Origin of the sequence: Candidatus Enterococcus ikei (assembly GCF_017316105.1) — a bacterium.
GTDB lineage: Bacteria > Bacillota > Bacilli > Lactobacillales > Enterococcaceae > Enterococcus_L > Enterococcus_L ikei.
In genome coordinates this window covers 1-57,671 of the sequence record NZ_JAFLWD010000017.1, presented here as the reverse complement: position 1 = coordinate 57,671, position 57,671 = coordinate 1, and the positions used below count along the sequence as shown (strand labels likewise).

General features: G+C 36.6%; 49 protein-coding genes and 5 tRNA genes (1 of these 54 running past the window's edge). 14 read left to right on the top strand and 40 right to left on the bottom strand.

The features are described from left to right. The 14 genes from JZO69_RS07990 to rplM form a co-directional block, all read right to left on the bottom strand. On the bottom strand, positions 1-694 hold the 5' portion of the coding sequence (locus tag JZO69_RS07990) for a DUF4176 domain-containing protein (RefSeq protein WP_347401581.1). It extends 188 nt beyond the left edge of the window; only the first 694 of its 882 coding nucleotides appear in the window; its start codon is at positions 692-694; its stop codon lies off the left edge, out of view. 2 nt (positions 695-696) lie between these two features. Further along, the gene (locus JZO69_RS07985) at positions 697-2,259 is read right to left on the bottom strand and encodes a T7SS effector LXG polymorphic toxin (protein ID WP_207112356.1); all 1,563 of its coding nucleotides are present in this window, start codon (positions 2,257-2,259) and stop codon (positions 697-699) included. Beyond that, positions 2,250-2,612 carry a hypothetical protein gene (locus tag JZO69_RS07980; RefSeq protein ID WP_207112355.1) on the bottom strand — a complete coding sequence of 121 codons (363 nt, stop codon included), beginning with the start codon at positions 2,610-2,612 and terminating at the stop codon, positions 2,250-2,252. The genes JZO69_RS07985 and JZO69_RS07980 overlap by 10 nt, the downstream gene beginning before the upstream one ends. 12 nt (positions 2,613-2,624) lie before the next feature. Further along, positions 2,625-2,879, bottom strand: coding sequence for a hypothetical protein (locus JZO69_RS07975; protein WP_010761880.1), 255 nt, complete (start codon positions 2,877-2,879; stop codon positions 2,625-2,627). An 11-nt stretch (positions 2,880-2,890) separates the two neighbouring features. Continuing rightward, positions 2,891-3,292, bottom strand: a complete 402-nt coding sequence (locus JZO69_RS07970) for a DUF4176 domain-containing protein (RefSeq protein ID WP_207112354.1) — start codon at positions 3,290-3,292, stop codon at positions 2,891-2,893. Continuing rightward, the gene (gene essC, locus JZO69_RS07965) at positions 3,289-7,734 is read right to left on the bottom strand and encodes a type VII secretion protein EssC (RefSeq protein WP_207112353.1); all 4,446 of its coding nucleotides are present in this window, start codon (positions 7,732-7,734) and stop codon (positions 3,289-3,291) included. The genes JZO69_RS07970 and essC overlap by 4 nt, the downstream gene beginning before the upstream one ends. Beyond that, a complete protein-coding gene (essB, locus tag JZO69_RS07960; protein WP_207112352.1) occupies positions 7,715-8,887 on the bottom strand; it encodes a type VII secretion protein EssB in 1,173 nt (390 codons plus the stop codon). The genes essC and essB overlap by 20 nt, the downstream gene beginning before the upstream one ends. Before the next feature lie 13 nt (positions 8,888-8,900). Continuing rightward, positions 8,901-9,161: a type VII secretion protein, YukD family gene (locus tag JZO69_RS07955; protein ID WP_207112351.1), complete on the bottom strand. Its 261-nt coding sequence runs from the start codon at positions 9,159-9,161 to the stop codon at positions 8,901-8,903. Positions 9,162-9,175: 14 nt separating this feature from the next. After that, on the bottom strand, positions 9,176-9,670 hold the full coding sequence (locus tag JZO69_RS07950) for a hypothetical protein (protein WP_207112350.1): 495 nt from the start codon (positions 9,668-9,670) through the stop codon (positions 9,176-9,178). Between the two features lie 32 nt (positions 9,671-9,702). Continuing rightward, entirely contained in the window at positions 9,703-13,083 is a 3,381-nt protein-coding gene (esaA, locus tag JZO69_RS07945) for a type VII secretion protein EsaA (RefSeq protein ID WP_207112349.1), read from the bottom strand. A gap of 73 nt (positions 13,084-13,156) precedes the next feature. Then, the gene (locus JZO69_RS07940; RefSeq protein WP_010761887.1) at positions 13,157-13,453 is read right to left on the bottom strand and encodes a WXG100 family type VII secretion target; all 297 of its coding nucleotides are present in this window, start codon (positions 13,451-13,453) and stop codon (positions 13,157-13,159) included. A gap of 766 nt (positions 13,454-14,219) precedes the next feature. After that, entirely contained in the window at positions 14,220-14,420 is a 201-nt protein-coding gene (locus tag JZO69_RS07935; protein ID WP_207112348.1) for a hypothetical protein, read from the bottom strand. Positions 14,421-14,801: 381 nt separating this feature from the next. After that, complete coding sequence (gene rpsI / locus JZO69_RS07930) at positions 14,802-15,194, bottom strand: 30S ribosomal protein S9 (protein WP_010762225.1); 393 nt, start codon at positions 15,192-15,194, stop codon at positions 14,802-14,804. Between the two features lie 13 nt (positions 15,195-15,207). Further along, entirely contained in the window at positions 15,208-15,654 is a 447-nt protein-coding gene (gene rplM, locus JZO69_RS07925; protein WP_303393681.1) for a 50S ribosomal protein L13, read from the bottom strand. Positions 15,655-16,018: 364 nt separating this feature from the next. Here rplM and JZO69_RS07920 point away from each other — a divergent pair, with 364 nt between their 5' ends. Both JZO69_RS07920 and argH read left to right on the top strand, forming a co-directional pair. Beyond that, positions 16,019-17,224 (top strand): argininosuccinate synthase, encoded by a 1,206-nt coding sequence (locus JZO69_RS07920; RefSeq protein WP_207112347.1) that lies wholly within the window; start codon positions 16,019-16,021, stop codon positions 17,222-17,224. Positions 17,225-17,448: 224 nt separating this feature from the next. Continuing rightward, positions 17,449-18,834, top strand: coding sequence for an argininosuccinate lyase (gene argH, locus JZO69_RS07915; protein WP_207112346.1), 1,386 nt, complete (start codon positions 17,449-17,451; stop codon positions 18,832-18,834). A 55-nt stretch (positions 18,835-18,889) separates the two neighbouring features. On the opposite strand, the gene JZO69_RS07910 is transcribed toward argH, so the two are convergent. The 3 genes from JZO69_RS07910 to JZO69_RS07900 form a co-directional block, all read right to left on the bottom strand. Then, positions 18,890-19,378 (bottom strand): Dps family protein, encoded by a 489-nt coding sequence (locus JZO69_RS07910; protein WP_069640423.1) that lies wholly within the window; start codon positions 19,376-19,378, stop codon positions 18,890-18,892. A gap of 123 nt (positions 19,379-19,501) precedes the next feature. Then, positions 19,502-20,239, bottom strand: a complete 738-nt coding sequence (locus JZO69_RS07905; protein ID WP_207112345.1) for a DUF5105 domain-containing protein — start codon at positions 20,237-20,239, stop codon at positions 19,502-19,504. Between the two features lie 62 nt (positions 20,240-20,301). After that, positions 20,302-21,831 (bottom strand): gluconokinase, encoded by a 1,530-nt coding sequence (locus JZO69_RS07900; RefSeq protein WP_207112344.1) that lies wholly within the window; start codon positions 21,829-21,831, stop codon positions 20,302-20,304. A 101-nt stretch (positions 21,832-21,932) separates the two neighbouring features. Between JZO69_RS07900 and JZO69_RS07895 the strand changes: the two genes are divergently transcribed. After that, positions 21,933-22,619 (top strand): prepilin peptidase, encoded by a 687-nt coding sequence (locus JZO69_RS07895; RefSeq protein WP_207112343.1) that lies wholly within the window; start codon positions 21,933-21,935, stop codon positions 22,617-22,619. Between the two features lie 45 nt (positions 22,620-22,664). Here JZO69_RS07895 and msrA read toward each other — a convergent pair whose 3' ends face one another. The 6 genes from msrA to JZO69_RS07865 form a co-directional block, all read right to left on the bottom strand. Next, positions 22,665-23,198: a peptide-methionine (S)-S-oxide reductase MsrA gene (gene msrA / locus JZO69_RS07890; RefSeq protein ID WP_207112342.1), complete on the bottom strand. Its 534-nt coding sequence runs from the start codon at positions 23,196-23,198 to the stop codon at positions 22,665-22,667. 291 nt (positions 23,199-23,489) lie between these two features. Then, a complete protein-coding gene (locus JZO69_RS07885; protein WP_207112341.1) occupies positions 23,490-24,053 on the bottom strand; it encodes a hypothetical protein in 564 nt (187 codons plus the stop codon). Positions 24,054-24,080: 27 nt separating this feature from the next. Beyond that, on the bottom strand, positions 24,081-24,803 hold the full coding sequence (locus JZO69_RS07880) for a hypothetical protein (protein WP_086314674.1): 723 nt from the start codon (positions 24,801-24,803) through the stop codon (positions 24,081-24,083). Positions 24,804-24,815: 12 nt separating this feature from the next. Next, positions 24,816-25,712: an ABC transporter ATP-binding protein gene (locus tag JZO69_RS07875; RefSeq protein WP_207112340.1), complete on the bottom strand. Its 897-nt coding sequence runs from the start codon at positions 25,710-25,712 to the stop codon at positions 24,816-24,818. 33 nt (positions 25,713-25,745) lie between these two features. Further along, complete coding sequence (locus JZO69_RS07870; RefSeq protein WP_207112339.1) at positions 25,746-25,952, bottom strand: hypothetical protein; 207 nt, start codon at positions 25,950-25,952, stop codon at positions 25,746-25,748. Between the two features lie 278 nt (positions 25,953-26,230). Further along, entirely contained in the window at positions 26,231-27,127 is an 897-nt protein-coding gene (locus JZO69_RS07865; protein WP_207112338.1) for a helix-turn-helix domain-containing protein, read from the bottom strand. Positions 27,128-27,381: 254 nt separating this feature from the next. On the opposite strand from JZO69_RS07865, the gene JZO69_RS07860 reads away from it, so the two are divergent. Continuing rightward, entirely contained in the window at positions 27,382-28,101 is a 720-nt protein-coding gene (locus JZO69_RS07860; RefSeq protein WP_207112337.1) for a glucosamine-6-phosphate deaminase, read from the top strand. 48 nt (positions 28,102-28,149) lie between these two features. On the opposite strand, the gene rpoC is transcribed toward JZO69_RS07860, so the two are convergent. The 3 genes from rpoC to JZO69_RS07845 form a co-directional block, all read right to left on the bottom strand. Further along, entirely contained in the window at positions 28,150-31,803 is a 3,654-nt protein-coding gene (rpoC, locus tag JZO69_RS07855; RefSeq protein ID WP_277989626.1) for a DNA-directed RNA polymerase subunit beta', read from the bottom strand. Positions 31,804-31,941: 138 nt separating this feature from the next. After that, a complete protein-coding gene (gene rpoB, locus JZO69_RS07850; protein ID WP_207112336.1) occupies positions 31,942-35,559 on the bottom strand; it encodes a DNA-directed RNA polymerase subunit beta in 3,618 nt (1,205 codons plus the stop codon). A gap of 368 nt (positions 35,560-35,927) precedes the next feature. Further along, positions 35,928-36,500, bottom strand: a complete 573-nt coding sequence (locus tag JZO69_RS07845; RefSeq protein ID WP_207112335.1) for a polymer-forming cytoskeletal protein — start codon at positions 36,498-36,500, stop codon at positions 35,928-35,930. Positions 36,501-36,986: 486 nt separating this feature from the next. On the opposite strand from JZO69_RS07845, the gene JZO69_RS07840 reads away from it, so the two are divergent. The 3 genes from JZO69_RS07840 (at position 36,987) to JZO69_RS07830 (ending at position 39,786) form a co-directional block, all read left to right on the top strand. Further along, positions 36,987-37,964, top strand: a complete 978-nt coding sequence (locus JZO69_RS07840; protein WP_207112334.1) for an ABC transporter substrate-binding protein — start codon at positions 36,987-36,989, stop codon at positions 37,962-37,964. 68 nt (positions 37,965-38,032) lie between these two features. Next, positions 38,033-38,983 (top strand): ABC transporter permease, encoded by a 951-nt coding sequence (locus JZO69_RS07835; protein WP_207112333.1) that lies wholly within the window; start codon positions 38,033-38,035, stop codon positions 38,981-38,983. Next, on the top strand, positions 38,983-39,786 hold the full coding sequence (locus JZO69_RS07830; RefSeq protein WP_207112332.1) for an ABC transporter ATP-binding protein: 804 nt from the start codon (positions 38,983-38,985) through the stop codon (positions 39,784-39,786). The genes JZO69_RS07835 and JZO69_RS07830 overlap by 1 nt, the downstream gene beginning before the upstream one ends. Positions 39,787-39,849: 63 nt before the next feature. Here the strand turns inward: JZO69_RS07830 and JZO69_RS07825 are convergent, their stop codons facing one another. Next, on the bottom strand, positions 39,850-40,062 hold the full coding sequence (locus JZO69_RS07825) for a zinc ribbon domain-containing protein (RefSeq protein ID WP_207112331.1): 213 nt from the start codon (positions 40,060-40,062) through the stop codon (positions 39,850-39,852). A gap of 186 nt (positions 40,063-40,248) precedes the next feature. Between JZO69_RS07825 and JZO69_RS07820 the strand changes: the two genes are divergently transcribed. From JZO69_RS07820 to JZO69_RS07810, 3 genes are all read left to right on the top strand, one after another. Then, a complete protein-coding gene (locus JZO69_RS07820; RefSeq protein WP_207112330.1) occupies positions 40,249-41,235 on the top strand; it encodes a biotin--[acetyl-CoA-carboxylase] ligase in 987 nt (328 codons plus the stop codon). A 136-nt stretch (positions 41,236-41,371) separates the two neighbouring features. Continuing rightward, positions 41,372-41,746, top strand: coding sequence for a hypothetical protein (locus JZO69_RS07815; RefSeq protein WP_207112329.1), 375 nt, complete (start codon positions 41,372-41,374; stop codon positions 41,744-41,746). A gap of 14 nt (positions 41,747-41,760) precedes the next feature. After that, complete coding sequence (locus JZO69_RS07810; RefSeq protein ID WP_207112328.1) at positions 41,761-42,339, top strand: LPXTG cell wall anchor domain-containing protein; 579 nt, start codon at positions 41,761-41,763, stop codon at positions 42,337-42,339. A gap of 85 nt (positions 42,340-42,424) precedes the next feature. On the opposite strand, the gene menA is transcribed toward JZO69_RS07810, so the two are convergent. The 3 genes from menA to pplA all read right to left on the bottom strand — a co-directional run bounded on the left by menA (position 42,425) and on the right by pplA (position 45,568). After that, positions 42,425-43,381: a 1,4-dihydroxy-2-naphthoate polyprenyltransferase gene (gene menA / locus JZO69_RS07805; protein WP_207112327.1), complete on the bottom strand. Its 957-nt coding sequence runs from the start codon at positions 43,379-43,381 to the stop codon at positions 42,425-42,427. A gap of 11 nt (positions 43,382-43,392) precedes the next feature. Beyond that, entirely contained in the window at positions 43,393-44,466 is a 1,074-nt protein-coding gene (locus JZO69_RS07800; protein WP_207112326.1) for an FAD:protein FMN transferase, read from the bottom strand. A gap of 172 nt (positions 44,467-44,638) precedes the next feature. Further along, a complete protein-coding gene (gene pplA, locus JZO69_RS07795) occupies positions 44,639-45,568 on the bottom strand; it encodes an extracellular electron transfer flavoprotein PplA (RefSeq protein ID WP_207112325.1) in 930 nt (309 codons plus the stop codon). A gap of 264 nt (positions 45,569-45,832) precedes the next feature. On the opposite strand from pplA, the gene JZO69_RS07790 reads away from it, so the two are divergent. The 4 genes from JZO69_RS07790 to JZO69_RS07775 all read left to right on the top strand — a co-directional run bounded on the left by JZO69_RS07790 (position 45,833) and on the right by JZO69_RS07775 (position 49,873). After that, positions 45,833-47,740, top strand: coding sequence for an NAD(P)/FAD-dependent oxidoreductase (locus JZO69_RS07790; protein WP_207112324.1), 1,908 nt, complete (start codon positions 45,833-45,835; stop codon positions 47,738-47,740). 107 nt (positions 47,741-47,847) lie between these two features. Next, positions 47,848-48,270 carry a NusG domain II-containing protein gene (locus JZO69_RS07785; protein WP_207112323.1) on the top strand — a complete coding sequence of 141 codons (423 nt, stop codon included), beginning with the start codon at positions 47,848-47,850 and terminating at the stop codon, positions 48,268-48,270. Positions 48,271-48,286: 16 nt separating this feature from the next. Beyond that, complete coding sequence (locus JZO69_RS07780; protein ID WP_207112322.1) at positions 48,287-48,847, top strand: Gx transporter family protein; 561 nt, start codon at positions 48,287-48,289, stop codon at positions 48,845-48,847. Positions 48,848-48,886: 39 nt separating this feature from the next. Beyond that, entirely contained in the window at positions 48,887-49,873 is a 987-nt protein-coding gene (locus JZO69_RS07775) for a polyprenyl synthetase family protein (protein WP_207112321.1), read from the top strand. A gap of 130 nt (positions 49,874-50,003) precedes the next feature. On the opposite strand, the gene gor is transcribed toward JZO69_RS07775, so the two are convergent. The 10 genes from gor to JZO69_RS07725 all read right to left on the bottom strand — a co-directional run bounded on the left by gor (position 50,004) and on the right by JZO69_RS07725 (position 57,633). Then, positions 50,004-51,356, bottom strand: a complete 1,353-nt coding sequence (gene gor / locus JZO69_RS07770; protein ID WP_207112320.1) for a glutathione-disulfide reductase — start codon at positions 51,354-51,356, stop codon at positions 50,004-50,006. 66 nt (positions 51,357-51,422) lie between these two features. Next, a complete protein-coding gene (locus tag JZO69_RS07765; RefSeq protein WP_207112319.1) occupies positions 51,423-52,664 on the bottom strand; it encodes a peptidase U32 family protein in 1,242 nt (413 codons plus the stop codon). A gap of 13 nt (positions 52,665-52,677) precedes the next feature. After that, entirely contained in the window at positions 52,678-53,598 is a 921-nt protein-coding gene (locus JZO69_RS07760) for a peptidase U32 family protein (RefSeq protein WP_207112318.1), read from the bottom strand. A 329-nt stretch (positions 53,599-53,927) separates the two neighbouring features. Beyond that, the gene (locus JZO69_RS07755) at positions 53,928-56,417 is read right to left on the bottom strand and encodes an ATP-dependent Clp protease ATP-binding subunit (RefSeq protein ID WP_207112317.1); all 2,490 of its coding nucleotides are present in this window, start codon (positions 56,415-56,417) and stop codon (positions 53,928-53,930) included. Between the two features lie 4 nt (positions 56,418-56,421). Beyond that, complete coding sequence (locus JZO69_RS07750; protein ID WP_025873511.1) at positions 56,422-56,889, bottom strand: CtsR family transcriptional regulator; 468 nt, start codon at positions 56,887-56,889, stop codon at positions 56,422-56,424. A 160-nt stretch (positions 56,890-57,049) separates the two neighbouring features. Beyond that, positions 57,050-57,123: transfer RNA gene (locus tag JZO69_RS07745), tRNA-Pro, on the bottom strand. An 84-nt stretch (positions 57,124-57,207) separates the two neighbouring features. Continuing rightward, positions 57,208-57,281: transfer RNA gene (locus JZO69_RS07740), tRNA-Arg, on the bottom strand. 99 nt (positions 57,282-57,380) lie between these two features. Then, positions 57,381-57,466 (bottom strand) — tRNA-Leu (locus JZO69_RS07735). 14 nt (positions 57,467-57,480) lie between these two features. Then, a tRNA-Gly gene (locus JZO69_RS07730) sits at positions 57,481-57,552 on the bottom strand. 8 nt (positions 57,553-57,560) lie between these two features. Next, positions 57,561-57,633 (bottom strand) — tRNA-Thr (locus JZO69_RS07725). Positions 57,634-57,671 lie beyond the last annotated feature (38 nt).

Below are 57,671 nucleotides of genomic sequence, written 5' to 3'. Positions count from 1 at the left end.
ATACAACCCACATAGTTACAATACCAACAAATCCTACTAAATCAGTTCGAATACCGTTGATATTTGGAAAAATGAACTTCCACAAAATTACTAAAATTACAACAATCCATCCATACTTAAATAAGAACTTAAACATTTTTTGAATGATGTTATCAATCTTATCTGATTTTAATTCTATATTAAACAATTGTTTTTCTAATGACTTCGATTTACTTCTAAAAATAATGTAACCAATCAATCCTAAGAAACAAGCTAATGCTATAACACCATAAAAAGTTAAGGAACTTAGAAGGAGGGTTAAAAAAAATAAATTTACTTCTATCACTAACCAAAATACATAGTTAACCGTATTAATATAACCAAAGAAGAACTTAGTACTTTTGTTCCTCTTCACAAGAGTCATTGTCCAAATACTTATGAATACAATCAAAAATCCCCAAAAAATATATGTTGGTAGTAAGTTTACTTTAGGAACTGAAACAGGGCTACTAGGGTCTGGATGTTCAATAAAGTATTTGACTAACATACACATACCGTAAAGCAACGCAATAAACAAAATCGCAAGGAACTTTAATAAAATAGGTTTTTCTTTCACTCCAGGTTTCTCGACGTCCTCTACCATATATTTTACTAAATTATCATCTTGTAGATTTAAACTCTCTTCAAAACTCGCATTCATTAGTTTAAAGTTCACTTCTACCACCCAAACTTAATCTCTGGAAATTTAACAGAAGATAGTGCCTTTCCTATTGATTTACCTGCATTTTGTACATCTTTATAAACATTCTTAACGGTCTCTACTCCTTGACTAACTCCTTTTCCAATATTATTAGAAATATCTTTGACTTTTCCTGTTGTTTTATCATATAAATTGTATGCTCCATCTTTAAGATTATCATAGGCATTTGGCCAGAAGAATTGAATTCCAACATTAACTAACCCAACTGCACCTCCTACAGCAGCTCCAACTACATTACCTACTCCAGGAACTGCCGTACCCCAAGTAGCTCCTAATGTCATTCCTTCAAGGGGCCCAATACTCTTCATTGTATCTATTCCCCCACTGATAACTCCTTTTCCAATACTTCCTGTCTTTCCATATGCGTCTACTCCACTTGATACAAAAGTAATTCCTAGTTGTGCATAGGTCGCGACTCTAGCAGCTGTTCCTAACCCTTTTGCTACACCCCACTGTTTTGCACCTTGAACAAATTGGGAATTTTTGAGACTCTCGCCCACCCAGGTTTTGATTGGATTCGTAATTTTACCAAAGTATTCGTAAGCTTTTCCTAATGTATCTACTTTAGGAATCCATTTTCCTTGTACTACAGCCTTCCCAAAGGCTTCATACTTAGCTAGTCCATTAATTAGTTTAGTTTGCCACCCAGAAGGAAGTTTATTCGCTAACATCCAAAATTCATCATTTGCAAGCAGTTTTTTTACTACAGAAGCTGGATAAAGTTTTAACAACATTTCAAAACGTTTAATATTATCTGTTTTGCCTCCTTTTACCGGTTTTAGTAAAGCTTCTGTTTGCTTATACAATTCCAGAAAAGCATTAGTAGACGATTGTCCAAGAATCTTGTTTGAATTTGGATGCATTTTTGAAAACCAACTTTTATCCGTTCCTTTTGGCAATGAATAAGAACCGTCACTATTAACGGTCGTTCCACTCAATACAAGCACACCTTGCATCGCAATACTTAACTCATTTAAGCTATTACTAAAAAGTCCATTCGTCTGACTAGAAAAATCGTGTAACTTCTTAATTTTTTTCTGTACCTTATCAATATCATCTTGCATACTATTTGCCATACGATTCAACCGATTTTGCGCATGCTTTAACATATCTTTCAATCCTGGTACTGGATTTCCTGCCGCTAGATTTCCTGCTGCATTTGCTGAAGCAGTTAAAGAAGCTTTAGATGCTTTCAAAAGTTGCATCTGCATGTTCAACTTATCTTCATCTAGAAAACCTTCACTTGAAATCGCTGCATTCGCTCCTGTATATTTTACTAAATCATTTTGTATACCGTCCATTGATGTGGTAACACGACTTATCGTCGGAAGGATTAGTTCTGAAAATAATCCTTTTCCCGCATTATATGCCGCACCTGACAAGGTACGTCCATCCACGGCTGCGGTTAAGCGTTGGCTTCCTGATCGTAAATCACTCACGGTACTTTTTGCCGTCGATAAATTACTAGACATGGCACTCATCAATTTTGAAGAGTCTCCGCTTGAATAGACTAATCCCATGTTAATTCATTCCTTTCTTTCTGGATTTCTGTGCGTTCTTCGTTTAGCTCTTCAACTGATTTTGTATACATTTCTGCTAATTCTTGCTTTTGTTCCTTAAAAAATTGTCCAAAATGCTTCTTTTTCCCATGAAGTTCTTCTTGCTCCCATCGAGCAGAAGAACTCCCTTCTTTTATTAATTCATCATTTAATTCTTGTAGTTGTCGGAAATTTCGAGTTAGTTCCGTTTCTAATGACTCAAATACTTCTTGAATCTGTCGTTTTTCACTATTCAAATCGTCAATTTGACGTTCTTTCTCAACAATTTTTTGCGTATACTCCGATCTTAACTTCTCATTTTTATCTTGTGCCATACGTTTTCCTCCCTACTTAAATCTCGTTTGACTATCACGAGAAGCAATAACTGCCGCAAGTTTAGGGAATTTATTGGCTTGTTCGTTTACACAACTAACTAATTTCGATAAATCGGATAAAATCTGATTACTTACTTTAGCTCCCTGTTTCATACTAGAAATGTTACTTCTTCCTAAAGAACAGGTCTTTCCACTTTTAACGGAAACTTTGCTAATTCCTGCAACTGCATTTTGAGCCGCTCCTTCATTTGATGCAATCTTCCCCATACTCTCTCTCCTTACTCTCTAAATTTATAAAATGGATCTTCTTGTAATTGTTCCGCTTCATCCAAAATTGGTTCGGGTTCTTGAATCACTTCTGGTACGGGTGCTTCTGGAACAACTATAGGACCGTTGGCCATTTTTACTAACAAATCCTCTAAAAATTCTTGATCTTTTTGATCTGAATAGCCTTCAAAAATAACCTCAGCAATTTGGTCAGCACTGATCGTGAATACTTCTTGGCTTGGTACATCGCCAAATGGGTGGGGCGCAACTTTATATCTTGAAAAAATTTCGTCCATTTCATTTTTCGCAATAGCTCGAGCGACTACTACATAAAGTATTTGGTCATTTTCAGGTTCTTCTAATCGTAAAATACTCCCTAGAGGCAAAAAGGGCGTGCTCATTTCTTCTCTCATTCTCCTACCTCCATCGGTATAACAATATCTTCGAATAAATCATCCTTCAAACTATGAAGTACATTGCGAGGAACGACAACATTTTTTTGTGTATATGGTAAATTCTCTATAAATAATTGATTTTGTAAACTACCACCAAATAGAATTTGATACACACTTTCTTTCACCATATTCGTCAATCCGCCATACGTATTTCCAACTTTAGTCAAACTATCTATAAATAAAAGTTGCAAGTGATCATTACCACCATTTAAAAGAAATGCGACTTCTTCTGGATTTAAGAATAGTTTGTCTACTAATTCTGCAATGCCGTTGATTATTACGATTCTTTGACTTGAATCATTTAACAACATGGCTTCTAACGATTCTTTTAATTCATAGTTTTGTTGGGTAACTTTCATTCGATCAATATATGTCGACACATATGTTGCTTTTTCTTCCAACGTTCCTGCTGCATCAATTAAAATGATATCATTTTCTTCTTTCCATTCATTGATTTGTTGCATAATCCAAGGCATCATTAATCTAAATTGTTTATTCGATGAGGTAAATATTCCTAAAGTCTTTCCTTGGAATATCGGAAATTTTTCTACTAATGAAGATAATTTATTTAACCCAAGATACAGATTATTGTTTTCTCTTTCTTTTACGAATGAAACAAAATTTTGAATAGTTAATTCTTCTGGAACCATCGGTATCTTCTCTGGACGTTCACCTGTCCAGTCTTGGTCCATACGAGTTACTTCTTTTTCCAGATTTTCTAATACATCAGAACTATTCTCACCTTCAATCGGAAGATAGAATTGCACTGATGTTGGTATATCAAGCATCACTTGTCCTCGTCCATTAATTGCCTGAGCAGCAAGGGTCTCTCTACCCAATAATGTGCTCAGTTCGGTTTCATCATTTAAGTATAACGCAATTTTAGTTGCAATGTTACCCATCATATTCATACGAATACTACCAGAGCGACTTGCCGTCATAATTAAATAAACTCCTAAGCTTGCACCATCTCTTAATAGTTGAAGTAATACTTCATCAATCTTATCCTTCCGATTGTCCTCTACACTTAATCCATCATATCCATCTAAGATATTAATAACGATCGGTAACTTCGATTGAGTTTTTGCTTCATATTGTACAATACTTGCAACACCATTCTTTTTAAACGAACCTTTTCGTTCAGCAAGCAAGTCAGAGATTCTATCTAGCATTTTTTGTAATTTTTCATCTTCTTCTAGCGTGACAATATCTGCTATATGAGGTAAATCTTTTAATGGTAACAATCCATTATTCCCAAAATCCAATAGATTAAATTGAACTTGTTCTGGTGTGTTTTGACGTGCTAAATTCATAGTTAACGTTTGTAAAAGTGTCGATTTACCATAACCAGGACTTGAAAAAATAGCAGTATGACTTGCTTTTTCTAAATTGTAATGATAAACCTTCTGTGCTTGTTCAGATGGAATATCCAACAACCCTAGCGGAATAGTTACATTTCTTTGTTTTGCTTCTTCGATAGTCGGTGTTGTTATTTGTTCACTAAGATTAGGTAACCACGGTTTATCAGGAATTGTGAACTCTGATTGTTCAAAAATTTGTCCTATTGTTTCAATCACCGCTTCTAATTGTGTTGGCAAATCACTCGTATCTTTTCCTTGTACGATATTCTCATCTGGATCATAAAGTAATTCTGTTTGACCTAAATCATTAATTTTAAAAATTCGTTCATCTACAACTTCTTCCATAGTCTTATCTGGATCATAAAGAACACCAGCATAACCACTTTGGAAAAGTTCATATACCTCATTTTCGCCAACCTTAAGATAGCCTCGACCTGGATTAGTAATTTGTGCAGCATCTGGTGTTTTTAAAAGCTCGTTAGAATCTTGAACACTAGCCATTTTTAAAGCAATTTTACTTGTACTATTTGCTTCAATTTGATCATTAACCACACCTGATGGCTTCTGAGTAGCTAAAATTAAATGTACACCTAACGAACGACCAATTCGGGCAACAGACGTTAATTCATCTAAAAATTCTGGAACATTAGCCTTTAACTCTGCAAATTCATCTGAAACTAAGATTAGATGTGGTAATGGTTTTTCAGGATAAATGATATCTTCTTTTGGAGTATGTCTTTGTTTGTATAAACTCATGTAACCATTGATATTGTTCACACCATATTTAGCAAACTCTCTTTGTCTCTTATTTAATTCTGCCTTGATACTCGCTAGAGCTCTGGCAGTTCCTGCGCCATCTAAATTTGTGATTGCTCCCATAAAATGGGGTAATTTATCTAAGGTATTGGCAATTCCGCCACCTTTCCAGTCAATAATCAGCATTCCAATATCTTCTGGTGAAAAATTGATTGCTAAACCAATTAAATAAGTTGTTAAAAATTCAGATTTCCCTGAACCAGTTGTTCCTCCAACTAATGCATGTGGTCCATGTGCTCGTTCATGTAAATCCCAATACACATAATCAGATTTTCCTCTCCAACCAATCAATGAGCGAATAGATTTGTTTGGTTCTGCCTCTAACCAACGGTTGTTAATCTGTAATTCTTCAATTCTTTTCACTTCATATTGCTCTAATAAATCTAAACTTTCAGGAACAGCATTCTTCTCCACTTCAACATGATGTAAATTCGCCAATCTCTGCAATGCTTCTTCAATCGGATAAGCAGTCGGTAAATGAGTCGGTACAAACGCTTGATTCACATACTCATTGTTTTGGTTGATCAAGATTGCCGCTTCACTACTTTGATAATCGATCAAGGTCGTCGTTGTCTCAGGCAACATCGGTAAGGCATCTTTCCCCCAAATCACGGTCACACCATAGGGACTCATATCTTCTGCTAAAAATTCATTTAGCCCATGTCCAGATAACCAGCTCTCTTCTAAAATAGAGAATACATAATGCGGTTGGAAACGAATCTTTTCATTGCTATTTTCTTTCAGTTCTTGTCTTCTTTTCGTTAAAATTTGATAAAACGAGTTAAGTACCATATCCCGTGTTTGAGCATTGTGGATGATCCCTCTTAGATTCAAACTGCGAATCTTCAAATGAGGTAGCCAGCGCCACGCATGCCAATTAGTATCATAGTCATTTTCAGGAACCAATGTCACAAATTCAACATCTCGATACGAATGCAGCATTGAAATTTGGAATAAGAGTGTTTGAACAGCTGTCCGTAATACTGGATAATTCCCGGCTAGACCAACTGTTTGATCCATTAAAGGAATAACGATCGGCGCTGCTTCTAATTGTTGATAGGGCCAAACAAGCTGCTTCTCTGCTAACGAACTCAATTCGCTTTCTTCATTTGGTTGGTATCTCACGGAAAAACTTGACTTGATTTCCCCAGCTCCAACATGGACTTTTAAGAAATCTTCATTGGTTGTCATGCGCTCATAGATCCGTGCCTGATAGTCTTTAGCCATCAAGGCAAGATCATTCATTGAAGGATACATATACGTAAGAGCATGCTCTTGTTCTTGTTGTAAAAGGGAAATATCCCCTTTTTTCTGAATCAGGTATTGTCTATAAGAGCCTTCGCTACGTTCATTTTTCTCTTTGGTTTCTTTCTTATTCGTAAAATAACTCGAAACAGAAAAACCTGCCGTTAATAAACTAGCGCCACCCATACTGAGCATCATGATCGGATTTCCGCCACTTAAAAAGCTGGTAGCACCACTTAAAACCACCATTCCTAAAGGAGGGACAAGGGTTCTTAATAGTTCATTTTTTCCTTCCTTTTCTTTCGGTGTGGGTGTTGTTACTTCTACTTCCATCTTCGGTTCTTTTAGATGGATACGCGGGCTTCGTCTGAATAACGGAAATTCTGAAGGGTATTCAGGTTCATAGCTTTGTTCAATGATTTCAAATGGATTCAATTTAAAGTCAGAACCTAAATTCGTTACCTTTAATTGTTTTTCCCTTACTTCTATGATCAGTTTATCAATCACTAGCTGATCGCCAGTGTTGAAATCAAAGGTACCCTTGACAACTTGTTTTCCGTTAAAATAGATAGCCTCTTTATTTGCGTAAATATCCATACTATAACGATTTGTCTTAGGCTCAACAGAGACCGAAATAAATGCTGCCGTTGGCAAGCTGATCGCTGAAGAAGCTCTACTAGAAATCGTAAAGTCTTTTTTAGGTTTGTTTGTTGTAATTGTTTGATAGTCCGTTGGTTTTACAATAATAAATTTAGGATTATTTTTTTCGAACGGCTTGTTATCAAGTAACACTTTCTGCCCGTCATAAGATACTGAATGTCCGTCGATCACTCGTTCTTGTTTGGCTGTCGTTAATTGATGGTGCGAAAAGTCATCACCAAAATAGAAAACATCAAAAAGAACATCGGTTGCAGGTTGCATTTGGTCATCAATAGGAACAGTTGACTCATCTTCAGTTTTATTTGTTTTCAGAATCATCAGTTGCCCCTCCTAATAATTTCATATATTTAGCAATCGCTTCTTCGTATTTCGTCAATAGCTCTTGTTTCTTTTCACCATTCATTTTTGTATCTAGTTTTGTTGCGTCATACAGTTTCGTATAGGCATGTAAAATGAATTGGTTATCTCCTACATTTTGGGCAATATCAAGGGCTTTTTCAAATGAGCCTTTTCCAATATAGATCCAGTATAAAAGCGTGTTTTCATTTGATTTTTGAGAAATATTATTTAAAATCATCTCTTTTTGTTCATTCGATAAATTATCTAATTGGATCGAGCTTACTGCGTATACATATTGCGCACTTTTAGGCAGGTTTTCTGGTGTATCTTCCTTCAGTGTGTTTAACACGCCTGAATAGTCATTGGCGATATAATTTGCTTCTGCCGTAATAATTCTTTCTTGTGTAGGAACTTCTTTTAGTGCATAATTCCCAACGAAGAAACCTAAGATAAGCGTTGCAACCAATAATACTAGACTGCCCCATTTAAACAATGTGTAGCTTTTTTTGTTTACCAGTTGATTTTGTCTTTCTTGTTTCATTTTTTGGATAACGACTTGTTCACTGATCATTTGATCGATTTCTTCTGGTGAAAGAGCCGCTTGAATATTTTTAGACAGTGGATCTTGTAATGTTCCAGCCCCTTCGATCAACCGTTCAAAATCTAATTTTGGATGAAGAATAAACAGAATCAAAGCACGATACTGTTTTAAAAAGTCTTCTTCATTTGTCACATAGGGTACAACTAAATTCATAAATCCTCTATGTGCAATGGATAACTCTTCTCCAAAAAGAAAAATATTTCTTGGATGGATAAATGGTTGAATCGTTGAATGGATAAACGGCTCAATAAAACGAACTTTTTGCGCTAAGAGCAATCGATTGATTGACGACATTTTCCGTACTGCATCTTCGATCGATACGGCATAATTATCTTTATCATAAGACAAAACTAATTGTTCTTCAGTTGCCTCCAACATTTCTCCCGCTAATAGCGTCTCTCTTTTTTGAAGAACCGCTTGAAACTGATCCAGCTCTGATAAGCGATATTGATTCGCTTGTAGCGTAACCAGCACCTTATCTTTTTGAACTTGGATATCTATTTTTTCTGATATATCTTTTACTTCACTCACGTTTTAGGCCCCTTTACTTTTTCATCGTTTCCCTAACAACTAATTGGTCCCCATCGCCTAGTGCATAGTTTGCTAGAAGAACTTCTCCGTTTAACTTAATTGACTTATTTATTACTTCTAACTCAAAGGTTTCTGGTAAAGAGATGTTCAATAATTCTAGTGATTCTCTCAATAGTTCTTTTAAACGATTTCCAGAAACTTTTATAGGAATCTGCAAATCAATAATTTGTTTTCCCACATGTAATCCAATACCAATAGATGTGTCTTTCCTCATAAAATTCTACCTTCCTATCCTTTTTTTACCCATGTAGGAAATGCTCGGCCTAATAAAATTCCGAGGCCTACAACAAGAAATCCACCGACTACACAAAATAAAATAAAACTGATGTTGTTTCCTTGTTTTAACCCTGAATCCCCAGAATCTAAACTATCATTCAATACATATCCGCTTGAGAAAAGAAGGGGTGTTATTTGTTGGTTAACTGTACGTTGTACTGGTGTTTCTTTCACAAAAACTTCTTGTTGTGCATTTGTAATTAACTTCATTTTTTCTTCATCTAATTGTTTATCCTGCTCAGACATATCTCTCATAAATAATTGATTAATCGTAAAGGTAGAAGAATTACTCTGACTACCTTCACTTTTATCGTAGATCACATGGTTATTTATTTTTAAGTCACCAGTATCTGCATGGACAGGAACACTTTGTAAGAAAATGAACAGGACAGAAAGAAGCAATCCTTTTAAAATCGTTTTAAAATCAATTTTCAGTCTATGTTGCATCGTTTTTCTCCCTTGAAAATAATAGAAAAGAATCATGCTTTCACTTTTTTGTCTTCTGGTTTCACCCAAAAATTCAATAGAATACCGCTAACTGCTAGGATCACAAGAACCAGATAACTTACCCAGCCGATACTGCCTCCGTTTAGTAGCGCAGTGAAGCCATTTTGAATATTTTGTAATGGTGATACTCGATACAATATATTGGCGAATGTGCCTGCTTTAGTAGCTACTCCTAATAAGGGTGTCAGCATAAAGAATAGTCCTAATATTGCGCCGCTAAGATAAAGCGTCAGCAATCTGAATTGCCTCATGCAGCCAAGTGTCAGCAACAATCCTGCTAGTAAAACTAAAAAGGCATAACTAAACCAAGCTAATTTTGCATTCATCCCAACAACTAGACTCAAATTAAGGGCAAATGCGCTAGACAAAGCAACGCTGCTTAGCAGTATCACGATCACATTTGACGTATTGTACCAAGCTCTTGATGGATTCATAAGCAAGTCCGTTTTAGATACTTTTCTTCGCTTCATGTGTTTTTGCATCGCGATTGCGACCAAAATAATAATAAATGCAGCGATGATCGTTGCATAATATGGAATCAAAGAATTTTGTCTTGTTTTTCCAAAATCGCCTTTTTCTTGAATTGGATTTGATAGGAAGTTAAAGACCGTCGAATTATCCGAACCACCATTTTTGGTATTGGAAAGAACTTTATCAAATGTTTCAGCATACTTCACATTGTCATTTGTTTTTTCATCCACTTCAGTAACAGTTTTATCTAGATTTGTTAAAATACCATTTGCATCTGTTTGTACCTTGTTTGTTGATTCTTTCAAGATTTGAATAACTGGTGCAACGTCTTTGACTTGCGCCGCAGATTCTTCTGTTGTTTTAGCCGTTTCTCTTGAACTACTAGCTAATGTCTGGATACTTTTCACCAAGTTTTCAGTAGTAGAGTTGATTGCAGCTGTATCATTTTTATCAGGATGTGTGTTTGTCTCCGTGATAACAGATTCTGGTGCTACTCGTTCTGTTTCTTTCCATGAATTATATGTCCCATCGATTTCTTGTCTTGCTTTATCGAACCATTCACCTAAAATCGAGGCTTCTTGTAACATCATATCTGGTACAGTCATTAGATTTAACGTGCCATATAAAGTCATCGCTTCGCCTTCATTTTTGTCGGTACTTGTTCCGATCGTAGCGTTTAATTTGTCGATTTGCTCTACAATATCGTTATATAAACTATCGCCGTTTTCCCTATAATTTTTATAGAGCGACTCCGAAATTTGTGAAACTTTTTTAGTATCCGTGACATTATCGTATAGCCAATAAACAGAATTAGGCGTAGCTAATTCATTGAATGATTTATCTGGATTACTTGTGACATAGCCAGCAAAGCTAACAATATCTTGTTGAGTCGGATCAGCGTATATAGTGGTTAATTTCTCAGCAGCTGATGTTAATGTTGTGAAAAGGCTAAAAAGTTCAGGTAAATCTTGCTTTAGAGGCTGGTCTTTATCTATATAAGCGGCCAATTGTCCAGACGCTGTGATTGAATTGTTCCATTTCCAAAAGTAACTACATTGATAATATTCATTATGATCACTAGAATCATTCGGATATGTCCATTGTATTTGGGACTCAAATGTGTACGACATGTTAGAATTCACAGGCGCTTTGGGCGGTTCAGTACTTTCAGTGTCCTTAAGTATAATTGCTATCGTCAGCTGTTTTTCATCATTAGAAACTGTTGCGGTATAGTCTGAACCAGATAGATTACGAAGGATTTCTCTTTCTAAATCTTCTCTGATTGTTGCCATATTAATAACTTCGACCCTACCTCCGCTTCCAGTATTAAATATATGTCCAAATTGTATACTCTGATTGGCCCTTTTCAAATCTATAGTAACTGTGTTCGTTACATTGAAATTAGATGAAATATCTTCTTTAGGAACTGTTGATAATATATTGAATTGATTCCCGTTCCCATCTGTGAGCGTAGGATCATAATGCGTCACCAAATTATATGAAGCACTTAATTTATCACTTTCTGATTGCGTAAGTAGTCCATCGCCTAAAAGTTTTGCTAAGAGAATCGGAAAATCCGTGCTCGAAGGAAGTGCCTGTTCTTGTAATTTTTGAAGTTCGTTCTTTACAGCAGTTAAGTATTCTCCATCTTCTTTAATCTCAGAATCTTTATCCACAGGTGATATTAATTTTGAAATAGCTAGTTTCACTCGGTCTTCTTCCGCAGTTTCTGGATTAGCATTTTTATCGTTGTAGTACTTTTCTGCAACATCCTCTTTTAAAGTTGTTAATTCTGTTACTTGTTTTTCCAAATCTTTTATTTCACTTGTTAACTCTTTAATTCTCTTACTTTGTGTTTCTTTAAATGCATAAGCATTCGTTAAAAAATTCGCGTAAACGCCAGTGTCTTTAGATTCTTCAGACCCTTTTGTAAGAAACAGCCCTAATTGATTTTTTATACTCTCATCAAAACCATCATATTGCGCTTTGTAACCTTTCAGGTCATTTTGCCATTGTGTTGCTAACTGTTCTTTCTGTAGCTCAAATTGCTCATTGAACTGTTTAATGGATGTTTCTAATTTTTTATTTCCTTCATCTGCATAATCGTTCACAGATTTCTGTACTTCCTCTGTTGATTGGCTATTTGCTTCTAAACCAGTATTGTTACTTTCCATCAATTGCTTCACTGATTGAACAAATGCTTTCTGTTCGGATGTAAACATTTTATTGTCTTCATCCAAAATACTTGCTGTATCAATAACACTCGAGAAATTAGTCGGTACTTCTTTAAATGGTAAATAAATTGTTTTTTCCAAATTATTTTTGTGGTCTGTTTCCAATCCAACAATTTGATTGACGTTTTGTTGGGCTTCTGACAGATTCCCTACAATACTTGAAAAATACATTTGCACAATTCTTTGATTGAAATCTTTTAAAATATCATTCACTTTTACCTGAATCGCCTGATTGGTTATCTCGTTTTGACCTTCTCTTACTTGATACTCTACTAAAGCTTTTTCAGGATTTATACTTTGTAATGAAAGCAATCGTTCAGAGAAATCTTGCGGAATAATAATTTGTGCATCAAATTGTCCATCTGTAACGCCACGACTAGCAATATCTCTAGTCGTAGTCTCCCAACGGTTAGCAGTGTCTTGATTGATCAATGTGACAAAGTCCGTTCCTAAAGAGTATTTTTTCCCTTCAAAAAGAGTTCCCTTATCTTCATTTACCAACACATACTGCATTTTCGTTACCTTTTCATTAGACGTTTGTTGGATATTATCGCTTTTAAACCCAATATAAGAAAGAATAAATAAAAACAATATGCTGCCGATAATGACCGAAATAACAGGAAGATACTTTTTTAGTTTGTTTTTCAATTTGCTCTTCTCTCCTAAATAAAAAGCGTCTGCGCAATGAATTGCACTGACGCTTCTTTATTTCAAAATTAATTTAGTTTAAACCGAAAGAACTTGCATCTTGTTGATCACGTTGTGCTACTGTGTCAGCATACTTGTTCAATTGACTATTGATGCTAATTAATAATTCTTCCATTTTTTTAACGTTTCCTTCTAATTGATTGTATTGTTCTAAATAAGATTGAAACGCTTGACCTTTCCATTCTTGTGCGATTTGTTGATTCATTGAATTTACTTTACGAATCGCATCTTGGATTTGTTGTTGTGATTGTGTATAAACCTTTGCTTGTGATTTCAGTTGCTCGGGTGTGACGGAAATTGCTCCTGCCATTATAATCTCTCCTACTCTATAATAAAATTGTTTACATAAATAGTATATCGGTCAATAAGTAAACTTGTCAACGTTTTTTAGAAAAAAATCATAATTTATAGAAACAGATTTATTCCCAATTGGGTATTTTTATTTTTATAAAGAAAACTTATATTATTTATTTGTAAATCATTTTTACCAAATAAATTTAAACTTATTCTAATTGATTATAGATGAAACTTCCTAAGTTTTTCGATAGAAAAAAGATTCTTCATTAAAACTGTACTTCTTATCCTGATAGACTAAATCACTAAAACATGTTCTGATTGTTTCTTCTAGTCATAACAAGGAATTTAAAGAAAACTAGTAACAATTAAATACTTTATATTTAGGATTTTTTTAATGTTATATATTTTTTATTTGCACCAAAATAAATAGATCCGTCTTTCTATTTATTTTGATTTTAATATTTATTTTACAATAAGTTTATCAAATGGAGTTATTTAAATGCATCTTTTAGTGTTCAATATAAACACTCAAGGTCTTATTTATACTAAGTGAACCACATTTTTCTTTATTTGATTATTTTTAACAATTAACAAACAATTCTTTCGCATTTTTTGTTTGGATTCTTGACAAAGGCACCTCAGATGACTTTTTATTAATACCATTCATGCTCTATACAAAAAAGCCGAAAAGACGGAAATCTCTTTGGCTTTTCTGTATGCAGTGAACTAAAACAGTTGATTGGAAGTATGTCATAGAATTTCGGTTTCAAGAGGAATCCCTATTCATTTACAATCCAATTAAAATTTTCGTATTTTTCCATTTCGTTCTCTTGTGCTATCTCTTCTTTAATCTTTAAAATTAGTGGTGAAGAATTATTCTCATCCAAATCTTCTAACTTTTTCCATATAACTCCATCTGAATCATTTACAAAAACAGTAAAAAGCGTTGTTAACAAATTTATGAGTTTGGGATAATTCATCACTACCTGATCATTAAAAAGCTTATTTATACGATTTAAGACATACTTTTGTTTCAGACCTATTGAACCAAGAGATTGATGGCTTATTTATCACAGCTCTTGTCGGACATGCGGAAACTTCTAACATAATTCGAGATGTTTATGGCCATGCCAATGAATAGTCAAAAGTTGATACAATCAAACAGTTAGAGAAGTATAGGGAATCTAATCAAGGTGAAACAATTACGGCTTAGTAATACGTCGTAACCAAATCAAAAAAAGACACCTTCCAAAAACTGGAAAGTGTCTTGAACTGTTGCAATAGAATGGCACTCAATTTCTTGCGAAATCTCCGTCCCATATTGTATTCGTAAGCGAATAAATTCGCAACGACTCCAATAATTAACGTTTTGAGAATTGTGAAGCTTTACGAGCTTTCTTAAGACCTGGTTTTTTACGTTCTACCATACGAGCATCACGAGTAAGAAGTCCAGCGCGTTTTAAAGCAGCACGGAAATCAGGATCTACTTCTAATAATGCACGAGCGATTCCGTGACGGATCGCACCTGATTGACCAGAGTAGCCTCCACCATTAACGTTTACCATTACATCATAAGCGCCTTTAGTTTCAGTTACACCAAATGGTTGGTTGATAACTTCACGCAAGTCAGCGTGTGGAATATATTCTTCAACATCTTTTTTATTTACAGTAATTTTACCAGTACCAGGTACTAAACGTACGCGGGCAACTGCATTTTTACGACGGCCAGTGCCGATATATTGTACTTGAGCCAATGAATTTCCCTCCTTAAATTAGGTTAGTAATATCTAATACTTCTGGTTGTTGTGCAGCATGTGGATGCTCAGCTCCACCGTATACGTTCAACTTAGTAAATTGTTTACGGCCTAAAGTGTTTTTAGGAAGCATACCTTTTACAGAAGTTTCGATTAAACGACGAGAGTTTTTATCGCGTAATTCACCAGCAGTAACAGATTTCAACCCACCTGGGTATTGGCTGTGACGGTAGTAAATTTTATCACTTGCTTTGTTACCAGTTAATTTGATTTTATCAGCATTAATTACAATTACGAAATCTCCAGTATCCACATGTGGTGTGAATGTTGGTTTATTTTTTCCACGTAGGATAGAAGCAACTACAGTTGATAGACGTCCCATTGGGATATCTGTTGCATCTACTACATACCATTTACGTTCTACTTCGCCAGATTTGGCCATATATGTTGTACGCACGATTCTTTCCTCCAATTTTCTATTCGATGTTTGACATTCACTTGAGTTTCCGGGGCTCATTGTGGGGCAAACAATACCATTTAACATGATACCTTCTATCTCTAGTAAAGTCAATGAATTTCTAAGGTTTTCTGCGATTTTTCTTCTTCTTTTTCTGATCTAAAAAAATAACTTCTAATCTTCAAAATGTAAAATACCAAAATATGCGTAATGTATATTACGCAACTCCTAAAAATAAAAATGTATATTATTCCTAAAATATTTATTTTTATGTATATTTATTTATAAAAAGTGTTGATTTTTGTATTTTCAAGTGATATGATGGGAACAATCAAAAAAGACAATTAGAAAATAAGGAGTGTTACTCATGAAAGAAAAAGTTGTTTTAGCCTATTCTGGAGGACTAGATACCTCTGTTGCTGTTAAGTGGTTAGTGGACGAAGACTATGATGTGATCGCCTGTTGTTTAGATGTTGGTGAAAAGAAGGACTTAGACTTCATCAAAAATAAGGCTCTAGAAGTTGGCGCTTCTGCCTCCTATACCATTGACGCCAAGGAAGAATTTGCGCAAGATTTTGCTTTGATTGCATTACAAGGTCACACATTTTACGAACAATCTTATCCATTAGTTTCCGCTTTATCTCGCCCACTCATTGCAAAAAAATTAGTAGAGTTAGCACACGAAACTGGAGCGACAACAATTGCTCACGGGTGTACAGGAAAAGGGAATGATCAAGTACGTTTTGAAGTCGCGATCAACGCTCTTGCACCCGAGCTCAATGTGATTGCTCCAGTTCGTGAATGGAAATGGTCACGTGAAGAAGAAATCAATTATGCTAAAGAAAAAGGCGTACCAGTCCCAGCCGATTTAGACAATCCTTATTCTGTCGATCAAAACCTTTGGGGTCGTGCTAATGAATGTGGCATTTTAGAAGATCCTTGGGCTACTCCGCCAGAAGGGGCTTATGAATTAACGGCTAGCTTAGAGAATGCACCTGATGAAGCAGATATTATTGAGTTGACTTTCGTCGAGGGTGTACCTACAGCTATCAACGGCAAAGAAATGCTGTTATCTGATCTAATCCTTGAGTTAAATGATTTAGCTGGTAAACACGGCATCGGTCGAATCGACCATGTAGAAAATCGTTTAGTGGGAATCAAATCACGTGAAGTTTATGAGTGTCCAGCAGCTATTACACTAATGACAGCGCATAAAGAGTTGGAAGATTTAACCTTCGTTCGTGAAGTAGCACACTTCAAGCCAATCATCGAAAATCAATTATCACAAATCATTTATGATGGACTATGGTTCAATCCGTTAACCGATGCTTTGATTGCTTTCTTAAAATCTACGCAAAAATATGTGAATGGTGTAGTTCGGGTAAAACTATTCAAAGGTCATGCCATTGTTGAGGGACGTAAATCAGCAAACAGTCTATATAACGAAAACCTAGCAACTTATACATCTGCCGATACATTTGATCAAGACGCTGCTGTTGGTTTCATCAAACTCTGGGGACTTCCAACAAAGGTTAACGCAGAAGTCCAAGCAACTCTAAATAAAAATAATTAATATTCATTATGCTGCTCTAGATTGAATTTACACAATGGATTAACTTTTATATTTTTTTATAACTGAGCTTGAGATAACAGCCACTAGCTCCGAGAAATGAGAAGGGACTACTTTTTTATCACTGTTTATTCAGATATAGTGTGTGGAGCAAAACTGCTTTTTAGTTTTTTCCCACACTCCTTTCTTATCACAATGAATAATAATACATAAATGAGGTGTGCATAATGGAAAAATTATGGGGCGGACGTTTTGAAGGAAAAAGCGAAGCCTGGATAGATGCTTTCGGTGCTTCGATTCCTTTTGATCAAAAGTTAGCCAAACAAGATATCACTGGAAGTTTAGCTCATGTAAAAATGTTGGCTAAGACAGGCATTTTAACGGAAGAAGAAGCCGAGCAAATCACTGTTGGGCTCAATGCCATTCAGAAAAAGCTAACAGCTGGTGAACTTGAATTTAGTATAGAAAATGAAGATATTCATTTAAACATTGAAAAACATCTGCATAAAGAAATTGGATCTGTGGCCGGAAAATTGCATACAGGGCGCAGTAGAAATGATCAAGTCGCTACGGATATGCATCTTTACTTAAAAGAAATCGTTCATGACGTTATTGAAAAAATCCATATATTCCGACAGGTTTTAGTAAATAAAGCAGAAGCAAATATCGAGACGATTATGCCTGGTTATACACATTTACAACATGCACAGCCCATTTCATTCGCCCACCATATGATGGCTTATTACGGCATGCTGACGCGAGATCAAGAACGTTTCTCAGAAAGCTTGAAACGAATCGATATATCTCCACTAGGTTCTGCCGCTCTTGCAGGAACAACTTTTCCGATAGATCGGGCATATTCAGCTGAATTATTAGGTTTTTCTACAGTCTATGAAAACAGCCTCGACGGCGTGAGTGATCGGGATTTTATCTTAGAATTTCTTAGCAACAGTTCTATTTTAATGATGCATCTTTCTCGTTTTTGTGAAGAAATCATCTTATGGTGCAGCCACGAATTTCAGTTTATTGAATTGACGGATACTTTTTCTACCGGCAGCTCAATCATGCCTCAAAAAAAGAACCCAGATATGGCAGAATTGATTCGAGGGAAATCTGGTCGCGTATACGGCAATTTATTTAGCCTCTTAACCGTTTTAAAAGGTTTACCGTTAGCTTATAACAAAGACCTGCAAGAAGACAAAGAGGGCATGTTTGATACGTCTCATACAGTTTTAACTAGTTTAGAGATCATGGCAGGCATGGTAGAAACAATGAAACTAAATCAAGAAATAATGGAAAAATCGACAGAAAAAGATTTTTCAAACGCAACAGAGCTGGCAGACTACCTTGCAAGCAAAGGAATGCCCTTCCGACAAGCGCATGAAGTGGTTGGAAAATTAGTATTACAATGTACGAAACAAGGAATTTATTTGCAAGATGTTCCATTAAACGAATACCAAGCTATTACACCCTTGATCGAATCAGACATCTACCAAACGCTCGCCTCAAAAACAGCAATCGAACGTCGACATTCGTATGGCGGGACTGGATTCGATCAAGTGAAAGCAGCAATTGAGCGTAGCAAGCAAAAACTTGAAAGCGAAGAAAACTAAAAAAAGCTTATGAAAGATAGAAAACTATCTTTCATAAGCTTTCAAATTCTGTTGGTTAACGAGTTTTTGCACGAGAATCTGCATCAATGCCAGGTGCTTTACCTAATTTTGCTTGCAACATCCAGATATTTTTCTCGATATCTGTTTTGTTTGCAATAAAGATATCTTGTGTAGAATCGTCGCCTTCTTCACCAGACACTTCAATTCCTTTTTGATATAAATCTGCTAAATAGCGGTAGCCTTCTACTAATTTTTCCATACGTTCAGGAATTGTACGTTCGTATGTGCCGATTTCATCTGAAATACCAGTATGATCAGCAAATTCTTGTAATGTTGAGTAAGGAGCACCATCTAATGTAATCAAACGTTCAGATACAACATCTAATTGGTCATTGATTTGGTCCATGTATTCGTCCATTTTAGGGTGTAATGTCAAGAATTCTGGGCCACGCATATACCAGTGAGTTTGGTGGATTACCACTGAAAACTGGCTTAGATCTGCAACAAGTTGATTTAATACTTCTTTTGTTTGTTCAAATTTCATTATACATCATCCTCCTAAGTTTTTATCTACATCTATTATTGTAGTACGAAATGACGAAAAAGTACACTAAAATCTTTCATTTTTATAACATTTTTTATTTAATAATTATTCTAAACTGGGAAATTAATTGCCATTAGGAATCGGCATTGTATCCAACGAATCAACAATCTCTTTAGCCACTTCATTCAGCGCCTCTTGCAACTCTTTATTCATCGTATCCATGTCACTTGAACCAGATATAAACGCCATAAATAAATTAGATACGGCTTCTATTTGATCATCCGGCACAAACCACTTACCCTTTTCTTTTTCTAAATGCAATTTCAACGCAACTGGATCTGTTTTGATTTTGATTGCTTTGACCCGCTCTTCCAAAATAGAAAATGTGGCTTCCAACGTTTTTTGATCATCCTTAGCTATTTCCGGATGGGAGATCGTGTCTTTTACTAGTTGTCGCGTCATTTCCTGCATTGCACTTACTAAATCCAAGCCCGTAACATAATAGGTGATCGTTGCTCCGGTTTTTGTTTCATCTATTTGAACAATTTTATAGGTCGCTTTTTCTTTTACTTGTTGTAAAAGTTGCTTTGTTAACTGATTCGCCTGTTTTTCTGGTACTTGTGCGCCAGTAGAAGATAATCCTTTTGCAAAATTTTCTTCAAACGCTTTACTATTTTCATCCAGCTCTTTTCCAGCCTGTTTACCATCACGAAATTCTTTGGAAAACTTACTCTCTTCTTTTTGATAAACAAGACGGTCAACGAACAACTCTCCCGCATCTTCTGCCGAGATACCTTTAGAACCACAACTTGTTAGAAAGATTCCCGCTAAAATCAAAGAAGCGATCCATACTTTTTTCATTTCCTTTCCTCCGTTCTCTTACTTAATAGTAAAGCAAGTTACCTGTTATTTGTCAAAATAATTTATTCTAAATCAGCCCTGAGTTTCGCTAATTGATGATAACTAGCGGACAATTGTTGCTGTGTTGTAATGTACAATGGATATATCTGCTGATAAACTTGATGATTTTCACGATTTGGTTCGATTACTTCATAAATTTCTACTTGCTCACACGCCGTTTCTAAATCTAGAATTACCCCTAAACTTTGCCAGCCTAGTATAACAGCACCTAAAGCTGATGCTTCAATACTTTCAGTTAGTGACAGTGGATAACCAAAAACATCAGCCATTACTTTTTTAAACACTTCTGAGTCAGCAAAACCGCCCGTTGCACGAATTTCGTTTACCGTTCCACCTAGCTCTTCTAGTTCTGTTAAAATCCGCTTCAAATTCAAACAAATTCCTTCAACCACAGCGCGCATCATGATTTTATCATCATGATTTCTCTTCAAACCAACAAAACTACCCGTAGCTTCTGCATCCCACAAAGGGGCGCGTTCACCTAATAAATACGGATGAAACATTAATCCTTTAGCGCCCACCGGAGTTTCTTTCACAAGATCCATTACTGCATCATATGGGTTGCGTAGAGACTCACAGGCGTTAGTCTGAACTTCTTTTAATAACGTTTCACACGCCCAATCAAAAATTCCTGCCCCGTTACTAGTAGCTCCGCCGATCACCCAGTGATTTTCATCCAGCACACAACAAAAAGTTTCTGCTTGAGGATGAGTATACGGCTGTTCAACGGTATAGCGCAAAGCTCCACTTGTCCCGACTGTCAAAGTCGCTGTTCCTTTAGTTATAGCACCTAATCCCAAATTAGATAACGGTCCATCTGCTCCGCCTAATACAAAAACCGTTTCTTCTGATAAACCTAAAAGTTCCTTCCAATGAGCTTTTAATTTAGTTAATTGATGGGTTGGTTTGACTAAGGTTGGAAGCTGATCTTCCTTAACGCCCATATCAGATAAAGCTTGTTTATCCCAAGTAAGATCATGAATATTTAAAAAGCCTGTCCCTGAAGCTGTGCTGATATCTGTAATATATTGATCAAATAATTGGTAAAAAAGATACTCTTTCATCCCAATAAACTTTGCTGCTTGATCATAGATTTCCGGCATTTCTTCTTTCAGCCAACGAATTTTGTGAAAAGGCGTCATCGGATGCATCGGCAATCCAGTATTTTGATATATTGTTTGCCCTAGAGCTGTATCCTTCAACTCCTCTGCATATTTTTCCGCCCGATTATCCGCCCATGTGATCACTCTTGTTAGAGGTTGATTATTTTTATCCATTACAATTAGCCCATGCATCGCTGTAGAAAAGGAGATCAGTGAAATTTTATGGGGTTGTACGTTAGTTATCACTTGTTTGATACAGGTAATAACTGCTTGAAAGATCTGGTCCACCTCTTGCTCTGCCATACCTTCTGTTTCTTGAATGAGCGGATAACGAACATAAGCTGTTGTCCGAACTGTTCCATCTTCATTAAAGGCAACTGCCTTCGTCTGAGTGGTCCCAATATCCACACCAATTGCTATTTTTTCCATTTTCTCGCCCCATTTCTCACTTTCATTATTCCTAATAAAAAATGAGTTGTCTAGTAAAAAAGAAGTTTTTTTACGTATTTATTTATGAAAGGAGATTTTTTATGTTAGTTATTTATTTTGTTGTTGGTTGTGTGATAGGATCTTTTCTTTGTTTAGCGGCTGAACGAATCCCGATAGGAAAATCTATCATATTTCCTGCTTCTCATTGTTCTTATTGCCAAACTAAGTTGAAATTTTTTGAGTTGATTCCGATTATTTCTATTATTTTTCTACGTTTTCGTTGCCGTTATTGCGAGCATAGGTTATCGTCTGTTTATTTTTTGAGCGAACTGATCTGTGGTTGGCTTTGTTTCTTTATGATTTTTAAGCCTGTTCATTCATTATATTGGCTTTGTTTTTTATTTACAGCCGTCCTCTTATCTTTAACAGATATTTTTTATTTAATCGTTGAACCTAAAATTTTTTATCCGTTAGCTTTTTTATTATGTATCTGGCATATTTATTTGACGTTGCCGATTTATCTTTTGACAAGTATCCTTAGTTTTCTTGGTTTGCATGGTATAAACTATTTTTTTCCTGATTCTGTAGGAGATGGAGACATTATCCTATTAACTTTATGGGGCGCGCTTTTAGGCAGTGAATCACTTATCTTTTTACTTTTCTGTGCTAGTAGCAGTGGATTGTTCTTTATTTTATTTTGCCAATATGTTTTAAAGAAAAGCATACGACAACTGCCCTTTGTTCCTTTTTTAAGTATCGGACTATTTATTGTAATTTTATGTAAATGAATAACGAAACAAAAGGAAATATCACTTTTGTTTCGCATCTCTCAGTTATTTATTTTTCCAATTTTTCCGAATAAATCCAGCACGACCAGAACCTTCTTTATATAGATTATAGTGTACGCTATGTTTTTTGTAATAATCTTGATGATAATCCTCTGCTAAATAAAAAGGTTTAGCAGGTTCAATTTTTGTAACGATTGGCTGAGTAAAGCGACCACTTGCTTGTAGTGTTGCTTTTGATTTTTCCGCAATTTCTTTTTGCGATTCATTTGCATAAAAGATAACAGGACGGTAAGAATCACCACGATCTGCAAATTGTCCTAGTGCATCTGTCGGATCTGTTTGTTGCCAGTAAGTTTCCACTAGTTTTTCGTATGACATAATCGTGGGATCATACGTTATTTCAACTGCTTCTGTATGGCCCGTTGTTCCTGTTGTAACTTGTTCATAAGTTGGGTTTTCAACATGTCCACCTGTATATCCTGATACCACAGAAATAATGCCTGGTTGAGAGTCAAAAGGCTTTACCATACACCAAAAACAACCACCAGCAAAAATCGCTTTTTCGTAATTATGTTCCATGATTCCCTCACCTCTTTTTTCTTTATCATAAGCCGAATTAAAAAATAATGATATTGATTTGCCTACAATAAAAGATCCCTTCAATAATGAGTGAAAAACTAAAAGTCAAGATAGCCTAAAGATGATACACTAAAAAATCAACTTATCTCATCATACTGTTCGTTACTATTACAAACAAAAAAACGCAACCTGTACCTAATGAACAAGGTTGCGTTTGTATCTTCTATGAATAAAATACTAAAGCGTTTATCTTTTTACTTACTTTATTCAACAATACATAATACATTCTCCTTACTTTTTAATGCGAATATCTCCAATGGTGTTAATTTCTATAACTTCATCCTGATCTTTACTTGTATCTGGAACTTCTAAAACTTCTCCACCATTTTTGGCGGTCGTCACATACTTACCTTGAAAACTTTGTGGAACAGTAACATCAACATTTCCTACGATTGACTCTATTTTTAAATGTTTTATACTTGCATTTTTGCCTAAGAAAATCTGCATTTCTAGTTCACTTTTCCCATCGTTACTTGGCATCAATTTGAAGCCATCTATATCAGATAATGTAATTTCCAAATTCGTTTTCTTAACCGTTGTCTTATTGAGTTCTTTTTCTGTTTTATCAGATACTTTTCCAGCTAATTTAACTACTGTTTTTTCTTTATCCGTTTCAATGATCGTTGTCTTAACATTTTGTTCTGCACCCAATAACGATAGCGATTCAATCACATCTGTTGAAAGGCTCCATTCTTTCGTTATGTCTTTTGTCGTTTTATCTGAGCGCATCGTTGTATAGCCGACAAAGAGAACAGCTGCGACCACAAGGATCAAAATCATTAGTTTCTTTTTCATATGATTCACTTCTTTCTTCTCTTTTTATTATTTAAAATCTCTTTCTTTGAACAAAGTATAGCTGCATACATAAAATATAATGCTGTAAACTAATGCACTACTAAAAACAATTACAAATGTCTGGTTTGATACATTTTGATAGTCCGTCAATTGTCTAATATTAGTAAATAATAACGTGTCTAATAATGAGTTGGCTGCTGAAAAATAACTTGAAACAAAACTTGAGGCGAGCCCTTCTCCTACTAAAATTAGTGCCACAAATACCGCAGTTGCAACATTACTTGATTTAATTACATTAAATAACAACACACCTATAAGACTGACTGCAAAATACAATGGCAGTTGTAACAACATTATTTTTGCCATTTCAAACAGAGAAAACCCGCCACCTGTAAACCACACCGTACTTGCTAATGATCCTGTATAAATTACTAAAAAGATAAATACCAGAATAAAGGTTAATGCAACTTTACTTAGAAAATAGACCCATCTTTTAATCCCAAAAATCAATGAATTATTGACGACCCGATTCATAAACTCATGACCCCAAACAATAATAAAAATATTGATCATAAAAATTGAAACAAAAATCGAAGCACTGGATAAGCCATCTTGGATCACTTCTAAACTCGGTGTATCATCTCTCACTATTCCAAAAAATATTCCGAATAAAATTAAACCTGCGACTGAATAAAAACCAAGTTTTCCTTTTAAAATTCTATAAGTATCTGATTTTAATAGATTTAACATATAAATTCCCCTTTACTCTGTTAATTTTAAATAGTAGTCTTCTAGACTTTCTTCTTTGTATGAAAAATAAGTAAGATACAATTGGTTGTTAAATAGAACCTGAGAAATGCTTGGCATTTCAGACTTTTCTGCACTAACTACTAATCCAACATCATCACTATTCACGACATAACCTTCTTTTTCTAAAATATTCTGGCATTTTTGATTGTCCATGCTCGATAATAGAATTGTTTTTTTACATTCATTCTCAAGTTCTTGTGTTGTCACTTCTTTAATCAATTTTCCTTGATGAATGATTCCGTATCTTGTCGCTATCATGGATAATTCTGATAAAATGTGACTTGATACTAAGATAGTCGTTTTGTACTCTCTATTTAATTTTTTTATGATTTCTCTAATTTCAACTATCCCTTGTGGATCCAAACCATTGGTTGGTTCATCCAAAATAAGTAGATTAGGGTTATTCAAAATAGCTAACCCAATACCTAAGCGCTGCTTCATGCCTAAAGAAAAGTCTTTAAACATTTTCTTACCAACAGATCCTAGCCCAATAAACTCAAGCACTTCTTTAATACGATTTTTCCTATCAGGTAAATTCATTTGGATAGCATAATAATTCAAATTCTCTTGGGCAGATAGGTAGGGATAACATGCTGGTGATTCTATTACAGCACCAACTCTTATTTTTTCCTTACTATTAAAAAATTCGATACTACCTGAACTTTTCTCGATTAAATTCGTTAACATCCGAATAAAAGTTGTCTTACCTGCACCATTCTTGCCAATAAATCCGTAAATATCTCCTTGATTGATCGTCATTGAGACTTCATTTACTGCATGATAATCTTTATATTTTTTTACTAAACTCTTCGTTTTTAATAAATAGTTATTCATTCTAACTTCCTGCATGTTTATCACTCCTATAATTTAACTGGATTTTCTTTACTTTATTTCTAGTACTTCAACATCTTCTACATTCAAATAGTCAAAAAGTAATTCCTTTTCTGTTTTTTGAGGGAGCATAACAATTTTCAATAGCTCGCCTCTATTAAGTATTTTCAGTAATTTATCTTCATTACTATCATTTACAATAACTAATTTTCTATGTATAACTTCTTCATCCTCAATAAAATATTTTATCTTTGTCATGAATATCCCCTCCCTTTTTAGTAGCTAATTATTTATGTTTTTTCTCTCATGTTATAGTTTTATACTTACTCAAGTTATTCTCCACCAAAGATTGCATAAGATACTCCATAATTTCATACTCTAATTCCTCCTTTCCTTTTCTATTTAGGTCTTCCTGATATGTATTACTTTACTGTTTTATCCTTTTTTCTAACAGGACATCTTTGTCCGGTTATTAACATTCCTAAATAATTAGAAAAAAGACTGTGGAAACATAATTATGTCTCCACAGTCTATAATTAACTATTTAAATCTTCTTCCCATTCTTGCTTAATTCTATCTGATAATAGCTCCTCACCATGTAATTGAGCAAGTAATATTGCATCATTATACTTTTTATTCCCATTTTCTAGGTGATTAAAATACAACCAATACTTTCCTTCAAGCATATCAATGATCGGTTTTTGATGAAAGTCCTGACTCATCTTCATTATAGTATTTGAAATCTTTGTAATATTCAAAATTTTATCATATCTATTAGAAATAATATATAGACCCATTATCGTAACAAGAATTCTATTTAGGAGAATCAAGCCAAACTCCGAGCTGTAGTTTACTTGTTCCAATATCTTCTCCACCAAAGTATCAAACTCTTGATTATCAAATGGCTTGTAAAAACAACAGGCAAAATATAAATCTACAATTAACAAATCATTTTCAGAAAACTCTCTTTTTTTCCTAATTTGAAAAAAATAGTCTTGTAGTATTCCTTCACCAAAATCGATTTTCTTTGAAAGATTTACATCATTTTGTGACTGAGCAGTATCCATTAAAAGTTGCTCTTCTTCAGGTAAAGTCTCGTAGTAGTCTTCATATATTTCCTCAAAGGTGTCCTCGACCATTTTTTTCATCGCATCATTATATTGCGGAGGTCTTTTGAACAAATTCATTTTCAACTGGATATAGCGTTTAGGCAACGTGATTTCATTTTCGTTAATTAGGTGTGAAATAGGTAGAGAAAGTTGTTTTGATATATATGTAAGTTTCGGTAGTGTGGGTAATGACTCTCCAGCTTCTATTCTAGAAAGTTGTCTAACAGTCAATTCTAGCTCATCATCACAAAACGCTTCTCTACTTTGACCTTTTTGTTCTCGAAACATACGGATTTTTTTTCCTAATTCTAACTTTATATCCATAATTTCACCATCCTCAAACCCCTATTTGTTCAGTATGTTAATTATATTTTAGTCTAAGTATAATTACAACTACTTATCAGGAAAATTTTTCCATTTATTGACTGCCTTTCAACCAAGTAACTGTAATTCTATGCTATTCTGAACTTATTGGTACACATAAGATATATACTAAACTCATTTCATCTATAAAACCCCATTGACATGGGATGGTTCCCATATGATAAGTTAAATAAAAAGAAGGAGCTGTTCAAAAAATGAAAATTATTATTGAAGAAAACTACGAAAAAATGAGCCGAGTTGCTGCAAATATTCTACTAGGTAAAATGTACCAACAAAAACGAGTAAACTTAGCTATAACCGCTGGCTCAACACCCATTAAAATGTATGAATACTTAGTTTCAGATGTAAAAAACAAATCTTATCTTGATAATGTTCATTATTACAACTTCGATGAGATCCCGTTCAAACAAAGAAAAGGATATGGCGTAACCATGACAAACCTCACTGATCTTTTCTTTAAACCAGCAGACATTCCTGAAAGCCAGATTCATCCTTTAGACGAAAATAACTACAAAACTCAAGATAAAAGAATTGAGCAAGATGGCGGATTAGATTTGATTTTATTAGGAATCGGAGCAGACGGTCATTATTGCGGAAACCTGCCAGGAACAACCAAATTTGAAGATTTAACTTCTTATGTAGGAGAAAATGCTACTGAAAATATGAAAGAGATCTTATTAAGTGAAGTCGGCGGAGATGAAAATGAACGCCCAGACTTTTATGTTACGATGGGACCAAAAAGCGTGATGCATGCAAAAGAAATTGTGCTCTTTGCTACGGGCAAGAAAAAAGCCGCTATCATCAAACGCGCTTTCTTCGGTCCAATCACAAATGAAGTACCCGCTTCTTTATTACAAACACACCCTAATTTAACGATTGTTTTAGATCAAGATGCAGCGTCAGAACTTGATTAAACAAAAAAAGGCTTGAAATCGATTGATTTCAAGCCTTTTTATTATTTATTATTTATTCAACTCATTCAAAGCATCTTCAGCAGCCATTTGTGCTTCAATATCAGAGATACTGTAGACATTTTCGCTCGCTACGCCAACTTCTTTTGGTTCCATGTTACGGTAACGAGCCATACCAGTACCAGCTGGGATGATCTTACCGATGATAACATTTTCTTTCAAACCAAGTAATGGGTCTTTTTTACCACGAATCGCAGCGTCTGTTAACACACGAGTTGTTTCTTGGAATGACGCAGCAGATAAGAAACTGTTTGTTTCTAATGATGCTTTTGTGATTCCTAGTAAGACTGGACGGCTTGTTGCAGGAACGCCACCGGCTACTAATGTGTCATAGTTACGATCTTTAAATTCAGCGATATCTAGTAATGTACCTGGTAAGATTTCAGTGTCACCTGGATCCATGACACGAACTTTACGAAGCATTTGACGGACCATTACCTCGATATGTTTATCACCAATTTCCACCCCTTGCATACGGTACACACGTTGCACTTCACGCAATAGGTAGTTTTCAACTGATAATACATCACGAACTTGTAGTAATTGTTTAGGATCGATCGAACCTTCTGTCAATGGTTCACCACGATGAATCGTATCGCCTTCAGCAACTTTCATACGAGCAGTATAAGGAACTGTATACGTACGAGTATCAGTTTTTCCTTTGATTGTTACTTCTTTTTGACGTGTTGCAGGATCTTCAGAAATATCGATGACTTCACCAGTAACTTCTGTGATGACTGCCTGTCCTTTAGGATTACGTGCTTCAAAGATTTCTTGGACACGAGGTAGACCTTGAGTAATATCATCTCCGGCAACCCCACCTGTATGGAAGGTACGCATTGTTAACTGAGTACCAGGCTCTCCGATTGATTGAGCGGCAATTGTACCAACTGCTTCCCCAACCTCAACACCTGAACCAGTTGCCAAGTTACGGCCATAACAATGTTTACATACACCGTGTTTCGTATTACATGTAAATACGGAACGAATAGTTACTGTTTCAATACCAGCGTCAATAATCTCTCTTGCAAGATCTTCTGAAATTAGTTGATCTTCACCAACAATCACTTTGCCAGTTTCAGGATGAATCACAGATTTACGTGTGTAACGACCAAGTAAACGTTCTTCTAACGGTTCAATGATTTCATTACCTTCACGAATAGATTGAATAACTAAACCACGATCAGTTCCACAATCGTCTTCACGAATGATTACATCTTGAGCAACGTCAACTAAACGACGAGTCAAGTAACCTGAATCGGCTGTCTTCAAGGCTGTATCGGTCATCCCTTTACGAGCTCCATGGGTAGAGATAAACATCTCTAAGACAGAAAGTCCTTCACGGAAGTTAGAGATGATCGGCAGTTCCATGATACGTCCATTCGGTGCGGCCATCAGTCCACGCATACCAGCAAGCTGAGTAAAGTTGGAGATGTTACCACGGGCACCGGAATCTGACATCATGAAGATTGGATTTTTAGCATCCATACTTTCGATCAGTTTTTGTTGGATCTCATCTTTGGCTTTGTTCCAAACAGCAATAACACGTTCATAACGTTCGTCATCTGTAATCAGACCACGACGGAATTGTTTCGTGATATTTTCTACTTGTTTATGGGCATCATCAATGATTTCTTGTTTCTCATGCAATACCATGATATCAGCGATACCAACGGTCATACCAGCATGAGTAGAATGTTTATAACCTAAGTCTTTCATTCTATCAAGCATCTTAGAAGTTTCAGTGATATGGAATCTCTTGAAGACTTCAGCAATGATGTTTCCTAAGTTTTTCTTCTTGAATGGTAAAACTAATTCTTCTGCTTTAATGTGTGCAGGAATATCTGTACCAGCTTCTACAAAATATTTATCAGGCGTTTGCACTGTTAAGTTGTAGTCTGTTGGTTCATTCAAGTAAGGGAATTCTACAGGCATGATTTCATTAAAGATAATCTTACCTACAGTTGTAATCAAAATACGTTCTTTTTGCCAATCTGTAAATGGTTTGTCGCCAAGTAATGTTGTTTGAACACCGATACGTGAGTGTAAATGCACATATCCATTACGCCATGCTAAAACAGCTTCGTTCATGTCGCGGAAGATCATACCTTCCCCTTCACGTCCTTCTTCTTCCATTGTTAGGTAATAGTTACCTAAGACCATATCTTGAGAAGGTGTTACAACTGGTTTACCATCTTTTGGATTCAAAATGTTTTGAGCAGCTAGCATCAACATACGTGCTTCAGCTTGTGCTTCTTCGTTCAATGGAACGTGAACGGCCATTTGGTCTCCATCGAAATCGGCATTGTAGGCTTCACAAACTAATGGGTGAAGACGGATTGCGCGGCCTTCAACTAACACTGGTTCAAAGGCTTGGATACCAAGTCTGTGTAGTGTAGGTGCTCGGTTAAGCAATACTGGATGTTCTTGAATAACTTCTTCCAAGATATCCCAAACTTCATCTTCTCCGCGTTCGATTTTACGTTTTGCGTTTTTGATGTTTGTTGCAATTTCGCGTTGAACTAATTCACGCATTACAAAAGGTTTGAATAGTTCAATCGCCATTTCTTTTGGCAAACCACATTGGTACATTTTCAAGTTAGGTCCTACGACGATAACTGAACGACCAGAGTAATCCACACGTTTACCCAGTAAGTTTTGACGGAAACGACCTTGTTTCCCTTTCAACATATGAGAAAGAGATTTCAATGGACGGTTACCTGGCCCAGTAACTGGACGGCCACGACGACCATTATCGATCAACGCATCAACGGCTTCTTGAAGCATACGTTTTTCATTTTGTACAATGATACTTGGTGCATTTAAGTCTAATAAACGTTTTAGACGGTTGTTACGGTTGATTACACGACGGTATAAGTCATTCAAATCACTTGTCGCAAAACGTCCACCCTCTAGTTGAACCATTGGGCGCAAATCTGGTGGGATTACAGGAATAACATCCATAACCATCCAGCTTGGTAAGTTTCCAGAAGCACGGAATGCTTCTAAAATATCCAAACGACGAATCGCACGCGTTCTTTTTTGACCTTGTGCTGTTTTCAAATCTTCTTTCAAACCAGCAACTTCGCCATCTAAATCAACGTTGTCTAATAATTGTTTAACAGCTTCTGCACCCATTGCTGCAGTAAAACCTTGACCATATTGATCACGTTTATCGCGATATTCGCGCTCTGTTAATAATTGTTTTTTCTCTAAAGATGTATCTCCGGCATCAATTACCACATAAGATGCAAAGTAAATGATTTCTTCTAAGGCACGTGGACTCATGTCTAATACAAGCCCCATACGAGATGGAATACCTTTGAAATACCAGATATGTGAAACAGGTGCTGCTAACTCGATGTGTCCCATACGTTCACGACGAACTTTAGAACGAGTTACTTCTACACCACAACGGTCACAAACGATACCTTTATAACGAATACGTTTATATTTTCCACACGCACATTCCCAGTCTTTAGTTGGACCGAAAATGCGTTCACAGAATAAACCTTCACGTTCAGGTTTTAACGTACGGTAGTTAATCGTTTCGGGTTTCTTTACTTCACCGTAAGACCAGCTTCTGATCTTTTCTGGAGAAGCTAAACCTATTTGCATACTTTCGAATTTATTTACATCGATCAAAAGGGATTCCCTCCATTCAATTAGTTAGAAAAGCTGAATGAGCTATTCACCGTAGTTTGGAACTAGAAACAATCATGTTGATTTTTCTAGCCCAAAACTAACGGATTTCATTGGCACTTTATACAAAATGTAAAACAATTAGTCTTTTGTATCTTCAGCAGTTTCTATTTCTTGTTCAAGCACTGCATCAGCTGCTTCCTTTGCTTCCGCTGCTTCTTTTTCTAATTGTTTCGCTGATTGTTGTTCTGCGAATTTTGTTAGGGCATCAACGGTGATCAAGTCATCATCATCATCGTCCATATCACGCAATTCGATTTCTTGTTCTTCAATGTCCAATACGCGCATATCTAATCCAAGTGATTGTAATTCTTTTACCAATACGCGGAATGATTCTGGTACGCCTGGTTTTGGAATTGGTTCACCTTTGACGATCGCTTCGTATGTTTTCACACGACCAACAACGTCATCAGATTTGTACGTTAAGATTTCTTGTAATGTGTAAGCTGCACCATATGCTTCCAGTGCCCATACTTCCATTTCCCCAAAACGTTGTCCACCAAATTGAGCTTTACCTCCAAGTGGTTGTTGGGTAACAAGAGAATATGGTCCAATAGAACGGGCATGCAATTTATCATCGACCATGTGGGCCAATTTGATCATGTACATCACACCAACAGAAATACGGTTATCAAATGGTTCACCTGTACGTCCGTCATAAAGAACTGTTTTCGCATCACTAGCCATACCAGCTTCACGAACAGTTTCCCAAACGTCATCATCATTCGCACCATCAAATACTGGTGTTGCAATGTGGATACCTAACTGACGAGCAGCCATACCCAAGTGCAATTCTAGTACTTGTCCGATGTTCATACGTGATGGCACCCCTAATGGGTTCAACATGATATCGATCGGTGTACCATCTGGTAAGAATGGCATATCTTCTTCCGGCATAATACGGGATACGACCCCTTTATTACCGTGACGTCCGGCCATTTTATCGCCTTCGTTGATTTTACGTTTTTGAACGATATACACACGAACTAGCATGTTCACACCTGGAGATAATTCGTCTCCAGCTTCACGAGTAAAAATCTTCACATCATGAACGATCCCGCCGCCACCGTGAGGCACACGTAGAGATGTATCACGAACTTCACGAGCTTTTTCACCAAAGATTGCATGTAGTAAACGTTCCTCAGCAGATAACTCAGTTACCCCTTTAGGCGTTACTTTACCTACTAATAGGTCGCCATCTTTAACTTCAGCACCGATACGGATAATTCCCATTTCATCAAGGTCTTTTAATGCATCTTCCCCGACGTTTGGAATTTCACGTGTGATTTCTTCAGGGCCTAATTTGGTATCACGAGCTTCTGATTCATATTCTTCAATATGGATAGAAGTATAGACATCATCTTTCACCAAACGACGGCTCATGATGATCGCATCCTCGTAGTTGTACCCTTCCCATGTCATAAATCCGACAAGTACGTTTTGTCCTAAAGCCATTTCGCCTTCTTCCATAGAAGGTCCATCAGCTAATGTATCGCCTTTTTCAACTTTTTCGCCTAAAAGAACGATTGGACGTTGGTTGTAACTTGTTCCTGAATTTGAACGACGGAATTTTGTTACCATATATTTATCTAATGCGCCATTGTCACGGCGAACGCGTACTTCTGATGCATCCACATATTCAACGACACCATCATGTTTACATAGTAAAGCAGCACCCGAGTCATGTGCTGATTTGTATTCCATACCAGTTCCCACAAGTGGTGAACGAGGTTGGATCAAAGGCACGGCTTGACGTTGCATGTTGGCACCCATCAAGGCACGGTTGGAGTCATCGTTTTCCAAGAAAGGAATACATGCAGTCGCCACGGCAACTACCTGTTTAGGTGAAACGTCCATATAATCGACTCTATCGATCGTTACTTCAAGGTTTTCACTTTGTAGACGAGCCATTACTAATTCTTCAGCAAAAGTGCCATCTTCATTTAAGCGTGAGTTTGCTTGCGCTACGATGTAGTGATCCTCTGTGTCAGCAGTTAAGTAATCTACTTGATCGGTTACTTTTCCTGTGGCACGATCCACACGACGATAAGGTGTTTCGATAAAGCCAAATTTATTGACTTTGGCATAACTTGATAAGCTGTTGATCAACCCGATATTCGGACCCTCAGGTGTTTCGATCGGACACATACGGCCATAGTGGGAATAGTGAACATCTCGAACTTCATAGCCGGCACGGTCACGAGTCAAACCACCAGGTCCTAAGGCAGATAGACGACGTTTGTGTGTCAACTCACCTAGAGGATTTGTTTGATCCATGAACTGTGATAACTGAGAAGAACCAAAGAATTCTTTGATACTTGCCACTACTGGACGAATATTGATCAATTGTTGTGGTGTCAATGTTTCAGTGTCTTGGATCGACATTCTTTCACGAACCACACGCTCCATACGAGCTAAACCAATACGGAATTGGTTTTGCAGTAATTCACCAACCGAACGAATACGACGGTTACCTAAGTGATCGATATCATCTACGTTACCGATGTCTTCTTGTAAGTTAAAGAAATAACTCATTGAAGCTACGATATCTGCTGGACGAACAGTTTTCACACTTGTATCAGGATAACCATTACCAATTACGTTAACGATGCGTTCTGGATCTTTTGGAGAAAGAACTTTGATTACTTGAACGGTCATCGGTTCAGTAACCACACCATCTTCACTTGGGTAATAGGTTACGCTGTTTAAGCCATTATCAATATGTTCACCTAATGTTTCCATTACTTGGTGAGTCAAGACTGTTCCTTTTTCAACAAGAATTTCTCCTGTTTCAGAATCAATCAATGTTTCTCCTAAAGTTAGGTTCAATAGACGAGTTTTTAGATCTAATTTTTTGTTGACTTTGTAGCGACCAACGTTTGCTAAATCATAACGTTTTGGATCGAAGAAGCGAGCGTTCAGTAAGTTACGAGAACTGTCAGCCGTTTTCGGCTCACCAGGTCGAAGACGCTCATAGATGTCTTTTAACCCTTCTTCGGTACGAGAATCGCTAGCATTTTTGTGTAAATCTTTTTCGATCGTATTACGTAAGCTTAAAGTTTCACCGAAAATTTCAAAAATCGTATCATCAGAGCCAAAACCTAAAGCACGAACTAATACAGTCAAAGGAATTTTACGTGTACGGTCGATACGTACGTAAGAGATGTCTTTTGCATCAGTTTCCATTTCTAACCATGCACCACGGTTAGGGATCACTGTTGAGCCAAAGCCTTCTTTACCATTTTTATCTACTTTTCCATGGAAATAAACACCTGGTGAACGTACTAATTGAGAAACGATAACACGTTCTGCACCATTGATGATAAAGGTTCCCATTTCAGTCATTAGAGGGAAATCACCGAAGAATACTTCTTGTGATTTGATTTCTCCAGATTCACGGTTTGTCAATCGTAGAGTAACGTGTAACGGTGCAGAATAGTTCGCGTCATGTGCACGCGCTTCTTCTACCGTATACTTAGGTTCTTTTAATTCATAATCCACAAATTCCAAAGATAAGTTTCCTTGAAAATCATCGATCGGTAAAATGTCCTCAAACATTTCTCTTAGTCCTTCATCTAAAAACCATTGGTAAGAGTCTGTTTGAATCTCGATCAAGTTGGGTAATTCCAACACTTCACTGATCCGGGCGAAACTTCTACGTTCGCGGTGTTTGCCGTATTTTACTACGTGTCCAGCCAAGCTCTTCACTCCTCTAATTAAAAGTCTATCAAAACACTAACCGAAAATATTTCTTTAACATTACAAATATTAAATATCTGTAATATTGAGCATTTTTTGCAGTTTTTAGGCAAAAAAAAACCAAAAATAGAATGTGCTCTTAAAAACTTCTCGTGCGTTTCTACTTTTGTTTCCCTATTAAAAACCGGAACGGACAATATTTCGTTCCTGCTTTGTCATTTTTCAGATAGTTTTTGCATCTATACATTGTACTTCCTTCTATAGTAAAAGTCAAGGGTTTTCGCAAACTTCAAACAGTCTATTTCTATCCAAAAAAAAGAGGCTGAGATAACTCTACGAGTTACTTCCCAACCTCTTTTGCATATCTCTTATTGAACTGTAGTTTCACCAGTAATTTCTGCGCCTTCTTTATCTAAAGTAGCAGAAGTTTTATATTCTTCTTTTTCAAAAGTTACGTTTCCTTCAACTTTTGTTCCGTTTAAAACAAAACCGTTCGCTTTAACCAAGATATCTCCTTTAACAGTTCCGTTAACGATATTGAAGTTTTCTGTTTCAACAACTAATTTAGGAACAGTCAATGTGTATTCATCTGTAATTTTTTTATCTGAATCTTGTGCATACAACGCTAATTTTCTATAAATATCGCCTGTTTTTTCGCCTTTATCGTGGAATTCTCCTGAAACAGTCACATCTTTGTCAAAAGTAAGATCTGCTGTTGCAGCAACGATCCAGTTTCCATCTTTACTCAATGCTTTTTCGATTACTTCTGGTTTGTCACTGATTGAAGCACCACTCACTGCATCTACACTTGAGCTCATTGATGTTTCTGTTTTGCTATCAGATGAGCTATCCTTAGAATCCTTATTGTCGCTGTTACATGCGCCTAACACCAATACTGTTGCCGCTAATGTTCCCAATGTAATTAATTTTTTTGAAATCATATATGCACTCCTACTCTCTGTTAATATTTGTTTGTTCAATCAAATTTTAGCATGGAAGCGGTAATATTCAAAAGTATATCTCTTCTTTTTTATATTTATTTTACATAATCGTAATTTTTATATAAAATAAATTGTCAGAAGATTTAAAATAATCAGTTGACATTCTACCAACTTTTCCTTTATACTAAAAACAATTCAATTTGCGGAGGGATTTTTATGACATACTCAATCAACCCACAACTGAATAACGCTTACTTTAGCTACTTTAGATAGTTTTGTATTCATGAAATCGTGGGTACAAACAGCAAAAACCTGTTTTTGTATCTATGATGGCTAGAGCGCTTTGTACTGAACAAACAGCCACGTAGACAATCCTAAGTGGCGAATAAAGAAGTGTTTACCTACGACTTTTATCAATCCATTTAGGCATATTGTCTGAATGGATTTTTTGTTTTATCAATATCAATCATAATTGGAGGAATCAAGATGAAAAAGAAACTAGTAGGACTAAGCATCGTATCAGCAGTAGCATTATTGACACTTGGCGCATGCAGCAATGATAACAAATCAGGTGGTGGATCAAACAGTGATAGTAAAAAAATCGGTGTTTTACAACCTGTTGAACACGGCTCACTAGATGCTGCGTTTGAAGGATTCAAAGACGGTTTAGCAGAAAACGGCTTTAAAGAAGGCGACAATCTGACGATCGAATACAGCAATGCTCAAAACGATCAAGCCCAATTAAAAAGTATGAGTGAAAAATTAGTCAAAGAAAAACCAGACTTACTTTTAGGAATTGCAACACCTGCCGCTCAGTCATTATTGAATGAAACAACTGATATTCCGATTCTAGTCACAGCAGTTACTGACTTAGTCAGCGCTAAATTAGTCAAATCAGATGATAAACCTGGCGGAAACGTGACAGGAACAACTGATATCGTCCCAATCGATAAACAAATTGCCTTGTTACTAAATATCGTGCCTGATGCAAAAACTGTCGGCATCATGTATAACGCAGGCGAGGCAAATTCTAAAATCCAAGCTGACATGGCTGAAAAAGCTTTAAAAGATGCTGGGATCAAAGCCAAAGTTTTAACAGCCAATTCAACAAATGACGTACAACAAGTAACGACAAGCTTAGCAAAAGATGTTGATGCGATTTATATCCCAACAGACAATACCTTCGCTTCAGCAGCTGCTGTTATCGGTGAAGTCGCGAAAGAACACAAAGTCCCTGTGATTGCAGGTTCGATCGATCAAGTAGAAGAAGGCGGCTTAGCAACTGTGGGGATCGATTATAAATCACTCGGCAAACAAACAGGTGTTATGGCAGCGAAAATTCTAAAAGGCGAAGCAAAACCTGTAGACATGCCTGTTGAAAAAGCGAAAGACTTAAAACTTTTCGTAAACAAAGAGATGGCAAAAGCCTTAGACATTGATCCAGATACTATCAAAGCACCTTAATTTTTTTCCCGCATTTTTAATCAAGAAATGCGGGAATACATAAACTATATTGAAAGAAGCTGATTTTATTGTTAGACATATTACTTTCCTCAACCTCTCAAGGTCTTCTTTGGTCCTTATTAGCCATTGGAGTTTTCCTAACTTACCGTATTTTAGACATTGCTGATTTAACGACAGAAGGAAGTTTTCCGCTAGGTGGTGCGGTGGCTGCCGTTATCCTGGCAAAAGATCCAGCCACCTGGCCTGATCCTATCCAATCGTTGTTCAATCTGCACTCGATGATACCACCTATTGTCGCATTACTTTTTGCTTTTATTGCTGGTATGTTGGCAGGTCTTGTTTCTGGTCTTCTACATACTAAATTAAAAATCCCTGCATTGTTAGCAGGAATCATCACCATGACTGGACTTTACAGCATTAACTCGCGAATCATGGGTGCTCCAAATATTTCTTTGATTGGGACAGATTCCATTTTCTCTCATGCTCAGTCCTTAGGTTTCACTAAAGTCAACAGTGCGATAGTTGTCGGCTCAATCATTGTGATTATAGTCATTGTTTTACTTGTTCTATTCTTTAGAACAGAAATTGGCTTAGCGACTCGGGCAACCGGTGACAATATCGACATGAGTGAAGCCAACGGAATCAAAACGGACAATATGAAAATCATCGGCTATATGCTTTCAAATGGTTGTATCGCTTTAGCCGGTGCTTTACTCGTACAAAATAATAACTTTGCTGATTTAAATTCTGGTATTGGAACCATCGTTATTGGGCTTGCTTCGATCATCATCGCCGAAGTTCTATTCAAAAACAAATCACTTGGTCTACGTTTAATTACGATTGTGATTGGTGCTATTTTGTATCGCTTTATCCTAGCCTGCGTTTTAGAATTACGCGTTGACCCAGCAGATTTAAAATTATTCTCAGCAATCATCTTAGTCATCTGTCTATCTTCACCACTGATTCAAAAAAAATTAGGACTTTCAAAACTAGGGAAACGTAAAGGAGGCGCAAATTGATGGAACCTGTATTAACAATCAAAAACTTACATCAATATTTTGAACGTGGAACAGTCAATGAAAACCACGTATTAAAAGGAATTGATTTGACTATCAACCAAGGTGAGTTCATAACAATCATCGGCGGAAATGGTGCTGGTAAATCTACTTTGCTAAATAGTATTGCCGGAACGTTACCGATTGAAGAAGGTCAATTAACTTTAAATGGCAAAGACATCACCAAACAGCGAGTTGTCGCTCGCTCCAAACAAATCAGCCGTGTTTTTCAAGATCCTAAGATGGGGACCGCTGTTCGCTTAACGGTGGAAGAAAATATGGCCCTTGCTATGAAACGCGGGAAAAAACGTGGGCTAGGAAATGGTGTTCGCAAAAATAACCGCAATTTCTTTAAAGAGCAGTTAGCCAGCTTGAATTTAGGATTAGAAAATCGTTTAGGTACAGAAATTGGGTTATTATCTGGCGGACAACGTCAAGCAATCACGCTACTCATGGCTACCTTGATTCGCCCAGAATTGATTTTATTAGATGAACATACCGCAGCTCTTGACCCTAAGACATCGATCACAGTTATGGAGCTGACTGAAAAATTGATCCAAGAACAAAACTTAACGGCCTTCATGGTAACTCATGATATGGAAGATGCGATTCGTTACGGTAATCGTTTGATCATGCTTCATCAAGGTCAAGTCGTAGTAGATGTACCTGCCGAGCAGAAAAAAGATTTGACTGTGAATGAATTAATGGATATGTTCCATAAAAATAGCGGTACAGAATTAAAAGATGATCAATTATTGTTAGCTTAAACAAAAAAGGAACTTGAGCGTATCGTGCACTCAAGTTCCTTTTTCTATTTATTTGATTGGCTATTAGCCACCTATTAAAAAGTCTAAAACGTTCCAACCGTCAGATGTTTGTCCTCGGTATAACTCCGTAAATCCGCATCTCGTACAGCTAACTGTGATAAATTTTTTGTTTTGTACATCAAATATTTTTGCAAAGTTCCCTCCAGTTGCTTGAAACTGATCGGAAACATAGTGTTCATTTCCACACTTATCACACACATATTGTTGCTTTTCCATTCTTCCCCACTCCATCTCTATATATGATTACGATTATTTCTCGTTCCTACCATTTAAGTATAACAAGCTTTCAAAAAGAAATCATACATCCTAAGAAGGATTTTCTCCTCCTCTTTCAGCCGTATTGTGGTTGACCCACCTTCCTCCCATCAGATACAATAAAACTACTATAAAGGAGCGAAGCATATGTCTACGAAAAGCCAGGTGTTAACCTTATTAATGAAACAGGCGCCCGAATTTATTTCAGGAGAAGAAATGGCGCAACAACTTTCTTTATCTCGAACAGCGATTTGGAAAGCAATCAACGAATTGAAAAAAGAAGGACATCATATTTCTAGTAGCCGCAAGAAAGGTTACTGCTATGATCAATCAGATGTTTTATCTGCAGAAGGCATTTATCTAACGCTGAATCCTGAAACACCGAAGCTTTCGATCACTGTTCTGAATTCCTCAGAATCCACAATGAAAGATGCTAAATTAGCAGCAATCAATGGGGAAGCAAATAATACCTTAATTGTTGCTGACGCTCAAGAAGCTCCAAAAGGGCGGTTTGGTCGCCCTTTCTTCTCAAAAGCAGGCAGCGGCATCTACATGAGCATGTTGTTAAGACCTAATCAAAACTTCGAAGAAATGGCTCAGTACACTGTGATCATGGCTGTAGCAGTTGCTCGTGCGATGGATAATTTGACCTCAGAACAAACCGAAATCAAATGGGTCAACGATATTTATATCAATGAAAAAAAAGTCTGCGGTATTTTATCAGAAGCGATGAGCGATGTAGAATCCGGTCAAATTTCAAATGTCATTATTGGTATGGGAATCAATTTTTCTTTAAAGCAAAATGAATTTCCGGAAGATCTAAGAGAAAAAGCGACCTCTTTATTTCCAGAAAAAGAACCTACGATTACACGAAACGAATTGATTGGAGAAATTTGGAATCAATTTTATAACATACTAAATCAGCTACCAGAACAACGTTTCTTAGAAGGATATCGCCAAAAATCCTTTGTCCTTGGGAAAACTGTTTCATTTACACAAGCAGGTGTTGACTATGAAGGTATCGCCACTGCAATCAACGATCATGGTGAATTAGTTGTCCAACTTCAAGATAAAACCGAAAAGGTACTTTCTTCTGGAGAAATTAGCCTAAGCAGTATAAATCCAACGATATAGTTTTTCACTAAACGACAAAACATTAAGAATTTCTTAAGAAAAACAGATTTTTTCTTACAACTATTTTCCTTAAATTTCATTCATGTTACATTTATGTTGCAGATGATTACGAATGTTACGAAAAAGGGGAATAGTCATGAAAAAATTTGTTTTTTGTTTAGTCGCATTAACTCTTGCTCTACCTATCACAAGCTTTGCAGAAGAAACACCATCTACATCTGAGGCTTCAACAATTGAAACTTCTTCAGTAGAAACAACACAGGATTCAGAAAAAGATGACCAGGCTACAGTGAATAGTACCGTGTCGTCCACAGAAAGCTCAGATTCCGCAGAAACATCCAGCACCACCCAAAATGCGTATGGTGATCTTATCTCTACAACCCTTGTTGTATTTCAAGGAGAAAAAGTGACCGCTGAAATGCTCAATCAAGATGGTGGTTATCATGGTGCTGCATTTCAAGATCTGAAGCTTGTAGACGAGGCTTCAACAGATAAGCTAGCAAAAATTTAGTAAAAGTTAGCTTTATGCTTTACCCTTGGGAAGAGGATCAAGGAGAAAAACAAGAAGTTACTCTAAATATGGAGTATCTGGTAGTCAAAACTATACCAACTTACAATATCCAGTTTATCTCTTATGATTCTGATAACAATCAAGTGCAAGGAAGAGTATTATCGGTAGATGGAACACCAACAAGCAATGTGCCTATTTATGGAAAAAATACTGCTAACTACAATGTAGTGCCCTCAAGCATAAAAGAGTTCTATCCATTTGTTAAACTAAATAGTCCTGTTTTGACAGATGCGCAAGGTTACTTTACATTGCCTTATCAAGATAACTACAGTTTCTTTGCCTTTAACAGGGACTCTAGTGACTATTCACCTATCTATACTTTAAATGACCAAGCTTTCGCTGGTGCCGCTGCAACTGCAGACACGTCTAAACCAAATGAACGCACAGAATCATCTTCTACTAAAAAAGAAGAAAATAAAAAAGGTCTATTCCCTAATACAGGAGAAAAGAAAGCTGTTTACCTTTCAATTGCCGGTATTGCTATTATTTTACTAGGTGTACTATTTCTATTCATTAAAAGTAAAAAAAAATAAAAAGTAGTTTATGAAAAAGGGTTGTTAAAATAGATCATAAAAAAGAAGGAAGCAGAATCGTTGTTGATTACTGCTTCCTTCTTTTTTATTTATATTTTTCTGAAATAATTGTTAGTAGTAAACCTAATAAATAACTTCCGTTAAATGCTATCAAGTTTTTTATCGAATAACCAAAGCTTTTAGGGCGTGGCAATTCTTTTTTGAACAGCTGAAGATTTTTCCAAACAACTGGTAACGATAGGAATACAGTCAAAATTGGCCAACGATACACGCCAAATGGCAATCCAATCAAAACAACCGCGTAACAAGTCAACATCAACAGTTGAAATAAAATCACACCCTGCTTCCGGCCAATATAATAAACCAGTGTATACCGATGATTTTCAATATCTGTATCTAAATCCCTCAAATTATTGGCTAGCATGATATTCGCAATCGTAAACACCATCGGTAAAGATGCCCAAATAATTGCTAATACTGCCCATAAATTCCCCGTCAAAGCAAACGTCCCTCTAGCCCAATCCAATAGTAAATAAAACGGCGGATTCACTTGTACATTCAAATAAATCGTCATCGCAAAAATACCCAACCCCATTGTAAAACCGCTGAACACCTCACCTAAAGGCATTCGAGATAACGGAATCGGACCAAATGTGTAAAAAATACCAATAAAACAGCAGACACCGCCCATCACTAAAAATAACCACCCTGTTTTAACAGTCAAATAAATCCCGATAACTGCTGAAAAAGCGATCATTCCAAAAATCATATTTCTAACAAGAATCGGTGAAATCCCAGAACTGCCAATAATATTCTCTTCGTATTTATACACTTGAGATTTTGCTTTCTTAAAATCCATATAATTATTGATTGCGGTCGTCGCCATGTCAAATACAACCATTCCAATGAAAAACAGCAATGTATAGCCTACTTGAAACTGATTAAAATAAGCGATCGAAAATAACACCCCAATTGCAAAGGGAAATAGACTTGCTAGTTTCGTCTGAATTTCCACAACTTGCAAAAACACTTTCAAAGACATATTCGTTCTCCTTATTTCAGGTCTTTACGATCACCCATTGTATAACCTGAATCTTTTCCTAATTCAAAAGCTTTTTCAATATCTTTACTTACAAATACTTTGTCTTCTTTCGTGACAAAAATTACATCAACATCTTTCAAACCTTCAGCATACTCCAACCCTTTTTTGACACCCATTGCGAATACAGCTGTTGATAAGCCATCTCCATCGATTGATTCTTTTGTGATCACTGTAACGCCAGCAATATCATTATCGAATGGATAGCCCGTTTTCGGATCAAACAAGTGGTGGTAGTTTTTGCCATCTACTTCTAAAAAGCGTTCATAGATTCCAGAAGTGACTAAAGTTTTGTTACTTTCTTGAATAGTTCCAATTACTGTATTACGTGCTTTATTAGGATCTTGAATGCCAACATTCCAGTCCATATCTTTACCGCGAGGACTGTGACCAAGTACATAAACATTTCCGCCTAAGTCAACGATTGCTGTTGTCACACCGTTATCTTTTAAAACTTTCACGACTTCATCAGTGATAAATCCTTTAGCGATCGCACCTAAATCCAATTGCATACCTTTTTCTTCAAGATAAACCGTTTTGTCCTCATCATTTAATTTTACTTTATGATAGTCAACTAATTTTAATGCTTGATCGATCTCTTCTTGTGAAGGCTTGCGAGCATCATCAAAACCAATATGCCACAACTGTGTAATTGGTCCGATTGCCATATCAAAACCGCCTGAAGAATCCTCACTATATTCATATGCTCGTTTCAACAATGGATAAATGTCATCAGAAACTTTAACTGGTTTAACGCCAGCTTGTTCATTGATTGCATCTATTTCTGAGCCTTTTTCATTTACAGTGATCTTATCGCCTAATTCTTTCACTCGATCAAACGCTTTTTTCAAGACCTCTTCTTTACCATCGTCATAAATTCTTACTTGTACATACGTCCCTAGAAGTGATTGTTGATCTGAATAAGGTTCTTTGTTGATTTTTGATTCCTCAGTTTTTGAATTGCATCCTGCTAGAATGACTAAAAATAATGCTGCTATTAAAATGATCAGTGATTTTTTGTTTTTCATTGTATCCCTCTTTCTAAATAGAAAATTGTCTTGTTTATAGTAGCGCTTTTTTTCGTGAATGGGAAGGATTTTCTATCTGCTATTTATGTATTTTGATAAAAATAAAAGCAGAATTCAGAGTAATACCTGAATTCTGCCACATATATACTTTTTAGTTCACTTGTGTAAAAAATTATTTTTTCATTACGATGTTGTCTACAACGATTTCGTCAGTGTTGCCTTTTTCAGCAGCATTGATCAATTGTTCAGCGTAAGTTACAAATGAATGAGAACTGTGAGTTGCACCAGTTACTACTTCAACATTTGCAGCTGAACCGTCTTTTTCGTTCATCGCTTTAACTAATTCTTCGTTTAAAGTTTTGATGTATTCTGCTGGACCTACGCCTGATTTGTCTTTCATATTTTTGTTGTAGTCAGCGTCATCTTTTTTAGATTTGCCTTCATCATTAACGTTATCGTAGTTAGATTCAGTTACTTTGCCATCTTTAACAACGATTGAAAATTCAGTGTGGTAGCCATTTGAGTTATTTTTTTCTTTCAATGAATACGTACCATCTTTAAGGTCAGCACCATTGTCGATTTCGATTGTTTTAGTATCGCCAGCTTGAGCTGCTTGAACTAATTGTTGTGCATAGTTTTGGAATGATTCACTTGAGTGAGTCGCACCAGTTACTACTTCTACGCCGTCAGCGCTTTGTGCTTTAACAAAAGAATCGTTTAATTCTTTGATGTATTCAGCAGGGCCTACGCCTGATTTGTCTTTCATATTTTTTTCATAGTCTTTATCGTCTGCTTTTGATTTACCGTCAGCATTGATATTGTCATAGTTAGATTCAGTGATTTTGCCATCTTTAACAGTCATTTCAAATGTTGCACGGTAACCGTTAGATTCATTTTTTTCTTCTAATTTATAAGTACCATCTTGTAAATCTGCACCAGCTTCTTTTTCTGTTGCTTTAGAAGTTTCAGCTGTTTTTGATGTTGCAGTACTTGAGTCAGATGATTTTGCAGTATCTTTCTTTTGATCTGATCCACATGCTGCTAATAAAAGAGATGAAAGTGCGATAGCTGTGAAGCCCTTTACAATTTTGTTCATTTTCATTTTTGTTCACCTTTTCCTTTTCTTAAACGTTCCACAAATTTTGTTTGTGATATAATTTACATTCTATAGAAAATTACGATTATGTCAAATACATTTATAAAAGAAACATAAAAATTTACCCGTTTTTCACGCTTTTTTAATAAAAAAAAATTATTTCCTATATTTATGAATTGTTATTAGACAAAACTTGTAAATCGCTATATAATGAATTCGATTGTGTATTTATTATCATTTTTTATTTTATTTTTAAGGAGCGGATTATCAATGACAAAGCAAAAAATTGTCGTTGTGGGAGCTGGTTATGCTGGAGTTTCAGCTACTAAATTTTTAGCAAAAAAATTGAAAAAAGATTCTGACGTTGAGATTACTCTAATTGATCGTCATTCTTACCACACCATGATGACTGAGTTGCACGAAGTAGCTGGAGGACGTGTTGAGCCTTCTGCGATTCAATACGACTTACAACGTTTATTCTCACGTAAAAAGAATGTCACTCTTGTAACAGACACTGTAACTGGTATCGATAAAGACAAAAAAGTCGTTCAAACGAAGTTAGGTTCTTATGAATTTGACCAATTGATTATCGGTATGGGTGGCGAGCCAAATGATTTTGGTACTCCTGGGGTTAAAGAACATGGCTTTACTTTATGGTCTTTTGAAAACTCTTTGAAAATTCGTGAACATATCTTGGAAACAGTTGAAAAAGCAGCAATCGAACCAGATCCAGAAGTTCGTAAAGCGATGCTTACATTTGTTGTCTGTGGTTCAGGATTTACTGGTATCGAAATGGTCGGCGAACTAATCGACTGGAAAGATCGTCTTGCAAAAGAATTCAAACTTGATCCTAATGAATTTACATTAATGGTCGTTGAAGCAATGCCGACAATCTTGAATATGCTATCTCGTAATGACGCAGCCAAAGCTGAACGTTATTTAGAGAAGAAAAATGTGAAATTGTTGCTTAATGCACCAATCGTTGAAGTAGCTGCAGACCACATCAAATTAAAAGATGGTTCGACAGTTCCAACACACACATTGATCTGGACTGCTGGTGTTAAAGCGACTTCTGACGCTGCTGACTTCGGTTTAGAATCAGCTCGCGGTAATCGTTTGATTGCTAACGAATTTATGCAAGCCAAAGGATATGAAGATAAAAACATTTATATCGTTGGTGACTTGGTGTATTACGAAGAATTTCCTGAAACACCAACTCCACAAATCGTTCAAGCAGCTGAACAAACAGGTCATACTGCCGCTGCGAATATCGTAGCTGACATTAAAGGTGGCGAAAAACACAAATTCAAAGGAAATTATCAAGGATTCATGGTTTCTGTCGGCTCTAAATGGGGTGTGGCAAACTTATTTGATAAAATTCACCTTAGCGGTTTCTTAGCAATTATTATGAAACACATCGTTAACTTGAAATATTTCTTTGATATCCGTTCTGGTTATTACATGTTCCAATATATTATGCATGAGTTCTTCCATATTAAAGATGACCGCAATGTAACACGCGGACACTCTTCTCGTTATGGTAATGTTTTATGGAGCGTTCCATTGCGTGTATTCTATGGTATGGTTTGGTTAGTGGAATCAATGAAGAAAATTGTCGGAACAGGGGATTACTTGAAACCAAGCACTTGGTTTGGTGACGGTTCATGGTTTACTGATAAAGTTGCGTTCCCATTCCCATGGTTACAAGAACAAGTAACAACAGGCGCATCTGCCGCTGGTGGTGGTGCTGAGGCAACTGAAACAACAGCTAAAGCTGCTCAATTTGGTTTAAGCTATGCATATGGTGAAGAACCAATGCAAGTGTTCGATCACATGCCTAAATGGTTTGAAAGTGTCATGAAATTCATGATGCCAAATCAAGAAGTTGCTTTATTCATGCAAAAATTCATGACGATCGTTGAAGTATTGATTGCTTTAGCATTGATCGCTGGATTATTCACTTGGTTAAGCAGTGCAGCTACAATTGGTTTGACAATTGCCTTCTGTCTATCAGGCATGTTCTACTGGGTAAATATTTGGTTTATCTTTGTAGCCTTCGCTTTGATGAACGGATCTGGACGTGCACTTGGTTTAGACCGCTGGGTTATCCCTTGGGTACAACGTACACTAGGTAAATGGTGGTATGGTACACCTAAATCCAGATATAGCAGCAAATAATTCCTTTTATAGTAAAAAACTAAGAGAGTTCTAGGTTTACTCCTAGAACTTTCTTTTCTCATTATGATAATTAGTTACGACTAAAAACAACAAAGGAGAGGAAAGAGTTGAATTTTAAAGAGTTTATCCAAAAAAGTTATTTGCGTCCCTGGGATATTGTGATCATTTTACTTTTAACGATCAGTTCTTTCTTGCCCCTTGTTGTTTTCAGTATGCAAAATACTGCACAAGATGATGCAACAAAACAAGCAGTATTAAAAGTGGATGGCGAAGTTATCAAAGTCTTCGAGCTGAAAGAAGATGGCCCCACTTATACATACAAATATGAAGCAGCTGATGGTGATTATAACTTAATTGAAGTCAGTGGAGACAGAATCCGTATGGTTGAAACAAACTGCGGAGATCAAATTTGCGTACAACGAGGATGGATATCTAAAGCCGGAGAAACACCGATTGCTTGTTTGCCCCACAATTTATTCATCACAGTTGAAGCTTCTGACGGGAGTGAGGATGGCAGTTTGATTTATTAAACATTGCCAGTATATTATGAGCAAATTACAAAAAAACATCTATATTTCCATGTTAGTCGCCCAAGGTGTAATCATTGGGTTGATTGAAAATATGATTCCTTATCCCTTTGCTTTCGCTCCGGGTGCAAAATTAGGACTAGCTAATTTGATTACAATCATCGCTATTTTTACGATGCGCAAAAGAGATAGTTTCTTTTTAGTTTGTATGCGTCTGATTTTGACGACCTTACTTGGAGGAACCATTTCTACCTTCTTTTACAGCGCTAGTGGTGCGTTACTTAGTTATTTTGGTATGCTGCTAATTATGCAGTTAGGTCCAAAACGTGTCAGTATTATCGGTATTAGCGCTGCTGGTGGATTTTTGCATAACGTTGGACAACTATTGACTACTTGTTTCTTTGCTCAATCATGGGCTCCTATGCTATATCTACCATTTCTCTCGATTATCGGTCTCTTGTCGGGGATTGCGATAGGAATTGCAGCGAACTATTTACTGCGCCATGTGCAAACCTTACGACAGTTTCAATTAAATTATGAATCGACAACAAAACATAAATGGAGTCAATATTTCCAGTAACAATATAGTCTGACTGAGTAAAATTAAAGGAGTCATTTTATGAACATTCATCCAATGTGGAAAAAATATCCTGAACTAGCAAAAGAATTAAATAATACCTTGAAGCTGATGGAAAATAGTGTCAATTTAAAAAATAAGGAAGTAGAGAATGCGGTCATGTCCATGATTCATTCTGGCGGAAAATTACTACGCCCGGCCTATCAACTTTTATTTTCACAATTTGGGGAGAAAAAAGAGCCTAAAAAAGCCGTTGCTTTAGCTGCAGCCATCGAACTTCTACACACAGCAACATTGATACATGACGATATCGTAGATGATGCAGATATCAGACGTGGCTTACCAACTATACGTTCTCAATTCGGCAATAGCACCGCCGTTTATGCCGGTGATTATTTATTTGTCAGCTGTTTTAAATTATTAGCTGATTACTCTTCTTCATTAAAGAGTATCCAACTAAATTCTAGAAGCATGGAAAAAATATTGAGCGGCGAATTAGGCCAAATGGACAATCGCTATAACCTTGACATGACGATCGATCAATACCTTGAGAATATTTCTGGTAAAACGGCTGAGCTTTTTTCATTAAGTTGCTTCGTTGGCGCTTATGAAAGTGGGACTTCAGAGCGATTTGCTAAAAATTGTGGAAAGATTGGGGAAAACATTGGGATTGCTTTTCAAATTATTGATGACGTTTTAGACTACACACAAAGTCCTGAACAAATTGGCAAACCCGTGTTGGAAGATGTCCGTCAGGGAATTTATTCACTGCCTCTTCTATACGCTTTAGAAGAAGGACGTGACACATTACTTCCTTATCTTAAAAAAGGCGAAGCTCTAACTGAGGCTGAAACCAATAAAATCTACGAACTAGTTCATTCATTCGGTGGGGTAACTAAAGCACAGAAACTTGCTGAAAAATATACGCAACAAGCATTAAAGGGGATTAAGAAGTTACCTGAAACGTCCACTGATGCTAAAAATGAATTATTAACAATCACACAAGCGATTCTTGCAAGGACAAATTAAAAATAGGTTAGGCCCTAGTCAATTATCGGCCTAACCTATTTTTTTCACCATCTGATTGTAGCATCTACACTATTATCAAAACTTAAAGGATGAGAAAAACTAAAAATCAGTTTTTTCTCATCCAATTTTTTTATCTCATCGTCACAAATTCTTCTGAACCTGTCGGATGAATCGCTACTGTATTATCGAAATCTTTTTTCGTAGCACCCATTTTTATTGCAACAGCAAAACCTTGTAACATTTCATCTACGCCTAGACCAATACCATGTAGTCCAACGATTTTTTCCTCTTCACCAACACACACCAATTTCATATCGCATTTTTGACGGTACTCACCTAATGCAAAATACATTGGAGTAAAAGTAGATTGATAAATTTTGATGTTTTCATCACCATATTTTTCTTCTGCTTCTTTTTCAGTTAAACCAACTGTAGCAACTGGTGGATGAGTAAAGACAACGGTAGGAATTGTTTCATAATCCAAGTACTCATTTTCTTTGCCATTGAATAAACGTTCTGATAATCTTCTTCCTGCTGCTATTGCTACAGGTGTTAAATCGATTTTACCGATCACATCTCCAACCGCATACACGCCAGCTTGTGTTGAGTTTTGGAACTTATCAACTTTTACATAGCCTTTATCTGTTAGCTCAATATGGGTATTTTCTAACCCTAAAGTATCCGTATTCGGTTGACGACCAGTTCCGAATACAATACTGTCAGCAGTAATCTTAGTCCCGTTTTCAAAAGTGATCATCAATTCTCCTGATTCAAACTTCTCGATAGAACGAGGAGTTGAATGAGGATAAATATGCATACCGTCTTCAATATAATGCTCAACTACTTTTTCAGAAAGCATTTCATCAAATTCTCGTAACGGGCGCTCTTTTCTAAATGCCCAATGTGTTTCTGCGCCTAATCCATGGATTGTTCCAGCAAGTTCAGCAGCTATATAGCCTGCACCGATAAATACTACTCGTTTCGGCAATTCTTCTAAAGCAAAAAAACCATTAGAATCTATCGCATATTCTTCACCAGGAATCCCTAATTTTTTAGGGCGTCCGCCGGTAGCAATCAAAATATGAGGTGCAGTATAGGTTTCGCCGCCTGCTTCAATTGTATGATCATCAACAAATGTTGCATATTCAGCTAAAACTTCTACTTTGTTGCTATCTAAACCGCGATGATAAGCTGTATGTAAATTGTTGATATAAGCTTCACGATTTTGAACGAGTTTTTTAAAGCTAAATGCCTTTACATCTACGTCAAATCCATATCCTTCAGTATCACGCCTCATCATTTCCATCATTGAACTAGCTTGCCACATTACTTTTTTTGGTACACAGCCAACATTGACACACGTTCCGCCAATATCTGCGGCTTCAATCAATAAAACCTTAGCCCCATGCATACCTGCACGATTAGCAGAAGCAATTCCGCCGCTACCGCCGCCGATTACGATGTAATCATATTGTTTTGACATAAACTCACTTACCCTTCCTGCAATGAAAGGGACAAGCCATAACAGCTAATCCCTCACTCTTATTATTTATTTCTTCTTACGAATCATATCCCCAACTGCTACTGGTTCTTCAACTGGCATTGTTAAAATCATCATTGGATTTGGTGCCCGATCGATTGACTCGCCGTCTTCATTATACATAACTTCTACTGTTTGATGGAAGTGATTGAACCCAGGACCGTAAAATTCAATTTCATCGCCTACGCTAAAATGATTTCTTTGACGAATCGTTGCTACTTTTGTTTCAGGATCATACGCCATAACTTCTCCAATAAATTTATATTGAGGTATCTTGCGGCGTTCTCCAAATAATTGTTCTTCATCGGTCGGTACATGGTAATAAAAACCCGTTGAAAGCTCTCTTTGTGCGACTTTCCAAAGTTCATCGATCCATTCTTGTTTGCATTCATAATTTTCAGGATCTTCCATATATGTATCGACAGCTTTTTTGTAAACATTCGCTACTGTAGAAACATAATGAATAGACTTCATTCGTCCTTCAATTTTAAAGCTATCAACACCATTTTGAATCAGTTCAGGGATATGCTGGATCATCGCCATATCCACCGCACTCATTGAAAATTCTTCTTCGACTTCACCTTTATCTGTTAAACTTGTGCGCTCAGCACCAAAAGGCATATCGTAAAGCTCATACTTCCAACGACAAGATTGTGAACAACCGCCACGGTTCGCATCACGCATTGACATGTGATTAGACAACGTACATCTACCTGAATAAGAAATACACATTGCTCCGTGGATAAACGCTTCGATTTCAACATCTGTATTTTTACGAATTTCTGCCACTTCGTCCATTGATACTTCACGCGCTAAAACGACACGTTCTAATCCTTCATTTTTCCAAAATTCTAATGTTTCATAATTAGTAGCTGAAGCTTGTGTAGACAAATGGATCGGTAAACCTGGAGCTTCCGATGCACAAATTTCAATCAAAGCTGGATCAGACACGATTACTGCAGAAATACCAACGTCGCGGATTTCTCTGAAAAAGTCGCCTGCTCCTTCTTGATTTCCTTCATGAGTGACCATGTTTGCTGCCACATATACTTTTGCGCCATGTTCATTGGCAAATGCTACGCCTTCGATCATATCTTCTTTTGTGAAATTACCTGCACGGCTGCGTAATCCATAAGCATTTCCGCCAATGTATACCGCATCTGCGCCATAATGAATAGCTGTTTTTAGTTTTTCTAGCGTCCCTGCCGGTGCTAAGACCTCGGGACGCTTCAGTGTTCGTTCGTTTGTCATGTGTTTTTTCTCCTTATTTTATCTCGTCTGGATCTAAGTCAAAGAATCCGATATCTAAGCCGCGATTTTCTGGATGTAAAGCTTCGATCTTATCAATTGCTTTTTGAGCTTGTTCACTCGACCAAAGACCTGTTTCGATTTTTTCTTTTGCATCTACGAATAGTTTTGCTACTTCTACAAAATTTTCTCCGGGCGCATAGATCCCATCAAGTTTCCACTTTGTGTAATTATACTCATGAAGTTTGTCCAGTTCACCAACTAAATTTACATCATTATCCGCAAAAATATGCGTGCCATGGCTATCTTCGTAAATTGAATAGTGTGTCTCTTCTTTTTTAGGTTCAGATATAAACAACCCACGCTCTTTGCCTGCTGATTCATCGTTTTTAGTAAAATTATAATAGTTTTGCAGTAATGGACGTTTTGATTGATGGATACATGTGGCACCATACACAAGAACTTCCGCCGGAACCATCAAGTTATCCTTCATCTCTTTCATTTCTTCAAAAGGAACTTCACGGGCTAATACTGCACCGATTGCTCCACGTTTCGCCCAGAAATTGATTTGGCGAGAGCTAGTCACTAAGGTTTCACCATCGTAAATATATGGGATATTGATTCCATCACGTTGCATCACAAATACAACCCCTGGATCACCGACTGTGACTTGATCTACTTTGATTTCTTGCAAGAATGCCAAGTATTCTGGAACTTTCTTCATTTTTTCAGGATGCATAATCCCATTTAATGCAATCGTTACTTTTTTATCGACTTCGTGCGCTTTTTCGGTAATGATCCGCTGTTCCTCACGCGAAAATGATGTTGGCAAGCGCAATCCGAACATCTCTTCACCAATGTATAAATTATCTACTCCTACTGCTAATAACGCCTCTGCTTGTTCAATAGATTCAGCAGTCGCAATAAGTTCAATCATTTTGTATCCTCCTTTAAAAGCTGAATGAACCGTTTAGTATCGACTATTTTTATCTTTTTTCGAGATGCTGGTTCATGAAGCTAGATAGTTTAAAAGCTGAGTTAGCCTCTGAGGCTAAACAATTTTAAAAACTGAAATGAAACTTTTTATCTTTTCTACAGTCTTCTAACAACTGTTTTATAGTAGCACAGGTTCACAAACTTTCCAATAGTCTCTCTTTATTTTAAGGTTCATTTTTCACAAAATAAATGCTGTCGATTTACTTTTACTAAAGTAAAAAAGCTGTACAAAACAGATTCGTTTTGCACAGCGAATTATTGATTTTTTGATTAAATTGTTTGTAATACTTGTTCTGGTTTAGGCGACTTAACATTCAACGTTATTTTGCCTTTACTTGCACCAATCGTTACTTTATCACCCAGATGGATTTGACCAGAAAGCAAAGCTTCACTTAATCGATCTTCTACTTCTTTTTGCAACGCTCGGCGAATCGGACGTGCGCCATATTCTGGATCAAAACCAACTTTTCCTATTACTTCGATAGCTGCTGCCGTGATTTTCACATTAACATCTTGTTCTCTCAATCGTTGAACAATTGATTTGCTCATGATTTTTACGATTTCATGAATTTCCGCTTGATCTAATGAACGGAAGACAACTGTTTCATCTACACGGTTCAAAAACTCTGGACGGAATGCTTTTTTCAATTCTTCCATGATTCGTTTTTGCATTGCATCGTAGTCTTTTGTTAGGTCTTTTACATTAAACCCGACATTTTTTTCTTCACGAATCGCTGTTGCACCTATGTTTGACGTCATGATCAAAATCGTATTTCTAAAATCGACTTTACGTCCTTTAGAATCTGTTAAGTGTCCATCATCTAATACTTGCAACAGAATATTGAATACATCAGGGTGAGCTTTTTCTACTTCATCCAGCAAAATAACAGAGTATGGTTTTTGACGAATTTTTTCAGTCAATTGTCCGCCTTCTTCATAGCCAACATATCCTGGAGGGGAACCGATCAAACGGCTGGTACTGTATTTCTCCATAAACTCAGACATGTCTACTCGTACCAAAGCATCTTCACTACCAAACATTGTTTCAGCTAATGCTTTTGCTAGTTCTGTTTTACCTACACCTGTTGGACCTAAGAACATAAATGAACCGATTGGTCTATCTGGATCTTTTAATCCGCTACGAGCTCGGCGAATAGCACGTGAGACAGCTTGAACAGCTTCATCTTGACCAACAACTCTATGATGCAGAATGCTTTCTAATTCAAGTAAACGATCGCTTTCTTTCTTCTCCAATTGTTGCAATGGCACACCTGTCCATTGGGAAACAACATTGGCAACGTCTTGTTCAGTGACACGATTAGCATAGCCAGAAGCTTCTTTTTGTTCTAATAATAGAATGTTTTCTAGTTTTCGAGCTAATTTCTTCTCTTTTTGGCGTAGTCTGGCTGCACTTTCAAAGGACTGCGACTGAATCGCTTCTTCTTTTTCTTGAACCAAACGAGCAATTTCTAAGCGTAAGTTATTGATTTCAGAAGGTTCATCTGCCAGATCTAAACGAACTTTGGCTGAAGATTCATCCATTAAATCAATAGCTTTATCTGGTAATTGACGGGAATTAATGTAACGTACTGATAGCTGAACCGCCGCATGTAGTGCGTCATCTGTGATTTCTACACCATGATGTTCTTCATAACGAGAACGCAAGCCTTTTAAAATTTCTTCAGCTTCTTCAGGGGTCGGTTCATCAACTTGCACACGAGCAAAACGACGTTCCAATGCTGAATCTTTTTCGATATATTTTTGGTATTCATCTAGTGTTGTTGCACCGATCGTTTGCAATTCTCCTCTTGCAAGTGCCGGTTTTAAAATATTCGATGCATCGATCGCACCTTCAGCACCACCTGCACCGATTAAGGTATGCAATTCATCGATAAACAAAATCACTTCACCATCTTGATAAATTTCATCGATTACTTTTTTTAGTCGATCTTCAAATTCACCACGATACTTAGTCCCAGCAACTAACGCTCCCATATCCAACATCATCAAGCGTTTTTCTAACATATCTTCTGGCACTTCACCGTTCACGATTTTTTGTGCTAAACCTTCAGCAATTGCTGTTTTACCGACACCAGGTTCGCCAACTAAAACTGGGTTATTTTTTGTCCGACGGCTTAGAATTTGAATCAATCGTCTAACCTCTTGTGAACGTCCGACCACAGGATCAAGATTATTTTCACGTGCTAATTTCGTTAAATCACGTGCTAATGAATCTAAAGTTGGTGTTCCTTTTGGTGCTGCTTTTTGAGCTTGATTATTACGACGACGTCCAACATTTCCACTCATTTGCGGATCAGTGATTCCTATTTTTTTCATTAATAGCTGACGCATTTTTGATAAACTTAAACCTAAATTTAATAAAATACGTGAAGCCAATATATCTTCGTCTCTTAATAAACCTAGTAAAATATGCTCTGTGCCAATATTTGGTGCACCTAAACGTTTCGCTTCATCACCTGCATAGGCAAAAATTTGTTTAGCACGAGGAGAATAAGGTAAATATGCCCCTTTAGGATACCCTTTAACAGTTCCATAGCCAGTTAAATGCTCGATTTCTTCACGAATATCATTTTTATCTGCATTCAATTGACGCAAAGATTTCCCTGCAATTCCATTAGGTTCTAAAACTAATGCCAATAATAAATGTTCTGATCCCACAGATTGATGCCTAAAATATTTTGCTTCTTCTTGTGCGATGGCTAAAACCGCCTTGGCACTTTCTGTAAATAATTCATCCATACTATCATTCCTCCTCGTAACTCAAACGTTCTAAAAATGAATGCATCAATTGAGCACGTAAATAATCTTCATTTGATCCTGCTTTGCCTAAAACTTGTTTTCCAAGTACAGACAACATCAGATTTCCTTCTCTTTTAGTGATCACTTCTTCTTCATACAATTTTTGTACAAAAATGAGTGCATCTTTTTCTGAAAGTTCATTACCCGTAAACTGGGCAATTTGTTTTAACAATTGATCGCTATCAGAAATTTGTACCTTAGCGATCCTGATATAACCACCACCGCCACGTTTACTCTCAACAGAATAACCACGTTGGATTGTAAAACGTGTATTGATGACATAATTAATCTGGGAAGGAACACAATTGAACAAATGAGCCATTTCAGCTCGGCGAATCTCAATTTTACTGCTTTCTTCAAGAATCTTCTTTAGATATGCTTCTATTAAATCCGAAGTATTTTGATTACTCATCACACTCATCCTTTTCCCTTGACTAATACTGACCTTAATTATACATAACTTCCACTGTTTAATAAAGAAGAATGCCCAATTTGATAAGAAAAGATAAATGTATTGCTCTGGTTTAAATAGTTAAACAAAAAAGAACAGAGTGATCACTCTGTTCTTAAAATCGGGAAGACAGGATTCGAACCTGCGACCCCTTGGTCCCAAACCAAGTGCTCTACCAAGCTGAGCTACTTCCCGTAGCTATAATAATAAAAAAAGACTAAACGCTTAAAAGGAACTAAGACTTTTACCTTCTAAACCGCAGTCAAAACATCTTAACTATGCACCCAAAGGGAGTCGAACCCCTAACCTCTTGATTCGTAGTCAAGCACTCTATCCAGTTGAGCTATGGGTGCTTAAAATAAGGATCAAAGTCAGATATAAGTATCTGCTTTGTACCTTTCAACATCTATTTTGTCAACTTTACAATTGCCATTCATAGTGTTTCAAAGCAATGCCGAGGACCGGAATCGAACCGGTACGGTGATCACTCACCGCAGGATTTTAAGTCCTGTGCGTCTGCCAGTTCCGCCACCCCGGCGAAAGAACAAGCTAAGCGGAAAACGGGGTTCGAACCCGCGACCCCCACCTTGGCAAGGTGGTGCTCTACCACTGAGCTATTTCCGCAATTTGGATGCCGGCTAAAGGATTTGAACCCTCGACCCTCTGATTACAAATCAGATGCTCTACCAACTGAGCTAAGCCGGCGTAAATTCGCCAAGTTACCAAAACGAGACTAAAAATGC

Excerpts from the sequence above, each read along its gene's own strand:
- JZO69_RS07970 (WP_207112354.1), bottom strand. The coding sequence starts at position 3,292 with ATGAGAGAAGAAATGAGCACGCCCTTTTTGCCTCTAGGGAGTATTTTA.
- argH (WP_207112346.1), top strand. The coding sequence starts at position 17,449 with ATGGAAAAATTATGGGGCGGACGTTTTGAAGGAAAAAGCGAAGCCTGG.
- JZO69_RS07830 (WP_207112332.1), top strand. The coding sequence starts at position 38,983 with ATGGAACCTGTATTAACAATCAAAAACTTACATCAATATTTTGAACGT.
- JZO69_RS07905 (WP_207112345.1), bottom strand. The coding sequence starts at position 20,239 with ATGAAAAAAGTATGGATCGCTTCTTTGATTTTAGCGGGAATCTTTCTA.
- JZO69_RS07865 (WP_207112338.1), bottom strand. The coding sequence starts at position 27,127 with ATGGATATAAAGTTAGAATTAGGAAAAAAAATCCGTATGTTTCGAGAA.
- JZO69_RS07900 (WP_207112344.1), bottom strand. The coding sequence starts at position 21,831 with ATGGAAAAAATAGCAATTGGTGTGGATATTGGGACCACTCAGACGAAG.
- JZO69_RS07840 (WP_207112334.1), top strand. The coding sequence starts at position 36,987 with ATGAAAAAGAAACTAGTAGGACTAAGCATCGTATCAGCAGTAGCATTA.
- JZO69_RS07920 (WP_207112347.1), top strand. The coding sequence starts at position 16,019 with ATGAAAGAAAAAGTTGTTTTAGCCTATTCTGGAGGACTAGATACCTCT.
- JZO69_RS07895 (WP_207112343.1), top strand. The coding sequence starts at position 21,933 with ATGTTAGTTATTTATTTTGTTGTTGGTTGTGTGATAGGATCTTTTCTT.
- JZO69_RS07880 (WP_086314674.1), bottom strand. The coding sequence starts at position 24,803 with ATGTTAAATCTATTAAAATCAGATACTTATAGAATTTTAAAAGGAAAA.
- JZO69_RS07935 (WP_207112348.1), bottom strand. The coding sequence starts at position 14,420 with ATGAATTATCCCAAACTCATAAATTTGTTAACAACGCTTTTTACTGTT.
- JZO69_RS07885 (WP_207112341.1), bottom strand. The coding sequence starts at position 24,053 with ATGAAAAAGAAACTAATGATTTTGATCCTTGTGGTCGCAGCTGTTCTC.
- JZO69_RS07910 (WP_069640423.1), bottom strand. The coding sequence starts at position 19,378 with ATGAAATTTGAACAAACAAAAGAAGTATTAAATCAACTTGTTGCAGAT.
- JZO69_RS07955 (WP_207112351.1), bottom strand. The coding sequence starts at position 9,161 with ATGAGGAAAGACACATCTATTGGTATTGGATTACATGTGGGAAAACAA.
- msrA (WP_207112342.1), bottom strand. The coding sequence starts at position 23,198 with ATGGAACATAATTACGAAAAAGCGATTTTTGCTGGTGGTTGTTTTTGG.
- JZO69_RS07975 (WP_010761880.1), bottom strand. The coding sequence starts at position 2,879 with ATGGGGAAGATTGCATCAAATGAAGGAGCGGCTCAAAATGCAGTTGCA.
- JZO69_RS07845 (WP_207112335.1), bottom strand. The coding sequence starts at position 36,500 with ATGATTTCAAAAAAATTAATTACATTGGGAACATTAGCGGCAACAGTA.
- JZO69_RS07765 (WP_207112319.1), bottom strand. The coding sequence starts at position 52,664 with ATGACAAACGAACGAACACTGAAGCGTCCCGAGGTCTTAGCACCGGCA.
- JZO69_RS07825 (WP_207112331.1), bottom strand. The coding sequence starts at position 40,062 with ATGGAAAAGCAACAATATGTGTGTGATAAGTGTGGAAATGAACACTAT.
- JZO69_RS07760 (WP_207112318.1), bottom strand. The coding sequence starts at position 53,598 with ATGATTGAACTTATTGCGACTGCTGAATCTATTGAACAAGCAGAGGCG.
- JZO69_RS07940 (WP_010761887.1), bottom strand. The coding sequence starts at position 13,453 with ATGGCAGGAGCAATTTCCGTCACACCCGAGCAACTGAAATCACAAGCA.
- JZO69_RS07790 (WP_207112324.1), top strand. The coding sequence starts at position 45,833 with ATGACAAAGCAAAAAATTGTCGTTGTGGGAGCTGGTTATGCTGGAGTT.
- JZO69_RS07755 (WP_207112317.1), bottom strand. The coding sequence starts at position 56,417 with ATGGATGAATTATTTACAGAAAGTGCCAAGGCGGTTTTAGCCATCGCA.
- JZO69_RS07985 (WP_207112356.1), bottom strand. The coding sequence starts at position 2,259 with ATGGGATTAGTCTATTCAAGCGGAGACTCTTCAAAATTGATGAGTGCC.
- essC (WP_207112353.1), bottom strand. The coding sequence starts at position 7,734 with ATGATTCTGAAAACAAATAAAACTGAAGATGAGTCAACTGTTCCTATT.
- JZO69_RS07875 (WP_207112340.1), bottom strand. The coding sequence starts at position 25,712 with ATGCAGGAAGTTAGAATGAATAACTATTTATTAAAAACGAAGAGTTTA.
- JZO69_RS07815 (WP_207112329.1), top strand. The coding sequence starts at position 41,372 with ATGAAAAAATTTGTTTTTTGTTTAGTCGCATTAACTCTTGCTCTACCT.
- gor (WP_207112320.1), bottom strand. The coding sequence starts at position 51,356 with ATGTCAAAACAATATGATTACATCGTAATCGGCGGCGGTAGCGGCGGA.
- JZO69_RS07870 (WP_207112339.1), bottom strand. The coding sequence starts at position 25,952 with ATGACAAAGATAAAATATTTTATTGAGGATGAAGAAGTTATACATAGA.
- JZO69_RS07980 (WP_207112355.1), bottom strand. The coding sequence starts at position 2,612 with ATGGCACAAGATAAAAATGAGAAGTTAAGATCGGAGTATACGCAAAAA.
- JZO69_RS07860 (WP_207112337.1), top strand. The coding sequence starts at position 27,382 with ATGAAAATTATTATTGAAGAAAACTACGAAAAAATGAGCCGAGTTGCT.
- JZO69_RS07775 (WP_207112321.1), top strand. The coding sequence starts at position 48,887 with ATGAACATTCATCCAATGTGGAAAAAATATCCTGAACTAGCAAAAGAA.
- JZO69_RS07950 (WP_207112350.1), bottom strand. The coding sequence starts at position 9,670 with ATGCAACATAGACTGAAAATTGATTTTAAAACGATTTTAAAAGGATTG.
- JZO69_RS07820 (WP_207112330.1), top strand. The coding sequence starts at position 40,249 with ATGTCTACGAAAAGCCAGGTGTTAACCTTATTAATGAAACAGGCGCCC.
- menA (WP_207112327.1), bottom strand. The coding sequence starts at position 43,381 with ATGTCTTTGAAAGTGTTTTTGCAAGTTGTGGAAATTCAGACGAAACTA.
- JZO69_RS07750 (WP_025873511.1), bottom strand. The coding sequence starts at position 56,889 with ATGAGTAATCAAAATACTTCGGATTTAATAGAAGCATATCTAAAGAAG.
- JZO69_RS07780 (WP_207112322.1), top strand. The coding sequence starts at position 48,287 with ATGAGCAAATTACAAAAAAACATCTATATTTCCATGTTAGTCGCCCAA.
- JZO69_RS07800 (WP_207112326.1), bottom strand. The coding sequence starts at position 44,466 with ATGAAAAACAAAAAATCACTGATCATTTTAATAGCAGCATTATTTTTA.
- JZO69_RS07810 (WP_207112328.1), top strand. The coding sequence starts at position 41,761 with ATGCTTTACCCTTGGGAAGAGGATCAAGGAGAAAAACAAGAAGTTACT.
- pplA (WP_207112325.1), bottom strand. The coding sequence starts at position 45,568 with ATGAAAATGAACAAAATTGTAAAGGGCTTCACAGCTATCGCACTTTCA.